Here is a 53147-nt window from a genome sequence, read left to right as displayed (position 1 = left end):
ACATGATCTCGGCCATCGCCTCTTCCGGCGATTTCTTTTCCAGGATCTCGCTGACCTCGATCATGTGCGAGGAGAAGGCGAAGGAGCGGACGTCGTCGACCACCTCGTGCAGCGAGTGGATCAGCAGCAGGAAGAAATCGGAAACTTGCGCGACCGAGCCGGAGACGTCGCATAGTGCCACGATCTTCGGCCGGTCGCGATGCTTGCGCTTCCATGCGGTGAGGAACGGCACGCCGCCCCATGCCGCATTGCGGCGCAGTGTGCGGCGGACGTCGAGATGACCGCGGCGCTGGCGCTTGCGCGGTTTCGAATAGCGCTCGCGCAGGCGGCGCGCGATCTGACGGATGAGGGCGCGCATCTCCGCGACCTGGCGCCGCTCGATGCGGGCGAGCGGCGCGTTGCGCAGGATCTCGTTGCGGAGATTCTCGGCCTCCTCGCGGGCGTAGAGCGCAAGCCCCTGCGAGACGGTGTCGCGCACGGCTTCGCGCAAGGCGTCGAGCGCGGCGCGCAGACGTTCGGCCAGTGCCGGGTTGCTCGCAGTCAGCGCGTCGAGATCGTCGCGCAGGCGCTGGAGGCCCATGGCGTCGAGGATGCGGCTGGAAAAGATCCCGCGCTGGGTGGAATAGCGGATGTCCGACAGGGAGGCGGCGCCGGACGCGCCGGCGATGGCGGCCGCGATCGCATTGCGGTCCTGCGACAGCAGCATCTGCGCCAGCGGACCCAGACTCTCAGGAGGCTGACCTTCACCCGCCTCGCTGGCCGAGCTGGAGGAGGGCGACTGATCTACGTCCTGCGAGGCGCTCTCCTCGCCGTTGGCTTCGGTCTGATCCTGTCGCGGCTCCGGCTGGCTGAAGAACAGATCAAAGCAGTCGCCGAGCGCGAGCTTCTCGTCCTGCGATTTGGCGAGCGTCAGCAGCAGCGCATCGCGCAGGACGGCGCGGTCGGAGATGCCGACTTTCGCGACCGCGCGCATCGCATCGATGCTTTCGGCCGGCGAGACGTGAACACCGACGCCGCGTGCTGCCCGAAAGAAACGATGGAGGTTCTCGCGCATCGGCGTCAACCGAAGACGTTGGACCGGGCCGCCTTGGCAATGAAGGTCGTCACCTGCGGCGATGCGGCCTCGATGTCGGCTTCGTATTTCAGGAGCACGTTGAGCGTGTCCTTGACGATCTCGGTGTCGAGTTCCGTGGCCTGGAGCAGCACCAGCACGCGCGCCCAGTCGATGGTCTCGCTGACCGAGGGCAGCTTTTTCAGATCGAGCGAGCGGATTTCGTGGATAAAGCCGACCATCTGCCGGCGCAGCGCCTGCGCGATGCCGGGCACCCGGCTTTCGACGATACGCTCCTCGAGCCGTTGCTCGGGGAAGCCGATATGCAGATGCAGGCAGCGCCGCTTGAGGGCATCGCCGAGGTCACGCTCGCTGTTGGAGGTGAGGATCACCGTCGGCGGTGTGATCGCCGAGACGGTGCCGAGCTCGGGGATCGTGACCTGGAAATCGGACAGGATCTCCAGCAGCAGGGATTCGAATTCGGCGTCCGACTTGTCGATCTCGTCGATCAGGAGCACGCAGCCGCCCGGCTGCTCCAGCGCCTGCAGCAGGGGGCGCGGCTCGACGAATTCCTTGGAGAAGAACACGTCGCCGAAATCGTGCAGCTGGTCGAGCGCGGCATGCAGCGTCTGGGCGCCGCCGAGGACCTCGCCGAGCTTGTCCTTGAGGATCTGCGTATAGAGAAGCTGCTTGGCGTATTTCCACTCGTAGAGCGCCTTGGCCTCGTCGAGACCCTCGTAGCATTGCAGGCGGATCATCTTCATGCCGCGCCAGGCGGCGATCGCCTTGGCAAGCTCGGTCTTGCCGACGCCCGCAGGGCCCTCGACCAGGATCGGCTTCTCGATCTGCTGCGACAAATAGACGGCGGTCGCGATCTGCCGGCTCGCGATGTAGCCCTGCGCGGCGAGGCCGCTCTCCACTGCCTCGATCGAGGTCGAGGCCTTCTGATCAGCCACGAAAGGGCGCTCCCAAAGGTCTTGCTTGAGGCTTGTTCTGCCTGCGTTCCCGGCAAAGAACAAGCCTCGTTTGGGAGGCATCAGACCCGCACGGACGGCGCTTTTTCCGCTCGACGCAAATACGTGTCGGCGCGAATATTTGCGCGGCTCGCCGTTCGCGCGATCAGTGCCGCAGCAGCTCCGGCTTGCGGATCGTCTGTCTGACCTCGGCGCCGCAATCGGCGCATTCATAGACAAAGTCGATCTTGGCGAGGCTCCAATGCGGTTCGACCTCGCGCACATACATCGGCAGGAACCCCATGCACGTCGGGCAATTCACAGGCGCGATCTCGATGTCCTGATGATGCTGTACATAAGCTGGCATCTCGGCTCTCCTTCGCAGGCGACAACCAAACCCCGCGCAGAAGCTACTGCCGGCCGCTCCAGGCGCATCATCAACTCTTTCGAACGGAGATGGAACGGCGGACGTTTCTCGCGCGCTGTGACATTCTTGTTACGTGTCTGTACTGTAACGGGCGGACCGAATGCCTATTTCTGCGGCCAATCCGGTTTTTTCGGCCCTCAACCAACGATAAGGGAGCAACGCCCATGACGCATGCCATTCGTTTTCACAAGACCGGCGGTCCGGAAGTCCTGGTCTGGGAGGAGGTCAGCGTCGGAAAGCCCGGGCCGGGGGAAGCGCGCATCCGCCACACCGCCGTCGGCCTCAATTTCGTCGACATCTACAACCGCTCCGGCTTGTATCCGGCGCAACTGCCGAGCGGGCTTGGCAGCGAGGCGGCCGGAATCGTCGAGGAGGTCGGGCCCGGTGTCACCGATCTGAAGCCGGGCGATCGTGTCGCTTATGGCGCCTCGCCGCTCGGCGCCTATTCCGAGGCGCGGCTGATCCCCGCGGACCGCTTGCTGAAGCTGCCCGACGGGGTCGACGACAAGACCGCGGCGGCGATGATGCTGAAGGGCCTCACCACGCAATATCTGATCCGGCAGACCTATCGGGTGAAGGCCGGCGATACCATCCTGCTGCATGCCGCGGCCGGGGGCGTCGGTCTGATCCTGGGCCAGTGGGCCAAGCACCTCGGCGCGACCGTGATCGGCACCGTCAGCAACGACGAGAAGGCCAAGCTTGCCAAGGCGCATGGCTGCGACCACGTCATCATCTACACCCGCGAGGATTTCGTGAAGCGGGTCGACGAGATCACGGGCGGCAAGAAGGTCCCCGTGGTTTATGACTCCGTCGGCAAGGACACGTTCCTGAAATCGCTGGATTGCCTCGCCCCGCTCGGCGTCGCCGCGCTGTTCGGCCAATCCTCCGGCGCGGTCGAGCCGCTCAATCTCGGCCTCCTGGCCCAGAAAGGCTCACTCTACGTCACCCGGCCGACTCTGTTCACCTACGCTGCCAAGCGCGAGAACCTCGTGGCGATGGCCGGCGAGTTGTTCGACGTCGTCAAGTCCGGTGCGGTCAAGATCGAGGTGCACCAGACCTATCCGTTGAAGGACGCCGCCAAGGCGCATGCCGATCTCGCCGCACGCAAGACCACGGGATCGACCGTTCTTCTGGTGTAAGGTCCGGGCCCGCGTCACGTCCGTTCATGCTTGCGCAGATCGTGGGCGTGATCGAGGCGAATTGCCTGGAGGTCGACGTCTTCGGGCGGGATCCGGGGCAGGGTGGCCTCGGTCAGGATCGCCTCGGTGACGTCTTCGACCGAACTCCCGGCGATCTCGTGGATGAACGAGACATTCCGGTATTCGCCCGAGGCGATGAGGAGATGACCTCACGCCTTGTGATTTCGGGGTCGACGACCGCCTCGCGGCCTCGCCGTCCGTAGTCGATCATCACGACGAAATATTGCATCAAAACGACTCTGCCGCGCCCCATTGCGGGCGCGCGGCAGATTATTTCCGAAAAACAGAATAAAGTCAAGGGGCGATTTCGAAAAAGCGAAATCGTCGGCCGTGCGAGGCCTCACTTGCCCTTCTTGCGAGGGCGCGCCGACTTGGCGCGCAGCCGCTCGAGCTGGCCCTTGGGCATGGACAGGCAGATCTCACCCACCCAATCGAGCTTCACGCCGACGATCGGCTTGGCGTTGAAGCTGGTGAGATTGACGAGGGACGGGCTTTTCCCCCGCTCGATCGTTTTCAGATAGCGTTCGCCGGTCTTGAGCCGGACGACGGCCTCTTCGCCGTAGAAACTCGACAGCGGATGGCGCTGATCCTTGTAGACCACGATCACGTCGCCGCTCTCGTATTTGGGTAGCATCGAATCACCCACGATCTCGAAGGCGACAGTCTCTTCCATGATCGGGAAGGGCAGCGCGATGTCGCCGAGACCCTCCGGGGGGACCTGCTCGTAATCCGGCTCGATCACGGCGCCGGCACCGACGCGGCCCATGATCGGCGCGAGGTTGAGCTCGAGATATTCCATGATCGGAATGATCTCCGAGGCCTTCACCAGGCGTTCGCCGCCGAGGATCTCCGAGACCGCGCCGGGCCGCACGCCCATGGCCGCCGCGAGGCCGCCCTTGCTCTTGCCCGTCTTCTCCAGGCCCCGCTCGATCATTGCAACGTCCAACATGGTGATTCCCTCGATTACCCATCGTCTCGCTCTTGTAATCCGAAATTCGGAATTATTGCAATTATGAATATCAGAATTATCGCTTGACTTTGGCTTCGGAATACCGGAATGTCCGTTTCGCCCCCGGTCGTGCGATCGGAGGAGGCGCATCACAGGACAGCAGCATGGAACCGGGCCATTGGCCGTCGGAGCATTCCGACGCGCTTCGCGACTATTTTCTCAAAGGCATGTCTTATGCGGAGATCGGAAGACAGATAAACGCAAGGTTTGGAACGGCTTACACGCGCAATGCGGTGATCGGCCGCGCCAAGCGGCTCGGGCTCGTCATACCGGAATGGATCGTGAGCCCATCGGTCGCGCCATATTTGCCCGGTGAAGCTCCGGTTTCGCCGCGCCGCGCGGTGCTACCGAATCTGAGCGTGCCGCCGAAGTCCGCAGTGAAGCCTGCGGTGCAGGTGAAGCTGCGCTGCGTCGGCGTTCAGCCGCGCCTGATCCAACTGGTGGACCTCGATCCGGCCGACTGCCGCTATCCCTATGGCGGCGACAAGGACGGGGAGGAGATCGGCTTCTGCGGCCATCCGCGCCAGCCGGGCTCCAGCTATTGCGCGCCGCATGCGGGCCTGACGCGTCGCTCCGGGGCGGCGTCCGCCCGTGTCCCCGGTCCCGTCGTGCTGAAGCTGGTCTTCGCGGCCTGAACTCTCACCCGTTCCATCGTCAATTTCGCAAGGAGTATCCAAGTGGCTCGTGCACGACGCAACAAGTCCTACAAATTGGCGCAGATCTACGACCGGCGGTCCCGCGACGTGCCGTTCAATGCCGAAGTGGCGGAGGTCGAGGTCGACAATCCGCTGGCGCTCGATGCCGGTGAGAAGATCGTGGCGATCCGGTCGATCCGCGGCGATCCGCTGGGACGGCTGCACGCACATCACCAGATCGACGAGGCGCAATATCTCGGCGGGCGCGCCTTCCAGAACGATTGGGAGAAAGCGGAGCGGGGCCCTCAGGCGATGGACCCGACCCGCGAATATGTCGATGGCGCGCGCACGCGCGAGCCGGTGACCGAGAGCCAGCGCCAGGCGGTGCTGCGGCTGAACCAGGTCGAGCGCGAACTCGGGACCGACGGCGCTGCGCTGGTGCACGACGTGCTGGTGCTGGGCCTGACCATGGATCAGATCGGGCAGCGTCGCGCCGTCCGTACGCAGCGCTGGAACGACTATTTCGCGCGACGCTTTCGCGAGTGCCTGGACCGGCTGGCACTGATTTACGGCTTTGCGACGGAAACTGGGAAACAGCAGGCAGGGCGGCGCAGATGACCATGGCATGCCCGCGGTTTTGGCCGCGGGCGTGCCGGTCTGCCGCTCACGGATGCGGTACGATCTGGTAGGGTGTCGTATAGGGCTCGACGCGGAGCGAGGCGTTCGCCAAAAGCCCGATCCTGGCGGTCGGTGCCTGCTGCAATTCGCCGTTCGGGCCGCGATGCACGTTATATTGCCAGACCGTGAGATCGCCCTTCTGCGCCAGCGCGTGCGCAACCGCGCTCGCATCATTGCCGCCGAGCGCCTGAAGCTCCTCCGCCGACAACCCGACCACGATTTCGTCCTTGACGGTGACGATCTTGAACAGGTTCATCTTGGTCTCCTGCGCCCATGCGCCTTGTATCGAGAGGGTGAAAAGCGCGACCGCGGCGCCCTTGATGAGATCGCAGCGAGAAAGCATGCCGTCGTCCTTTGGTGCTGAGGCGCGCCCGAATCGAAGAGTTTTCAGCCATGGCGCCCGTTGTCTGCGTGGCCGTGTCGCAACGGCTTGGTCGTTCGTTCATGGACAACGGTTCACGCGGAAACATATCCGGCTTGCGAGATCGATCGTTATTTCGCCGTTAATACAACCGCCGAGGCCGCACTCAACAATTACGTGTAGGCGCTGAGAAACTCATTCGCAGCCGAATGTCCGTCATCTCGGAAACAAGCGGAAACGTTATGCCGATTGATGGCGATCAAGGCTGTGTGTGTGATTGATGACGCTTCTTGACGCAGGTGGGTGACTGCGGTCGATATACCTGTTATCCGGAATTGCCGTGGTGCGATGCAGACGAAGCACCGCTATAGCTACTGTTGGGCTTGCCGGACGGGTTGTTCCTTGACATAATTGCAACCAATCGGTTGAGCTAGTCGTTTGGACATGTCGTTCGGCGTGCCAACTGCCGGGGCCCACCCGGCCGAGAATTCGTCGCCATAGGTCCTGTTATGGCGTCTTGTTATGGCGTTCGGTTCTTGAGCGGGTCACGAAGCCGATGCTTGTCATAGGTGCGAGATGAAAAACTTCAATTTCGCGGCTGAACTGCACCTCAAGCTCGGCGCGCCCGCGAGCGGTACGGTCGAAAGCCTGCGCCTGCTCCGCGCGTTCCTGAAGCTCGCGCCACGACAGCGTTTCGAGGTCATCAAGCTGGTCGAAGACCTCGCCACCGAAGAGGTTCTGCCCGAGCACCCCTTGTCCTGAGCCCGGCCGCGCGCCGGCTTTACGCCGTCTCTTTCATTTTCCCGTTCGTTTTCCCGCCGGAGCCGGACTGCCGGCGACGTTTCCACGCGGCTGGCCGCTGGAAGGCGATCCGGCAAGTGTGGTATTCAATTGGGAAAACGGGAGGAGTGCGACCATGATCGAACCGAAGCTCGAAGTTCCGGCCGAACTGCGCGACCTGGCCGAGAAGACAATTGATCAGGCGGAGAAAGCATTCGGCATGTTTTTCGACGCCGCCACCAAATCGATGTCGTCCGTTCCAGGACCGGGGACGGAGGTGTCGAAGCAGGCGCTGGTTTTCACTGAGCAGAACATGAAGTCGGCCTTCGAGCATGCGCGCAAGCTGGTTCATGCCACCGACCTTCAGGAAGCGATGCGAATCCAGTCCGATTTCCTGCGCAGCCAGTTCACCAGCGCCGGAGATCACATGCGCCAGATGACCGGCAGTCTCATGCAATCGGGCAAGGGGAAGTCCTGATTCTCTGAGTGCGCACTATAGGTCGATGACAGGCCACCGAACGACCACATTCGTCGTCCGTCATCCCTTCTGCTGATCCCTGCCGGTCCTCCGGCAGGGATTTGCATTTGCAGCAGCGTCGTGCCCGGCGCGCGACCAAAGCGCGATGCGATCAGCATGTATCGCCATCGCGCTGTTCAAGCATGATCTTTTCGGAAAACCGCTGCGCACTTTTCCGGATGACGCTTTAGCGCAGCGATGCGATGTAGGCCGCGATGTCGCCGGCTTCGGTCCGGCTCAGGGGAAAATTCGGCATCTTCGGGTGCGGATCAAGCAGGAAGAAGGCGAGCCTCTCCGGACTGAAGTCCGGCCTGCGCGCGACGGAGATAAAGGAGGGGACGTCGGCGCTCGCCTGGGTCTGGCCGTTCGCGACGACATGGCAGCTTGCGCACCAGCGCTTGGCGAGGTCGGCACCATGACCGGCGTCGGCCGCGAAAGCGGACGACGCGCTGAAGCTCGAGGTCACGGCAAGCAGCAGGCAAATTCGTCTTAAATGCTGGTGCATAGGGCAACCTTCATACATTGATTGGCGGCCACGATGCTTATCCGCAGCACGATCCCGGAAATTGCGAGAGATCAATGCGGGCGATGATCGACCGCAGCAGCTTGCGGACCGAACGATAGAAATGCCGTACGAAAGCCGGCACCCTCGCCGCGGGCAGGCCAAGATCTTTCGTAACGAGACTTCTCGTATCGAGACCTTTCGTATCAAGACTTTCGATATAGTGCGACACGTGTCTCTCCGAGGCCATATCGCCCTTTTATCCCGGCGCCTCGGAGCCGCCTTGATCTGTCGCAAAGCGTTCCCGGCTAATAGTCGCCCGGGTTCATGATCATCGGGGTTTTCGTATCAGCCGGCGCGAGCGCGCTGCTGGCGCTGTCACGCAGGAAGCGGTCGAGCGTTTCCTGGATCTTCTCCTTGACCGCGTTGGGACCGCGATCGCTCATTTCCGTGTGCTGCGCGCCGGTGTGAACGATGTCGATACCACGCGCCTTGGCTTCTTCCGGCGTCGGCAGCACGCCTGGATCGGTCACGAAATGCGGGTCCTTCGACCGGAACGACAGGATCTTCATGCCGTCGCTGAGCACGAAAGGCACCCGCAGATTGTCGAGCGTGATCACCTTCGACACTAGCTCCGGATGCTGATGGGCCACATACATGGAGACATCGCCGCCGTTGGAATGGCCGACGAGGGTGACGTGGTCGTAATCGACGTTCTCCTGCTGCTTTTTCAGCTTGTCCAGCACGAAAAGAATGTTGGCTTCGCAGCGGATATAGACCTCGCGCCGGCCGACATATTGCTCACCGACATGGGTCATCAACGGCGGATCGCTCGGCAGATCCTGCTGGATGCTGGCAACCAGATAGCCGCGCGCGGCGAGCACGTTGGCGAGGAAGGAATATTCGGTGGCCTTGACGGTGTTGCCGTTGCTGATGATGGCGAGCGGGAGTTTCCAGAGGCCGAGATTGGCCTTGGTCTCGTAATCGCGCCGCACCGCCAACTCGACCGAGATCGGCCGCTGCCGCGCGGCGTCGTACAGGGTCAAAGTCTCATGGCGGATCGCGAACCGGCTGACGACAAAATATTCCCCGACGCCGAGGACACAGAGAAACGCCAGGATTGCAAACACCCTCGTCATGATCTCGTCTCAAATCACGTTTGGCTGAACATGGTCATTGGGAACTCCCGGATCGAGCGACCGTGAGCAGGTTACGGGATTAAATTTAGGCAAGTCTGTGAACAAGGCCGCAAAAAGGGCTGCACGCCGGCTTACCGCGCGAACGACCGGGCGGCTAGAGACAGCCAGACTTGCCGCGTTCGGGGCAGAGCCGGAACGCGCTCGATAGGGTCAACAGGAAGCGCGGGCTGCGGCGCTCGTTGTCCGGCGCCCGGTAGCTCAGGGGCACGGCCACGCCGAGATCGGCCTGGAGATCGTCCGGCAGGAAGAAGCGCACACCGGCGCCGGCCGAGGTGAGCGACAGGCCGTCGCTCAGGCGGTAACCGTCGTTCCAGACTGCGCCAGCGTCGCCAAAGGCATAGAGCTGATAGCCGGTCCAGTAGCGGAAGTTGAGCTTCTGGTCGAAGCGCAGTTCGAGCGAGCCGGCAAGACCGTTGTCGCCGCTGATCTCGGCTGCGCCATAGCCCCGGCCGAAGGCCGCACCGCCGAGATAGAATTGCTGCGAGGTGAACAGCGGCCGCGATGCCGTCTGGCTCGCTGCGGAGAGCTTGAGCGACCAGGCATCATTGAGCGTCTGGTAGCGCGTGAACCAGAGGTTCAGCACCGAAAAGTTCGAGGATGCGCCGTCGCGCGACAACAGGGCGTCGTCGAAATGCGAGGCGCCGAAGATGTCGAGGCCCTGGCGGTAGGTCAGCGTCGCAAGATTGGTGCCGCCGAAGCGATCCTGCAGCCGGTAGTCGGCGGTCAGGCTCGCGGTCCTGATATGGTCATTGTACCAGGGGCCGTAGAGGTCGTGCTCGGACACGTTGCTGAACGTCGTCGCCGCGGTCAGCGTGAGCGTGGAGGATTGCGACTGGAGCGGGACGATGCTGGCCCGCACCTCGAACGCCTCGGTCGTGGTGATGTCGCTGTCGAGGCGGCGGGCATCGCCCGGCCGAACCGCGCTGTACAGGACGGAAGCGCCGAGGCGCACGCCGTCGACGCCGACGGGCGCGTCATAGGACAGCCGCGCAAAGCCGAGCTGGCGTGGGTCGTTGGCAATGGTCGACAGGTTGACCGCCAGCGTGTCGCCGGGCGTGAGGTAGGAGTTGAACGCGCCGGTCGCGTAGGTCTGCCACGGGCCGACCGAGGATGATCCGAGATTGTCCAGGCCGAACGAGGAGAAGACGTGCCAGGTCTTCAAATAGACTGTGAGACGGAAGTGGCCGGTCGCGCCACCGATCTCCTCCAGCGCAGTATCGGTGATCCGGACGCCCGGCCTGCCGTTGATGAGGAAGAGCTGACGTTCGAGGGTGGGGAGGCGCGACGGCTGCTCAGCCAGAATCGGTCCGAGCATCGGCCTTACGCCGAATTGCTCGGCGCCGTCGCCTTTCAGCTCCGCCTGCACGATGGCGCCTTCGATCACCTGGATCCGGACGCGGCCGCCGGCAACGTCCTGCGGCGGGACGATGGCCCGGCTCAGATGGAAGCCGTCGGCGCGGTAGAGATCGCTGATCGCGCCGGCGATCGCGGCGAGATCCGCCTGCGAAACCTGCTTGCCGAGATAAGGCTGATAGACCGCGGCGATGCGATCTTGGGAGACGGCCTGGGCGCCGCTGACATTGACGCCGCGCAGCACGAATTGCGGCTTCGTATCCCCGCCGGTGTTCGGCTGTCCGACGCTCGGAAGCTGGACCGGAGGCCGGCTCAGCGATTCCCGCTCGCTTTGGTTATCGAAATATTTCTCGGGCTGGCGCGGATCGAAACCGGGCTGGTTCGCCTGTTGTGCGAACCCCTGGGAAATTCCCGCAAAGATCGGTACCAGCACTGCCAATGCGGTAATGAGATGCCGCAGCTCGACGCACGTCGCGAATCTGCCTCCGTAGTTTGACGGAGACTTTGCGGTGGGGCGGTAAGGGTTCGTTATCCGCATGATTTTTCATAGTTTTTTATGGTCAATGATTGGTTAATGCTGCCACTGCACTGGCCGCTTCCCGCTAAGCCTCTCTTGAGTGATTTCGGATTACCCCTCAGGGCCCGCGCGTAACGCGGACTGAGGATCGTCATGCTTGGCAGAATTGGAATGCGGTGTGCCTTCGTGGCGGCGCTGACCCTTGGAACGGCTTCCGGTGCGTTCGCCGCGGAGGATGGCGTCTGGTCGGTCAGCAAGGCCACCGGTGAGGTGTGGATCGCGACCGAGGGCGCGCAACCGGTGTCGCTGAACCGGGAAGAGACGCTCAAGCCTGGCAATACCATCCGCACCGGACGCAACGGCCGGGTGCTGCTCGTCCGCGGCGAGGAAACCATTCTGATCTCTCCCAACTCCGTGGTCGGCTTGCCGTCGGAGAAGAAGGAGGGGCTCACGACCACCATCATCCAGCGGGCGGGATCGATCCTGCTCGAGGTCGAGAAGCGCAACGTCAAGCATTTCGAGGTCGAGACGCCCTATCTCGCCGCCGTGGTCAAGGGAACGCAGTTCAGCGTCACCGTGGGAGCTGATAGCACCAAGGTCGGCGTGCTTCGCGGCCAGGTCGAAGTCTCCGACTTCAAGACGGGACAGATTGCCCAGGTCATGCCGGGACAAGCGGCCACCGTGTTTGAGCACGGCAAGCCCGGTCTCAGCTTGAGCGGCGCGGGGACGTTCAATCCTATCGAGCATGGCAAGCCGCGCGCCTCGACGATCGAGCGTGTCCCCGTCCCGAAATCGGGCCTGTCGGCGCCGCGCAATGCCGCGAGTGGCCATGCGATCCATGCGCTCGGTCCGATCGACAAGGGGACCAAGGCGGCTGGCGCGCCGAAGGCATCGCATCAGGCGGCTGGAGGTCATGTCTCCAAGGCCGCCGTCGTGCGCATCTCGAGCTCGCTCGGCGAGGTCAAACTCAATGTCCACAAGGTCACGAATGGGCTCGCCCACGGCGCAGTGGCACCTGGACAGGTGCGCAACGCCAACGCCAGCACGGGTGCCGAGACGGTCTGGAGCGACAGCAAGACCAGCACGGCAGCGTCCAACAGCGCCGTCCAGACTGCGGCGACGACAAGCGGTGCCGCAACGGCTGGCAGCAGCTCGTCGAACCCAGGCGCCGCGATAGCGGCAGCTGCCGCCAACAACGGAAACGCCGACAGCAACGGCAATTCCGGCAATGGCAACAACGGCAATGGCGCCGGCAACGGCAACAGCGGCGCCACCGGCAATGGCTGGGGCAACGACGGTAACGGGAATGGGAATGGCGCCGGCAACGGCAGCAATGGCCGTGGCCACAACAGACATTAAAGCGATTTCCTAGGGGATGAGGGGCGTACCTGCAGAAGCGGGTGCGCAGGAGGGTGGATTGAAACGCTATCGGCCGCATATTCTCGTCGTGATCGCGCTTGCGATCGTGCTGTCCACGGGATGGCATGGTGCGCTTCGCAACGCGCTCACCGATCTGCGGTTCAGCTGGCAATCGCGTGCGGCCAGCGGCAATGTCGTCGTGGTGGCCATCGACGCACCGTCCATCGATCAGATCGGGGTGTGGCCGTGGCCGCGCCGGCTCCACGCCGAGCTGTTGCGCAGGCTCGAGGCGGCGGGCGCGGGGGACATCGCGTTCGACGTCGATTTCAGCGCACCCTCGGATCCGGCTTCCGACGAGGCCTTCGTCCACGCCCTTCGCGAGGCCGGCGGCTCGACGATCCTGCCATCCTTCAAGCAGCCGACGCCGAATGGTGGCGCGGCCCACGTCAATCGTCCCCTGAAGCCGTTCAGCAACCAGTCGTGGCCGGCCGTCGTCAACGTCGCTGTCGAATCCGACGGACTCGTTCGCCGCTATCCGTTCGGCGAGAAGCTCGGCGATGCCTTGATGCCGTCGATGGCCGTGGTGTTGGCCGGGCAGGACGCCAACCGGCGGCCGCCCTTCCTGATCGACTTCAGCATTCGTGCGGCCTCCATTCCGAGCATCTCCTATGCCGACGTGCTGCGCGGCGATACTGCGGCTCTCGACAAGGTGAGAGGCAAGAAGATCATCGTCGGCGCCACCGCGCTCGAGCTCGGCGACCGGTTCAGCGTTCCCAACAGCAAGCTCGTCTCGGGGCCGGTCCTGCAGGCGCTTGCGGCAGAATCGATCCTCCAGAGCCGGATGCTGCACTGGACATCCGATATCGGCATGATCCTGGGCCTGGGTCTGATCTGCCTGCTGATGATGTATTCGTGGCGCCGCTTCGCACCAGGAATTCGCGTCGCAGTCCTGATCGCCTCCGGGGCTGCTATCGAGCTGGTCGCGGCCCTCGTGCAGGCAAGATGGCCCTTCGTCATCGACACATCGCTATTCCACATCGCGATCGTCGCCTATCTGGCTGCGATTGCGTTGGACGAAATCGATTTCCGTAGTCTCTTGGGGCGCATCGCCGAGAGCCGCTTTCACCGCATCGCGATGTCGCTCGGTGACGGTCTCGTCTGCACCGACGAGGATCACCGGATCACGGTCTGGAATCCCGGCGCCAGCGCGATCTTCGGCTACGCGCCGGCGGAGATGATCGGCCGTCCGTTCGAAACGCTGTGCGCCGTGCCGGCGGACGGCCATGCAAGGCCGTCCATGCATGACGCCGCGCGCCAGGCGCTGCTGGTTCCGGGCGGAGCGGTCGTCGTCGAGTTCGAGGGCCGGCGCAAGAATGGTGAAACCTTCGCTGTCGAGGCGAGCTTCTCGGGCTGGCAGGGAACGGAGGGTTTTCAGTACGGCGCGATCCTGCGTGACATCTCGGTCCGCAAGCGCGAAGCCGAACGCGTCAAATATCTCGCCGAACATGATGCACTGACCGGCCTTGCCAATCGCAACACGCTGCATGCCGGCCTGGCCGGCATGGTCGCGGATGCGGAGCGACGGCCTCGCGAAGTCGCGTTGCTCGTCATCGGGCTCGACGGCTTCCAGGGCATCAACGACACGCTGGGGCATTCGGCGGGAGATCTGGTGCTGCAGGCGGTCGCCATTCGTCTGGAGGGCCGGGCCGGAGATGGGGCGATCGTCGCCCGGCTCGGCGGAGATGAATTCGCCATTGCGCGCGAAGCCGCGGATGGCGGTGAGCCGGTCGCGAAGTTCGCCGAGCGGATCGCGCGTGCATTCGAAACGCCGCTCGCGACGGGTACGCGCCAGCATCGTGTCAGGATCAGCATCGGCGTCGCGGTCTATGGCGAAGGCGGACAGGGTGCCGATGAACTTCTCAGCAATGCTCATCTGGCGTTGAGCAAGGCAAAGATGACGCGGCGCGGCAGCCATGTGATCTTTGAGGCTGCGATCAGGCAGGAGCTGGAGAACCGGCTGACGCTGGAGAGCGCGTTGGCGCTTGCTGCGGATCGCGGCGAGTTCGAGCTGTTCTACCAGCCCCAGGTCCGTCTGATCGACGGCAGCCTTGTCGGGGCCGAAGCGCTTATCCGTTGGCGGCATCCCGTGCGCGGCTACGTCTCGCCCGGAGAGTTCATGCCGGTGGTCAACACTTCCGCACTGTCAGAGCGGATCGCGAACTGGGTGATGGAGACCGCCTGCCGTCAGGCGCGCGCCTGGGAGCTGTCCGGCAACGGCGTGCGCGTCGCGATCAACCTGTCGCCCTCGCAGCTTCACTCCGGCGATCTCGCGCATTCGGTCGCGGCGTTGCTCGAAGCGACGGGGCTTACCCCGTCACTGCTCGAAATCGAGGTGACCGAAGACATCCTGATCCATGACGAACGCCGCGTGCTCGACATGTTCAAGCGAATTCAGGAGCTCGGGGTGCGCGTCCTGTTCGACGATTTCGGCACCGGTTATGCGAGCCTCAGCTATCTGAAGAAGTTTCCGCTCGACGGACTCAAGATCGACCGCTCGTTCGTGCTCGATCTGCTCGCCGATTCCGACGATGCCGCGATCGTCGGCTCGACCATCGGCCTCAGCAAGCAGCTCGGCCTCACGGTCGTGGCTGAAGGCATCGAGAACCGCGCGACGGCCGACTTCCTGGTCAGCATGGGATGCGCGGAAGGGCAGGGCTATTTCTTCGGCCGCCCGATGCCGGCCGAGGCGTTTGAAAAGCAATTCCTGGCGGCCGAGCTCGACGCGGTCAGCGCTGCCTGAGCAGGGCGGCTTCGTTCTATCGCCGCCGCGCGACCGCGACCCCGAAGAGGAAAGCGACGAACAGGCTCGCAAGCGGCGCCTCGCGCGTGATCGCTGCGACCGTCGCGAGCGCCCCGCCGGGCTTTCGTGCTTGCTCGATTGCAGAGGTGAGACGATCGACCGCTGCGTGCAGGCCTCCGGCGACTTCACCCACCGTGCGGGAGACGTCCGCCGCGGTATCGATGGCACGTTCGGCCATGCCGGGTTGCGAGGTGGATTGCGGTATCTCCGTGCTCAAGTGCGCGACCTCCAGACCTGACGATGGGCCGGCACCTTTGGCTATCCGCGCGAGCGCTCGTTCTGAACAGCGGGTCTTGATGACCTTTGGCTATCCGCGACAGGCGCCGTGGTTTACGGCGGGTGCCGGCCTTGGATGGGCAATTCAGCGCGCGGGATTTTGTTCCGGACGATAGGACGACCACGGCGGATCTTCCCCGGGAAACGACGGGTGCGAATCTCTGTTAGGCTGGCGGTGGCTTGCTGATGTCAGGAGACAGCCGTGACCGATCGGACCATGACGGATCGAGGCCGGCACATCGCCTTGCTCGGCGCTCCCATCGACATGGGGGCTTCGCAGCGCGGCACCTTGATGGGCCCCGCAGCGCTGCGCACCGCAGGCCTTGCGACAGTGCTCGAAAGTCTGGATTTCGAGGTCGTCGACTACGGCGATCTTTCCGTGGCCGAAGTCGGGGACCTCACCGACAGGCCGCCGGAAAGCGCCAATCACTACCGCGAGATCCAGCGCTGGACGCGCGTTCTGAGCCGCAAAGGCTATGAGATTGCGAAGACCGGCGCGCTGCCGATCTTTCTCGGCGGCGATCACACGCTGTCCATGGGATCGGTCAATGCCATGGCGCGTCATTGGCAGGAGCGGGGACGCGAGCTGTTCGTGCTCTGGCTCGATGCCCATGCCGACTACAACACGCCGCAAACGACGATCACTGCGAACATGCACGGCATGTCGGCCGCGTTCCTGTGTGGTGAGCCCGGCCTTGACGGCCTGCTCGGCGACGATCCGCGCGCTTCGATTACCCCCGACAGGCTCGATTTGTTCGGTGCGCGCTCGATCGACAAGCTCGAGAACGAATTGATGCGCGCGCGCCGGATCAGGGTCGTCGACATGCGTCAGATCGACGAGTTCGGCGTCGCCGTCTTGATCCGGCGCGTCATCGAGCGGGTCAAGGCGAACAACGGCGTGCTGCATGTCAGCTTCGATGTCGATTTCCTCGATCCGTGCGTGGCGCCGGGCGTCGGCACCACTGTGCCGGGTGGAGCGACCTATCGCGAGGCACACCTGATCATGGAGCTGTTGCACGATTCCGGCGTGGTCGGATCGGCCGACATCGTCGAGCTCAATCCGTTCCTGGATGAACGTGGCCGGACGGCGCGCACGGCCGTCGAGCTGATCGGCAGCCTGTTCGGCCAGCAGATCACCGACCGGCCGACGCCGAGCAACGCGATCGCTCCAGGCGAGTGATCGAGCTTCTTGCCGCGGACCTCGCGCCTTCAAAATTGGGCCGGAACATTCCCTCGATTGCCAAGTTTTCCCGGTGCCCTTCCCCAAGGGCGACCCCGTATGGCCTCAGCTCGAACGCCCCCGATATCCCCGCGAGCTGAGGCCTTTTTCTGCTCCGGCAGATTGGATATCGATGGTGCACGCAGTTCTCTCTCCTTCGGGGCGCATCGGTATGTTTTGTCAGAGAGATCGGCTGGTGACCCGGCCGGAACTTTGCCGACATAACACCGTTCCCGATGCGCGGGCGCGAACGTAGGCGGACACCATGAAATGGATGCTTGTGGTCCTCGTGGGTGGCGTCGCCCCCGTCAATACCGATCTCGTATTCGACAAGTTCAGTGACTGCCTGTCCGCCGAGGCGCAAATGCGACAGCACTACGCCGATGCGTTCGATGCCTGGGACCGTGTGGCCGCAGCAAGAATCGACCGGCGTAGCGACTACAGGAAAGCCCGCGATCTCGAGGCGAAAAGACTGCTGAGCAACGTAGGCACCTGTGTGCCACACGGCGGAGGAGATTCTGTTGCGCCGGCGGAGCAGCCCAAGCCGCCCGCCGCACCTTCGCAGCAACCCGCTGCGCCGCCGCAGCCGGCGGTGCGACCTTAGCGAACGCGGCGCGAGCCCGATTGCGTTCGGCCAAATTCGGTCCCGCGAGGTCGCATCGGGAAAAAGTGGCAAAATCTTGGAACCTTGTCACCAATTCGCGGGTTTTCGCAGCGCCGCATCCTGCGGTGAGGAGATACCCATGAAGAAGCTGATGTTGACGTGCGCGGCTGCTGCGCTGATCTCGACCGGCGCGCTGGCGCAGTCGACGGTCGTCACCACCACCGGCACCGGCCATGCGGCCGCTGTGCAGATCGAGCCGGAATACCGGACGAAGATCCGTACCTATGTCACCGAACACAAGGTACGTCCGGTGCAGACCCGAGAGAAAATCGTGGTCGGCCAGCCGGTGCCGCGCGAGGTCGAGCTTGAGGCCGTGCCCGCCGATTGGGGGCCCTCGCTCACCAGGTACCGTTACGTCTACTCGGGCGAACGCGTGATGCTGGTCGATCCGTCGACGCGCACGGTCGTCCAAGAGATCGACTAAGTCCCGGGTGGCGGGTCGCTGAGCCGGCGGCCCGCCCCCTTCCTGTCCGGCCCCCCCCGAATACCTCACCCTTGTTTGCGAGCGGCCGTCATGCCGATCATTCGATACTTCGTCTGCGTCGGCGGGCTCCTGGTGACCTTGCTGTTCGCTGCCGACCGGTACTTGCCGGCTCCCGGCGAGCCTGCAGCGACGGCAGATCCTGACAGAACCATCATCCGAATCACGTCGGCAAGAAGACTACCGGAGAAGATCGTATTCGATACGCGTCTGCGCGCCGATGTGCCTGAGATCGCGCAGGCCGATCCGATTCCTGAAGAACCGCGGCAGCACATGCGTGAAGCCATGGCCGCCATGCCTGCAGCACCGTCCGGTCAGACCAAGAAAGAATCGGCTCCGCGCGTCTCCGCAGAGGCCCGTACGCATCCGAAGCGCTCGGCCAAATCATCGAAAAGGTCACCCGAGCGACGGCTTGCCTTCGAGCGGCACGACCCGTTTTCCGGCGGATGGTGGTGAGCGGAAAAGATCGCAAGTGTCATAAAGGAAAAGGCCGCGCTCGTTCGGAGCGCGGTCTTTTTTTGCAGATGGACGAGCGCGAAAGCGATGCCGAAGAACTCGCCAGCTTCGGGATAGCCTACCTGCACCGGCTTCCCAAGGACGAATGTTGACGGACATGAAGATGCTCGTTGCCCGCGTTGCCCGCGGAAGCACAAGGCCGAGTTGGACGCTGCTGGCGATTTCCTTTCTCGTCTCGGCAGTCATCGTGATCGCCTTGCGCATCATATTCGGGAGCTAGATCGGATCGCCGGGCTTGCGGCTCCGCTCCCTGAGTGCCCAACCGGGAACAAGTGGAATATCCAGGCGTTGGCGGCCAGGCATCCATCTGGATGCTGACTCACTGGAGGAGACGATGATGAAAACCACTTTCGCCGCAGCTCTGATCAGCAGCGCTCTGATCGGCGGCGCTGCGTTCGCGCAATCCACTCCGCCGGCTGATCGAGCGGCTCCGGCTGCTACCGCACAGCCGGCCGATAAGATGATGCTCAAGGACAATTGGCGCGCCTCGAAGCTCATGGGCCTGAACGTCTATAACGAAGCCAACGAGAAGCTCGGCGACATCAACGAACTGCTCGTCGACAAGAGCGGCAAGATCAACGCAGTGGTGATCGGCATCGGCGGCTTCCTGGGAATGGGCGAGCACGATATCGCCGTTTCGATGGACAAACTGAAGTTCGTGGAAGAGCCGGTCCGGACCAGCTCGACCAGCACTTCGACCACCCCGCGCGAGACGACGACCGGCGCGGCTTCGACCAGCGCCACGACCCGCAACACCAATGATTGGGTCCCCGATCACGCCGTCATGAGCGGAAACAAGGAGCAGCTGAAGGCACTCCCGCAGTTCAAATATTCGGACTACAACTGACAGGACGAAACGTTATCGAGATCGAGGGCCTCCATTTGGAGGCCCTTTTCATGCCGACCCACATCGGAGCCGCTTGCAGCGGCGCTTCACACTCAGCCGCGTGAAGCTATTCACTCGGTTCGGCAATGCGGTGCCGGGCCGGGTCGATTTCCCGACCGCAGGATCGTGGCCTCTGCAGGGTGGAACCGCCCGTCCCCAAGGGGGCGGGGGAACCGGGAGGGGCGCCATTGAATTAACCCTGCATGAGGACAACAGCGGATCTTTCGATGACAAATACTCGTTTCGCGAGCTCCATCTCTGCCGCCCTCCGCCATCCCGGTGTGATCGCGCTGATCGTGGCTGGCGTGACGATTGCGGCAATGCTGATTGTCGATCACGGCCCCTGGAGCCGCGCCAAGACCCAGCCGGCCCATATTGCGATGTATGCGACCACGGGAGAAGCGGCGCGGGCGGCTGGTGCTGCGGTACTCCCGACCAAACCGAAATCGCCGATCGAGCCGTCGCGGCCGGGGCCCAAGACGTCGCCGACCGTCAACCCCGTGACGCCGTAACTTCGCTCACGATGAGTGGAGCCGCCTCGCAGATCTCGGTGGCGTTGTCGCCGCTCTAGCCTCGACCGATCACCGACGAGCCGAGCAGAGCGAGCACGGCCAGCGCCATCAGCGCGGTGCCGAGCCAGCCCAGCGCGATCAGCCATGACCGGGCCCTGAAGCGGCCCATGATCGCGCGGCTCGAGACGATCAGCATCATCATCGCCATGATTGGCACGGCGACGATGCCGTTGAGCACCGCGCTCCACACCAGCATGTGGATGGAGTCGATGCCGGTGAAGCCGAGGCCGAAGCCGATGAGCGTTGCCGCGGCGATGATGGTGTAGAAGCCGACCGCCTCATCGGGCTTGGCCTCCAGCGTGGCGCGCCAGCCGAAGATCTCTGCGACGCCGTAAGCGGCCGAGCCCGCCAGCACAGGGATGGCGAGCAGGCCGGTGCCGATGATGCCGAGCGCGAACAGCGCGAAGGTGAAGTCGCCGGCGAGCGGCCGCAGCGCTTCGGCCGCCTCCGTCGCCGAACCGATGCTGGTAATGCCGTTGGCGTGCAGGACCGATGCGGTGGTGAGGATGATGAAGAAGGCGATGCCGTTGGACAGCAGCATGCCGGAGATGGTGTCGGCCCTGATGCGCGCGAGCTCCGGGCCGGCGCCACGCTTGACGTCGCGAAGCGGCTTGTCGCGCTTGCCCTGGTTCATCTCCTCGACCTCCTGCGAGGCCTGCCAGAAGAACAGATAGGGGCTGATGGTGGTGCCGAGCACGGCGACGACCATCAGAAAATAGTCGGCGCTGACATTGACCTTCGGCCACACCGCGGCGAGCAGCGCCGTGCTCCACGGGATCTCGACGGTGAAGGCGGTGGCGACATAAGCGAACAGCGCCAAGGTGAGGAATTTCAGCACCGGGGAATAGCGGCGATAAGGCAGGAAGACCTGGAGCAGGGTCGAGCCCGCCGCGAAGATCAGCGCGTGCTCGTGGTTGAGGCCGCCGATGACCAGCGAAAGCGCCTCGGCCATCGCGGCGATGTCGGCGGCGATGTTGAACGTGTTGGCGGCGACGAGCATGGCGACCAGCGCCAGCACCGCCCAGCGCGGCGCGATCTGCATGACGTTGGCGGCGAGCCCCTTGCCGGTGACGCGGCCGATCTGCGCGCTGACGAGCTGGATGGCGATCATGAACGGCGTGGTCAGAAACACCGTCCACAGCAGCCCGTAGCCGAATTGCGCGCCGGCTTGCGAATAAGTGGCGATGCCTGAAGGATCGTCGTCGGCAGCTCCGGTGATGAGGCCCGGCCCCAGCCTTTGCAGCAGCGACGGCGCGGATTTCGTCGGCGTGAGAGCGCTGTCGCTCATGAACGGGACCTCGTCGGGCGGGTGCTTTTATGCAAATGCTAATCGGGAAACGAAAGTTCCTCGCCGCGCCGGCGTCCTATCGATTTCTGATAATGCTAAGTCGACTTGACTGTCGGGCAAAACAGGTGTAGATTGCCATCATCGCAAAAATTCCCGCAGCCCAGATTCTCGCAAGTTAGTCCGCGAGGCCGCTTGTGTCGGCGGCGGGACTTTGAGCGTTGGGGATGAAGGTCGTCGGCCGCGCTACTTGACGCTGACGAACATGCCCCAGGCGGCGGCCAGCGCCGCGCCGGAAAAGACGATCAGCGGGTTATCGCAGAACGCGCCGCCATAGCTGCACATGGTGACGCCGAACGAGCCGATCTCGTGATGGCTCGCGGAGTAGAACAGTCCCGACAGCACCAGCAATGCAGCGGCGACGTAGTACATGGCAATCTCTCCGACGCTTTCCCGATTGCATTCGCGCAAGCACATGTCCCAGCATGGCGCGAAGAGATTGCATCCTGCCGAATTCGGTAGGTTGCATTTGAGTCAAATGTCGGAAAGCGGACGGATCGCCTTGTTCCGGAGCAGGAACAGGCCTTCGTTAGTGCGGTGCACCTTGCTGAATGTAAGTGCGCGCCCCCGCCGGAATTGCCAGAATTTCCCGGTCCAGCGCTGGGCCAAATCCTGAAATACCGAAAACGTGGGGACCGACAATGCATTCCTTTGTCTGCGCACACGATGTCGCACTTCTTCATGAACGAGTTGAAGTGCTCATTCTACAACTCGCTGAACTGGAAGAATTGCGCATGCGAGTGCTTATAGCCGAGCGGGTGATGAAGAGAACTGGGGCGGGCCCACACGGTGAAGCGCCTGAACAACCGCCGACTGAAGCGGTTGAATGGCAGGAAATGTCTCGCGATTGCTACTGCCCGACTTGATGCGTGGCATCGATATGAGGATCGGCTCTCGAAAGGAAAAAAAGGCCCCGCACCGCGGGGCCTTCTGGGCTGGCCTATCGCCGCGTACCCACACCGTAGAGTTCGCGCTCGCGGCCGATGTCCTCGGGAGACAGGGGCGGGCTTGCGGCATCGAAGTCGGTCCAGCCGGCTTTCTGCCAGGCCGCGCTGCGATCCTGAAGGTTCACGGACTTATCGTGGAGAAGCGCATCGAGGCGTGAGCGGTCCTGGTCGGGCACCCTTGCGGACACCAGCGTGCCGCCGCGGCGAATGCCCTCGGCATAGCGCGAGGCATCTTCCCTGGAGACGCCGGCCTGCGTCAGGGCGCCGACGATGCCGCCCGTGGCCGCGCCGGCAGCCGCGCCGACAGCGGTCGAGGCTAGCCACCCTGCCGCGACGACCGGCCCGAGGCCGGGGATTGCCAGCAGGCCGAGCCCGGCGAGCAGGCCGGCTGCGCCGCCGAGGCCGGCGCCGATGCCGGCTCCGGTCCCGGCGCCTTCAGCGCGATCGTCGACGCCGTCGCGATCGCGGTCGACCTTGCCGGACCGCGAGCCGTACCAATTGTCCGAATTGTTGGCGACGATGCTGATATCGGAATGCGGCACGCCGGCGCCTTCGAGCCGGGTCACGGCACGTTCGGCATCGGAGTAATTGTCGTAAAGACGTGAGATGGTGACTGTCATTGTTCGGTCTCCTCGTGATTGCTTGTTACTTGGTGGGGTTCACGTTGCCCTGGAAGTCGACGCTGACGTCGCTCTTGCTGCCGGCCTTGTCGGCCTTGCCGCGCCAGACGCCTTCGTTGTCCTTGTGCAGGCCGGAGACGTTGGAATAACCGGCATCCTCGATCCGCGATTTGGCCTGCCCCTCGGTGAAGCTGTTGCGGCCGGCGACCGGCTTGTTCGAGTTGTTCTGGTCCGAGCTGTTGACGGCGTTGTTGCCCGGCCCACTCTGGGCAGGCTGCGATTGCGCGCTGGCGGGCACCGCTCCGAGCAGCAGCATGGTCGTGGCAAGTAGAGTAAGACGTCGCATTTTTTTGTCCTCCAGCAGGTGAAAGTGCCGGCGACAACAAGTGAGATTCGAATTGGTTGCTTCCGTTTGCAGATGCCGAGTGCCGCAGCCTGTCTCGCGCGAAATGTGCGTGTGCATCGAACCAGATTAGGAACGTCTGCCAGTTTGTCCCGTTTATGCGCGCCGTGCGGATGCCGTTGGCAGATTTATTTCAGCCGCCGCATCAACTGATACGGCACGAAGGCGTGAGGGGCGGATGATGGCCGGAGCGCGCGCGTTGAGTTGGCGCGCTGGCGGCCCCGGCATTTTCGCTCCCCACGTCCAGCCCCGGAGGTGCCTGGGGTCGCTCCCATGCGGCTTAACTGGTTTTTCGCCTTCGGAACTTCAACTGCTCCGGCCCATTGTCGCCGGGAAATCGAGACGGCTCCCATCATGCAATCTGACTACCCGCTGCTGAAGAAATGGACGGCGCAAGACCACGAGCGATTGAAGGCATTGGCCGAAGCAGGCCGGCGGCCGGACGAGATTGCAAGCGAGCTCAATCGAAGCGAAGCGGCGGTGAGAGTGCGTGCCTGGCAGCACGGCATCGCCTTGCGGCTTGTGATTCAGAGGCGCAAGCCCGTGAAAACGGCTGGTTCGAAGGCCCGTATGTGATTGAACGGCGGCCGCCTCACTTCGACGATTGTGCGTCGGCTTGCGTCCTGGCGGGCTCCCAAGGTGCGGGAAGGATGACGCGGATCGGACGAGCCTCAGTGGAGCCTTGACCAGCAGGCCGGGCTTGATCCCTGGCAGGTTCGGCCAGAGCCACGGACAAGAGTGCAATCAGCATCGCCAGCGAGGTCGTGACAAGTCTCACATCCAGCATCGAAGCCTCCAGTTTCCGCGTCAACGCAGGCAGCGGGGACTTGGTTCAGGTGAGATCGGGAACAAGTGGTAATTTCGTATGTTTGAAGAAGACAGGTCCGGATGACCGGACTGCTGGAGGAGGACACGATGAACATCAAGACCATCATTGCCGCTGCCGTGTTGACGTCATTTGCGGCTCCCGCATTCGCGCAGTCGTTCTACGTGGTGCAGGACGTCAAGACCAAGAAGTGCACGATCGCCGAATCGAAGCCGACGAGCACGGAAACGACCGTCGTCAGCGGTGACACCGTGTACAAGACCAGGACTGAAGCCGAGGCCGGCATGAAGACCGTCAAGGTCTGCACGTCGAACTGAGGAGAAGGACAGATGCCTGTACTTTTGCTTTGGGCCGTCCCGGCCGTGATCGTGATCGGTGGCGGCGTTTATCTGATTGGCCACATGCACTGAGAATGGATGCCGAGGGTGCCTGCGCGCCCACGACCCCTTGCGAAGTGAGGTTACGCAAGCGTCAAGCAAAAGCCCGCGTGGAGCGATCCGCGCGGGCTTATTGTATGTGACGCCTCGTCCGCTTGCCGCGCAGACGACCTCGCGGTGACCATGTTCAATTCTGTACACAAGCAGGCGGCACCCCGAGCCCCCGTCCGACGAAACACGGCTGAAACATTGCTGAAACCAGATCGTCCTGAACTCCGCGCCCGCTCGTCCCGACCAACGGAGCGAAGAGGAGAGACAGTCATGATCCAGATCGGTTCGAAGGAAGAAGTCGCGTTCCTGCTGGCGCTGTTCGGCACCCACACCCAGCCGGTGCAGCGGCCGAAGCCGAAATCGCAGCAAAGGTGAGAGGCTGAACCCATGCCAGGTTTGGCCGAATGCCAGAGCCTGCTCAGGCTCCTGATCGCCAGGGGCGATCCCAAGGCCATCCCGCTCGCCAAAGGTGCCATCGATCAGTATCTGAACACGGCGCCGCTCAGAGCCCGCGGGCGCGGCCTGCGCGTGCTCCAGCGCGACGCACTGGACCAGCACGATGTGGCGGTCGGCGTGCAGCGCTCGTTCGCCGAGACGGTGGATGCCTATATCGAGCACAAGCTTGCGGAGGAATAGGGGGCTGCGCAGCCAGGCAAAGTCCCGTCCTGCCGGATGACCTCGGCGGCGTTCCCGGAACCCGTTGATCCCAAGCGAATTTTTCGTCGCATTTGGAAACCTTTGCCCGTCCCGGGCCTATTAGGGCAAAGGATGCAACGATGCCGCGTTATTACTTCGACCTTCGCGACCAGCAGGGAATTGCGCTCGACGAGGAAGGGCTGGAATTGGCCAGCCCGCGCGCCGTTCGGGCCGAGGCCGCCAAGTCGCTTGCCGACATGGCACGCGATGCCGTTCTTTCCGCGCCGCCCACGGGCGGCCGGCAGACGATGGCGATCGACGTTCGCGACGCCAGCGGTCCCGTCATGCAGCTGACATTCTGGTTCGAGATCGAGACTCCGACCTCGCGATCGCCATCACGCGATCATTGACGCGTCAACGCGTCCGGCGGCGACGGCTCGGGATCCAGCACGGCGATCTTCCGGCCGAGCTGCCACACCTCGACCTTGCCATGACGGGTGTACTGTCGTGCGAAGCTGAGAGCGGAGGAATCCGACGGAGCCTCGAACGCTTCGGCGGAGCGGAAGACCCCGTTCTCGCCGACGAGGTAAGCGCGATATTGCTGCATCATGTCGGTGCCCTCAAGCCGGGGGAGCGCAGCCAGGCCTCGATCTGCATGGCCGTTTCGTCCTGCCGCGCCCGGCGCAGCAGCATCTCCCGGCGGCGCCCCGGCGCGAGCGCGCGCGCTTCCTCGCGACAGCGCGTGGCTTCGTCGGCGAGTCTTTCGCTGAGAGTCCTGGTCTGTTTGAAACGACGCCGCGTCAGCATGGCGCATCTCCCTGTTCGCGGAGGCGGGAGCGCAAACTGGCGTTCTCATCACCGATAAATGCCACGAGCCTTGCGGTGATGAATTAACGCTACGCCGCCGGCGGCGCCGAGTCTGTATCATTTGGTATGTCCGCAAATTAAATTTTCGGGTGCAAGTTCAGTCCTTTGAGCCACTTACTCATCTTGAGTGCGACACGAGAGCTAAGTTCACTTTTGAACCAAAGCGACCTCTGGTCGTTTGCAAGACATCACCGGCCAAGGATTTGTCCGTAGGCGTCGGTGGCTGAGAGACCCAGCGTGCTCCCGCCTGCAAAGCGAAGGAGCATACCGATGCGGGTTTATCGGCCGTTGCCTGCCGATCATGAGCAGGCAGAATACATGCGACAGCTTTTGCGCGAGGCCCGCGAACTGCTGAACCAGTCGCCGCCCGATACGTTTCTGGGACGCAAGACAACAGAGGCGCCACCGAAAAAGCAGGAGCCGGACGCGGATACCGGCTGACGCGTGGGTGCTTGTCGAATCCGGCCACTGATGCCTGCTCTGAATTTACTTCCGCTTCCGGCGGCACAATGGACATCGCCGGACTTGCTGTCGGTCTGGTCCCGTCGCGAATGACCCGACTGAGACATTGGCGCTGAGCTTCTGTCCCGCGTTTTGCGTTCAGGACCACGGCGGCTCTTCGCTCGCCCCGGCTGCCTCGTGGCGGATCGTGACATCCGCCGAACGCAACCCGGTCAGCAATACGGTTCTGACAGAGGCAGCATCAAATCCAATATCCTTGGCATTTGGTGGATGTGCCTCGCTGTTCTTCAATCGGAGCGCAAGGTGCAATTGCTCGCAAAGGTGCTGAACGACGAGATTGACCTGATCGTCAGTCATGATCGGCTTCTCCTGCGGCCATTCTGCTACAAAACCAGGTAGCGCACTTGATCGGACGGTATGCGGTTGGACCGCCCATGGGATCACCCTGTGCGATGACCATGGGCGGATGAATGAGACGCATTCCGTTCGCTACAACGCGAAGGGGTCGAAATTCGACGACATCAGCAAAAGGGCGGCGCTCCCACGCAACTGGCGGCGCTTGCGGCTACTTTATGCCCGAAGACCCATTGGGCTCCATGTGCACCAAAACCTCGCCGGTCGTGATTTCGGGAACTCCAAGATCGAGGTCAGGCAGACTTGCCTGAACAAACGCGAGTATCTTGGCATTCGCTGCATTGGCGCTTTCGCAGTCGTCAAATATCATCACAGCGATACCAACACCGTCGCCCGCATCCAGCACATAGTAAGATTTGAATCCGTGCGATTGCCTTAGGATCTCGCCGACGCCGCTCCTGGCGCGGCGAGCAGCGTCCGCGACCGAACGAACCTTGGCGTACTTGCGAATGACCATGTACATGGGGCCACCACGCGCTACACGCCCCCACGCATCAAAGCACATCGGCCCTGGTTGGACTAGGGCCTCCTCCGGATGGGTCACACCGACCGTTGGGCCCGCGCAACGCGCCTTTCCAATCAGCCATCCTCGCCCCGCAAGTGGGGGCCGAGGTGCCGAGGCTAGGAGCCCTCGAACTTGAACGACACGTTGAGCTTGGCGCGATAGGCCTCAACTTTTCCGTTCTCATCCAGTTGCATGTCGAGCTTGATGACCTCTGCAACGCGAAGATCCCGGAGAGATTTCGCTGCTTGCTCGACCGCATTGGCGGCCGCCTTCTCCCACGAGTCGCTGCTGGTACCGACCAGTTCTATGACCTTGTAGACGCTATCAGCCATGTCGTCCTCCTGTTCGGTATGACCCAGGAAATCTAGCATCAGGATCTCGACGCTGATACCGTTTCGGACGGAGCCGAGAAGGGACAAACTGCTGGGGGAAGGGCGGCTCTTGGCTCCGAATGAACTGCCGGACCGACGCCATCGTGTCCGCTCATGGCGGATCGACGGAAATGCGTCCGATTGGCTGTCTCTTTTCAGTCTGCCCCGGACCGGAAGGCAGCACGATCCTGTTGGCGCGCAAGCTCACGCCCAGACAAAACGGCTATGGCTCGTGCCGAGCGCGAGAAAGATGGCCCCAAGGAAGCTCTGGAAGGAAGCTCTGGAAGGAAGCTCTGGCTCGCACGCGAACCATCTCGGTCACCTGCCTCGCCGAAAAAGGGGTAAAGTGCCCAGGGCTCACATCCGAGGAGCAACAACATGACCCTACGCCCCGAACTGGTTCCTGCCAGGATCGACTGGCATGTCTTCGCGGTTATGAGCAACACGATGCCGCCTCGAGATCCTGACGACGACGAAGAAGATGACGACGAAGACGATGAGGACGAAGAGCAAGACGAGGAGGAGAACCAAACCGACGAATCGCCGGTCGTGCGCGAGCCGGACGAAGACTAAGCGGGATGCTTGGAGATAGCCTTGAGCTTCGGTGAGTGCGATCCCCAGCCTGCGCGCGGCGCGCTGGTGCGTCCGGCGGCTTTCGAGGTCGGTCTGATTCCGAGAGCCACCGATAGACGCTGAATGGACCAGGTTTCCGGTGCAGCACTATCGGCGTTCACGGGTAGAGGAGGTGAGCATGACCCTCATATGGCTTGGTGTGCTGCTTGTTTTCGGCGGCATACTCCAGATGGCGTTTCAGCCCATCTGGCGAGGCCGATTCAGCGGTGGAAGGTGGCTTCGCTCCGGGCGTGACACGCTGGAGCCTGAAAGACCGGGTGGCGGCTTCGGCATCAAATCGAACTGGCCTGGACTTGTGATGGTCGCACTTGGCGGCACTTTCTTGCTGGCCGGAGCTGCCATCTGAGTTGAAATGTCTCGGGCGTCGCCCGTTATGTGGCCGCGCCAATCTGCTGGAGCCGTGTCTCGTCATGGCGTCCGCGCGCCGGCTCAGGCGCGAAGCGCAAGGTGCAGGAATTGGTTGAAGGCGCTCGCCTGGTAATCGGCGAACGCCTCGCCGTTGACGAAGCCGCGCTTGTGGTACAGCGCCAGCGCCGGCTCGAATGCCGGGCCGCTTCCGGTCTCCAGGCTCAGCCGGGTCAGCCCGCGCGCCTTCGCCTCGCGCACGATGTGGTCCAGCAGCAGCGCCGCGACGCCGCGGCGCAGATGATCGGGGTGGGTCCGCATCGACTTCACCTCGGCGCCGCCATCGCCCAGCTCCTTCAGCGCGCCGATGCCGACGACGTCATCGCCCTCGCGCACCGACCACACGGTGACCCCGGGCACCTGCAGCCCCGACAGGTCGAGCGCGAACACATGGCCCGGCGGCGAGCTCGCATGCATGCCGGCGAGATGAAGCGCGAGCAGGCGGCGGGTCGGTTCGGAGGTGAGATCGTCGGGGTGGATTGAGAACATGGGGGACCGTTTGGGAGCTGTGCCGACACTCGGATTGCGCCCGCACAATATGACGCAAACAAAGGCTGGTTGACAATGTTCCCGTTTTGTTCTAAGTAGTCGAAATACTTCAACTGTTGGGCGAGCGGCGCAGCGGATCGCGTCTCGTCCCCAATTTCCGCGGGTCGTCGATGAGTAGCTCCCTTCTCGCTTTGGTCTTATTGGATAATCCGGTGACGCCGGACATGTCAGCGGTTGCAGAGGTCCTTCACGCCCGACATCCGGAGTTGGCAACGGAGACGATGGACGACGGGCGTGCACCGCAGGCTCGAGCAAACTCGCCGCTCATTCGTTGCGGCAACGAGCTTGTCGCCGTGATGTCGATGCCGGCACCCATCCCGGACGATCAGGGACTGTGGGCACGCGCTGCGACGACGTGGCCGGAGAGCAAGGCGGTGGCCGCCCGGCATCGAGGTCATATGATCGTATCGATGCTCGGTAAGAGCGAACAGCCGCTGGTCGCCGCGCGCATCACGACCGCAGTCATCGGTGCGTTGATTGCGACGATGCCTGAGTGCTGCGGCGTGGTCTGGGCGGGCCGGGTCGCGCGGCCTGCCGATCTCTGGTGCGAGATGTCCCGCGATTCATTCGCACCGTATCCTGATTACCCCTTTAGGCTATGGGTCGACATTCTTCCGTTCCGGACAGGCGCGAAGATCGCCGCGGTCACGATGGGACTGTCCGCCTTCGTCGGGCGTGAGATCGAGTTCGTGACCGGCAAGCTCACGCTTTCGGCGTTGTTCGACAAGGTGGTTGGGCTTGCCGTCTATCTGATCGAGCATGGCAGCGTGGTGAAGGACGGTGACACGATCGGGGCAAGCGCGAGCGAGCGTATCCAGGTTCGTCACAAGAACTCCGATGCGTTTGGCGGACTGCCGGTGTTTTACTGTGTGGACGATTCTGTTTAGATGGGCGGCATCGGAACACTGCCACGGAATACGAAATAACCTTCGTAAATGAGTGAAGATTGATGGTCGATTCCCTACCAAAGAGGCGCCGGGCCAAGGCAAAGAATCGAAAGTTTTATGTCGTCGGCCTCGGCGGGTTTCACACGGCGCCGGGATGGGAGATGGACAATCTCGCAACTCTCACAGGCGGACGCCTGGTTCTCATTCCGCCGCGGGAGCGGGGCTTCGTGTCTTTCCCTGAAACGCCGCGACTTGTCATCGACAAGTCTCTCGGTCGCGCTCCCGCGGACTGGGAGCTCTTTCATGACTACCGGCTCGTTTCCGACCGGATGAAGAGCCTTCTCGAAACATTGGATCTGGAGGGAGTTCGTTTTGTCAGATGCGAGACCCAATACCGGGATGGCCGTGCGGCGCCAGCTTATTGGCTTTGTGATATTGTCAGGGTTCTCGATGCTGTCGACGAAGCAAAATCGGTTCTTGAGATCGAGTATCGCACGCCCGATCGTAAGGTTTACAATCTGAGTAGAAGAAGCAGTCTTGTCTTCAAAGAGGATAGCGTCGGGGCGGCTCATATTTTCAGGCTCGCCTTTTATCCCATGGTCGTCTGCGACCAAGTCCTGAAGGATGCGTGCAAGGAAGCGGGGATCAGGGGCATTGGATTCACCGATGCGACGAAGTATTGACCTGATGTGCCGCGGCTGCCGATATTGAAGTCCTACTTGGAGAAGATCGCCGACCAAAAAGGCGAGAGACTCGGGTTCGTCTGCGGCTCATCGTCCGATGGTGCAGGATAATTTGCGGGTCTGTTGTCGTGGCCTGTTCGTTGACACGTCGGGCAAAACACCGGCAGAGTAGTATGGTCTAGAGAAGTCGGCTCGCGCTATTTCGCGAGCCTTTTTTATTGGCTCGTTTCCGTAGCAGCTAGGCATTGTTAGCCCACGTCGTTGCAGAGGCCTACTTCAGGCAATTGCATTGAGCGGACCGTCGTCATTCACGGCGTCGCCATTGGCCGCTAGCTGCCGCTTCGCCCGTCAGAACACACAGGCACGCGGGCAAACCTCGCGATTCAATTTTTCTCCTCGCATGCGGGCACCGAAGGTTTCGGCGCGCCGCTGATGATTGCATTGGCGCAATGCCAGAGGGTAGCATGTTACAAACCCATCACATCTTGCTACAGGAGCTTGCCGGCCACGTCACACTCAAGGTCTTGGGTGATCGTTTCAGGCTCGATGGCATCAAGAATTTGATGAGCCTGCCATCAAATCAAAAAGCAGCTCAAGGGCTGGGATCAAGCCCTCATACGGGCGGCCATCTCGGCAGTTACAGGAAAGTATTTTGCAAGTTTCTTGGTGAACTCCAGGAGCACCCATCCTTTGTTGCCGCTCAGGAAGGCGACACTGCTGCTCTTGATCAGCTGGACGCCGAGATGAGTGGCTTTCTCGCGGCGGCCAAGCACGCGCTTGCAAGGGGGCATCTACTTGCCAATACACCTTCGGGAAGGACACAGGAGGAAGCGAACAAGAATAATGAAGACTGGTACGCAAACCGGAGGACATATGCCAAAGACAATCAGGACAGCATTCAGCAGATGCAGGACACTGTCGACCAACTCCATGCGGCTGGCCAATGGGACGGCGCCCTGCGTGCGCCCATCCTCTTGCCGGACGGCGGCCTCAGTCTCGCCGACAAGATCGAGCTCTTGAAGAGATATGGCTCCAGTTCAGGGATTTCGCAGCATTTCTCCCCTGTTGGGCCTGTCCCTCATCTGCCTGGCTTTGCCGCCCCCGCGGCCGACGTACGACTGCCCGGCTTTATCCCGCCTTCAACAGAAGGTCTGAATCGACCGGAAGGATTTACGCCAAGTAATCCGCTTCCCACGTTGGGAGTACCAGGATTTCCGGTGATCAATCCTCAAGGTTTTGAACAACTACCTCCCACCACGGCGGTCCCTCAGGATCCCTTCATCTTTAAATACGATCTGGCTAGCGGAACGCCGCATCCCTTCTACGAGAACCCATTGGCCGGCGGCACGTCCGTGGCGCACAATGCGCTTCCTTGGTTGGCTGGAGCGGCGGCTGTCGGCATAGCGGCTCCCTCCATTCCCGCTTGGCTGCTTGCCATAGGGGGCGCCTTGGCGCTAACGCGCGCTGCCACTGCGGGGGAAAGCAGTTCCGGCACGATGACAGGCGCCGCCGCTCCCAGCGGAGGAGTGTTCTCGACAGGAGCGCCGCCGCTCAACATCATCGGCAATGGACTCAACGTCGACAGCGCGGCCAGTGGCCGCGGCTCTTCGGCTTCATCGACATTTGGGCGGCAGGTGGGCGGAGCTTCCTCGATCGATCCAGAGACTCGCGCTACCACTTTTGCAGATCGCTTTGGCAGCTGGGCCGGCACGCCAGGCGGCACTGTACCTGCCAAGCCGGCAAACGTGGATAGATTACCAGACGCTCCTGCAGGCGGATCGGTCGCGCCCGAAAACGTTCGGCGCCTCGCCCGCGTCAATGAGTCCAACGCGGGCAGCGTGTTCACGTCCGGCAGTGCGCCGGTCCCGTATCTGCTGCCTTCCACGGAATTCAACGAGCGGTTCGGCAACTGGACCGCGGCGACCACTGGCAGCGCGCAACCGCAACCCAGCAAGCCGATCGGTCTCTTCGCCGACGAGCCGAGCTACGTCATTCCACCCCCGATCTTCGGAGTGGACGGTCCAGGCAATCCGCATAGTGACGCTGAGGAGTGGTTTTCGCGGTGGATACGGCCGTTGCTTCGACCAGAGTAGAGGTTGAGGTTGCGGAGCGGTGAGTATGCCGTCGGATCGTTCGTTTGACACGTCGGGCAAAAACACCCGCAGAATAGCATCATCGGAAGAGTTCGGATCGAGCCTGCGGGGTGCCGCGGACTTTCTTATCGCTGAGACGTTCCGTGCCGTAGGCCGTGTATTCATAAAAAGAATGTCTGTTTATGAGGGCCAAGCGGAAATCTTCTAGTCGGCTAGAGCATTACTGCTTCTGACCCAAAGCGGATCCTCGTTTCATACTTTGGTGTTTGCAGCCTGCACAATCTTACGCTGCCGTTCGAATACCTCAGCTAACTCATGTATCGGCGTGTCAACGTCGCCGATCATAAACCTGCTTTGACGAAGAAACATCAAACGCATGAGACGAGGCATTTCGAGATGTTCAATGATGCCAGGCTTCAGGACGATCACTAAAGTCTTCGCGGACGACGTTGGTCCCAGAGCTGTCACAGAGCAAGATATCACGTCTGCCCACCGCACCAGCGTTGGTGAGACCGGATGATAGATAAAGCCCTCGGAGGTCAACGTTAGTTCTGGAAGCCCTTTTGCGTAGAAGCGAATTGCGAGGGAGCTTGACAGGAGCAAGAACACCCCTGCAGAAGCGCCGAGGATGCAAATAGCGCGCAGACCACCACTATGTGAGTTTGCAACAGCGGCGAGGCCAAGGACGCAGGTGAGACCGAGAAGGACAACAAATCTAAAGGCAAATGCAAAGAAGCCCTGCGATCTAATCGAAACAGGGCCTTTCGCCAGATCAATCATGAGACCTAAAGTCACGTCTTTCACGAAGCAACTTTCACGGGCTTGGGAGTACGCCATATCAGACGTCGACCCGAAGATAACACCTCTAACAAATCCGGCTGACATACAGCTGACGTCGGCATCTGGCCCATCGGCGACCTTCAATGATGTCCGCTGTTTGTGCTCTCTGAGAGACGATCGGACATCTGGGGCCGCCTAGGCGCCCAATTCAGGAGCGGGCGCTACGCCGCCGCAGCCGGTCCGAACCACCGCATCAATGCCTTGTCGAGCCCGGATTGGTTCTCGTCTCCCACCCAGGCGACGTGCCCGTCGGGCCGCATCAGCACTGCGAGCGGCGCGGTGAAGGGCGAGACCGGCGATAGATGGTGGGTGTAGGCAATGTACATCACAAGCGCTAACAGAACGAATGTCAGCGCGTTGGACAAAGGGGCGAGCGTACAACCCGGTTGGCGCGAGTTCTTTCGCCCGTTCGGTCCCGCGCCTGGTAAGCAACGAAGGCGAGGTTCGGGCGGCGTCCTCCGTTGTCGGCTCGTTGGGTTCTAGTCGGCCATAGCATTACTGCTTCTGTCTCGTAGCGGACTTAAAAATGCTATGTTTGCCAAGGGAGGAGGATCATCCCTCCGGTCCGGGAATGAAGCAGCGCCACAAAGGAGTCATTCTTCCATCGGCGTAGGTTGGCCACCACCAAACCATCGCCCTGCCGCTGAGGTTCTGCCGGTTGAGCACGACAGAGTTTGGCACGTCAAACCATTGCCCGCGTTCGCTTGGCCGCTGCGGATTTTTCAGAAGGACTCTATAGCCATTCTTTGCTGTATCCCACTCGGCCTCCGCATATTGGCCGTCCCCTCCATCACAGCACGGCTCACCTGCCTTGTTCTTGAGACTTTTGAACCAAGCGTTCAGTTCTGGTCGCATCAGGTCGTGTGAATGGGCTGTGTTGATGCCGAAAGATGTGACCGCACACAATCCCACCGTGCGTGCTACCATCAACCGATAAAGATGCACTTGGCGTCCATTGGAACTGGTCATGGAAACCTCCGTTTCCCTGCCCACGTGCGTGGGTCATCGGTACCGCGCGAAGGTTCAAGGTGCCGCACCGGGACAAGTAGCCCTTGGTGTCCGGTGAGGCTGCCGCCTCACCGGACCGATGAAGCTTCGACCGCTTTAGTTGAATGTTTGCAGCCTCAATTTGAGCGAGCCGTCGGCCTGGCGTTCGAATACGTGCATCGCCAAACCGCCCAACGGAGATGGCTTGCCCTCCTTGTCCTTCCCCGTGGCACTCCACTTTGCTGTGCCGAATACAACCTTGTCGTCTCCGCCGACGTCGATCATCTCCAACTTGTGACCCGTCACACCGTTCGCGAAGAGACCGGCAAAGAAACTCTCGATCTCAGCCGGACCTGACGCCACCTGATGTGTGGGCGGCATCAATTTTGCCGTCGCGACATAGGAAGCGCCGATGGCTTTCGCGTCGTGCTTGTTGAATGCGGCATCCCAAGCGGCGTAAGCCTGCTGCACGTCCCCCTTGGCGTCCGCGGCCAACGAAATTCCCGGCGCGCCGAGCAGACAAATGACTAGCGCTGATATTTGAGCCAACTTCATAGGATACTCCTCTGTTGGATAATTCCTTTTCCGATTGATCAGATCATCAGTCCAATCGTCTGCCGCGGCTGCGCGCCCGCCAGCATGACGACACCGTCGCCGGTCGCGCGCGGCCGGCCATTGGTTCATAGGGAAGAGGTGCAGGCGATGGTAACTTCAACGGCGCCGTTCACCTCGAAGTCCATATCGCGCGCCATGACACCGCTAATGCAGCCGGTCACACATGCGCCGAACTTCACCACCACGACCAGTTTTACGAAGACACGTTCATCATGGCTGGTGCCGGAAGACTCCATCCAATAGTTCGCGCAACAGCAATTCCGGGCGATTACCGTCAGCCACGTTGACAAATGGGAGAGAGCGACGGCGCACATACTGCCTGGGCCGGAAATCCCCGCGCTTATCACCGGAGTAATTCGCCTTCTGGACCGAAGGCGAGGTTCGGGCGGCGTCCCCAGTTGTCGACTCGTTGGGGTAGACCGGAAGCAACCGGCCGACCTTCCAAGCCGCGCTAACGATCCGTAGCAGACTTTTGGCATATTGAGCGGATGCAACCACATTGCTATGCTTCATTCACATCGTGCCTTAGTTCTGATGGGCAGGCTTGATCAGGCTTACGGACTGCAGCCTGCAATTTGGAAATTGGGAATTCTTGAAGCCATAGGCCCCGCCTCCGGACGCATTTCAAAAGCGGCCGGGGAATGTTCATGGACGTCATTTCCCTCCGTTCTTCCCCTTGACTCGGAGGCGGGCTTTTTCTGTCAGCTTGATCGAAAAAGTGATTCCGCCATGTCTATTCCAAAAAGCATAACCCAATGCACTTCAGTCAATCGTCACAACAGAAGCACGGCGTGCCACTACTTAGTTGTTTTAATCCTTTCAGTTTGCATCCTTCAGCTCGCAAGCAGTACGGCGCAGGCCCAGTGCGCAGCTCGCGATGTTTTGGAAAGACAGCTGAAATTCAAGACACGCGCGTCCGAAGCGCCTCAACGGCTTATTAAATCCGAGCGCGACATTGCGATATGGAAGACAATTGCAATAGGCACGTTCGCCGACTCACTTAAGCTGCGCGATGCAATGGACAGCATGCGATGCAGTGTGGGCAGCCAAGCGGGCGAAATCCTTGCCCGACCGTCCTTTATTACTGCTTCTCAGAAGACAGACATGGAGCTTGCACTCGTCTCCCCGACGCAACTTGGGTTCACGAGCGATAGTGTGACGTTAGCTGACCTCTACTCACGGGCTCGAAAACTCGGCTTTGAACTCGCACCGGCAGAGGTCGGACCACAATTGCGCATCCAATATTTCGACCAGCCCGTGGGCGAGTTCCTCATCATCGGAATGGAGCCGATCATGACCTGGAGCGGGGACCCGATTATTCTGAATGTAGCAAATGGCGGCGCCGGATTGATCCTCATCGGCCAAGACGGTAGAGCCGAAGCCGAGATACCTGCCACGTCTCGGATCGTTTTTGCGCGCTCGCATAAACTTGCGGCCAATACCAATCTCGTCGATCAAGCTGCTGCAGTTCCGCGCGAGTAAGGAGGGTGATCGCAACTGGCCCATCGGCGACCTTCGATGATGTCCGCTGTTTGTGCTCGTCTGGAGAGACGAGCGGACATCAGGGGCCGCCGAACTAGCGCCCAATTCAGGAGTACGGGCGCTACGCCGCCGCCGCACCCGGTCCGAACCACCGCCTCACCGCCTCCTCAAGCCCGTGCTGGCTCTCATCTCCCACCCACGCGACGTGCCCGTCGGGCCGCACCAGCACTGCGTCCGGTGCGGTGACCTGGCCGATGACCGGAAGCTCCCATACGCAATCGGTGCGGGCATCGACGACATCGATCCGGTTCTTCCAGGGGCCGATGTCGATGCCGCCTCGCTTGCCGAAATTGAGCAGCACGCCGCGCGCCCCGTGCAGCAGCGTGAACAGCTTCAGCTTCTGCCCTTCGACCGTCAGATCGAGATCCGGCATGCGTCGCCCCAGCAGCGCGTGGCCTTCGCCGAGATCGTAAGCGATGTCGAGCCCGCTCATCATGGCGCCAAAACGTTTGCGCGGCTCGTCCATGCCGAGCAATTCGGAGACGGTGTCGCGCGCGGCCTTGAGGCCGTCGTCGCCGCGGCGGAGCAGGGCGATCTGCGCCATGGTGTTGCGCAGCACGCGCGCGCCGACGGGATGGCGCTCGGCGTGGTAGCTGTCGAGCAGGCTGTCCGGCGAGACGCCCTTCACCACCTGCGCCAGCTTCCAGCCGAGATTGACGGCGTCCTGCACACCCAGGTTGAGGCCTTGCCCGCCGACGGAGTGATGGATATGCGCGGCATCGCCGGCGAGCAGCACGCGTCCCTTGCGATAAGTCACGGCCTGCCGTGCCGCATCGGTGAAACGGGAGATCCAGGCGGGATTGTGCAGACCGAAATCGGTGCCGTAGACCGCGACGAGCGCGTCGCTGAGATCGCGCAAGGAGGGCTCGCCGGTGCGCGCGAGTGTTGCTTCCGTCACGACGACCAGCACGCGGCCGCTCTCGGTCTTGCTGAGGCCGTGAAAGCCGAGCGCATCATGACGCAGGCCGAATTCCGGCGCCTCGCGCATCTCGACCTCGGCCATGAGGTTGCTGAGCGTCGGTGAGGTGCCGGCGAAATCGATGCCGGCGGCCTTGCGCACCAGGCTGCGACCGCCGTCGCAGCCGACGAGATAATCTGCGCGCAGGGTCTCGCCGCTGGAGAGCGTCACGTCGATGCCGGTTTGGTCCTGTGCGAAGCCCGTGAGCTCGACATTGCGATAGATCGGCACGCCGAGCTCTTCGACCCAGTCCGCCAGGATGCGCTCGATGTGGTTCTGCCGCAGCGCCAGCCCGTAAGCGTGCCTTGTGGGGAGGTCGCTGATGTCGAGCCGCGTCCAGGCAAAGCCCGCGAGCTGGACGATCTGTCCCTCGCGCAGGAAGCGATCCGCAACGCCGCGCTGATCGAGGATCTCGATCGTGCGTGCGTGCAGTCCGCCGGCGCGCGTGCCGACGAGATCCTGGCTCGCGCGCCGCTCGAGGATGGCGACATCGACCTTTGCGAGCGCGAGCTCCGCGGCCAGCATCAGCCCGGTCGGGCCGCCGCCTGCGATCACCACGGCGTGGTCGGGCGGCATCTGGTTCCGCGCGTCGGCTCCCTGTGGCCGGCGGCGTGAACGGGACGTCGGAAGCAGTACAGGCATGTCGTGACCCCTCGGCTGGTTGCTCTGGATGTTTCCCGGGTCGGGGGTTCTACGGCAGAGGCGGGGACTTGAAGCAAGCCCGTTGCGCACCACATGTCGAGTTGGGAGGAGGGACTTCCTCCTCCGCGTTCGCCACGTTGACACGTCGGGCAAAACACCGGCATAAAGGCATCGTCGAAAGAGTTTGGTTCAGCCCGCGCGGAGCAATCTGCGGCGGGTTTTCTTTTGCGGCATCGGATGGTCAGCTGATGCCGGTGGTCCGCTGCATGATGTCGGCGAGCTCCTCGAACGAAAACGGCTTCCTGATCATCGGAAGGCCGCCGCGCCGGGGCTCGCGACCCGACAATTGCAGCATCTTCAGCTCCGGGCGGACGCGCTTGGCCAGCTCGGCCAGTTCATGACCATCCATGCCCGGCATGTTGATGTCAGTGATGAGGATGGAGATGTCCTGGTTCTGCTCGAGCCGTTCGAGTGCATCCAGGCCGCTTTGGGCGCTGATCACCTCGCAGCCGAGATCTTCCAGCATGCCAACGATCACGTCGAGGACGGCGGGATCGTCGTCAACAACCAGGACAGTGCGGCTCACAGGAACGTTCCTTCTGACGAAGCATTCAACGCGCCTCTCGTCGGATAAGTTCCCGCCCGGGCGCCGGTCCGCCTAATCGTCCTTCGACAAATCACCGGGTTTGGCGGGAATGTCGATGGTGCCGCCATCGCCGTGAACGAGATCGCGGTCGCTCTCCTTTGTCTCGCCGGCGTCTTCGATGATCGCCTCCTGCGTCTCGCGCTCCTTGTCGATGCGCGGCTTGGCTCCGGGCAATTGTCGCGATGCCTCTGGTGACGTCTTCTCAGATGTCATCTCACCGATCCTCCTGATCGGCTAACTTTCGCCGGGCCGGTAAGTTCGTTTGACGCGTCGGGCAAAACACTGGCATATTGGCATCATCGAAAGAAGTTTGGTTCAGCCCGCGCGGAGAATGTCTGCAGCGGGCTGTTTCATTTCAACGGGGCTTTGACACGTCGGGCAAAACACCGGCATAGTGACATCATCGAGACGAGTTTGGTTCACCCGCGCGGAGCACATCCGCTGCGGGTTTTTTCGTCTCGGTTTCCGAGATCGGACGGCGGCGGCGCATTACGGCCACGCACTCGTCAAACCTGGAGCGCCGATCGGCGCGCCGCCGTCCGAACCATTGCCGGCCGTGCACGCGCGAACGTGCCGGCCCGCGGCGCTGGGGCCAGTTGCCCGCGCCGCTGCGGTCTCCGGAAGACACGGAGATAGGGTTCGCGCCCGAAACGATCGCGCCTCGCCTGGCGCGATCTGCCGCGCATTTTCTTTCTTATGGAGGGATGATGACTGCCTATCTGATATCGCTCGCGCTCGCGGGCCTGGTCGCAATCGTGCTGTGGGAGACGCTGTCGTGAGCGAGGATGTCGAATGCGAGCTTGCAAGCGAGCCGTCCCCCAAGCCCGCGGCCAGGAAGACGTCGAGGGCGCGGAGCCTGACCGAGATCCGCTCGCTGGCGCGCAGCCACACCAGGACGGCCCTGAGGGTTCTCGTCGGCATCATGCGCAGCGATGACGCGACACCGGCCGTGCGCCTTTCGGCGGCCAACGCCATCCTGGATCGCGGCTGGGGCAAGGCGGCACAGCCGATCGAGAACGGCGAAGACGGCGTGCCGGAATTGGTCCACCGGGTCGAGCGCGTCATCGTGCGCCCGGAAGACGCCATCGAGGGCGATGCTGGTCCGAAGGCCTGAGCTGCCGGATATCTTGATCTTGTGTTCGTCTCGATCGCGGTTGGTGCTGGGGTGGAGAATGCGGGCGAGAGAACGCCATCCGGAACGATCGCGATCAGAGACAAGAACGGCCTCCTTCATCAGATTCTCCACACCAACGCCAGACATGTGTGCTTACATCCCGGAGTATCGGCAATATCTGCGGAATGCCCCCGCGCGGTGCCTGCAACGTCTCCTGAAGACGTGCGGATCCTGATGAGAATGCCTGCAGGAAGCCCGAGCCGATCCGCGTTCGACTCAAGGCCGCCGGAGGTTCCGAACGTCGGCCCTTCTTCCACGCTCCCACTGCCGCGCAGAAATAGTTAGGAGGGCTCTTCGGGCTTTGGCCGCCATTCTCTGAAAACGCGGCCTCTCCCGACCTGACCCAAACTCAGCAAGGGCAACCTGAAACTCCAAACACCGAAGACTGGTCCGCGATGTGGCGCAGGCGCACTGGCCTGCCCTAGGGCGAGCGAGCGTAGCCATTGTCCATCCTGAAAATTCCGACGGCGAAGATCTTCGAGCCGCTGCTGAAACCCGCGCGCTACAAGGGCGTTTACGGCGGACGCGGCTCGGGCAAATCGCATTTTTTCGGCGAGCTCCTGGTCGAGACCTGCCAGGCCGAGCGCGGCACGCTCGCGGTCTGCATTCGCGAGGCGCAGCGTTCGCTGGCGCAATCTTCCAAGCGTCTGATCGAGGGCAAGATCTCGAGCCTGCGCCTTGGCCACGGCTTCAGGCTGTTCAGTGACAAGATCGAGACGCCCGGCGACGGGCTCATCATCTTCCGCGGACTTCAGGCCAATTTGGTCGTCTCTTTCTATTTCGCCAAGCGCGGCTTCGAGAATGTTGCGAGGATCATCAAGCGGTGAAGATTCAAGACGAGGAGATCCGGGCGATTGTCGCGGAGACACTGGCCGAGCAGCACCGAGTTCAGCAGGAGAGCGTCGATGCCATCGTATTGAAGGCGGTGGCATCGGTCCTGGCCTCGTTCGGGATCGAAGACGATGACCGGAAAGAGCTCAGAGCTGACTTCCAGCACCTGCGGCGCTGGCGGAAGAGCGTGGAACAAGCGCAGAGCTACACCTTCAAGGCGGTGATCACAGTCATTGCGACCGGTCTGATGGGTGCGGTCTGGCTCGGTGTCAAGGTCGTGCTGGGCAAGTGAGCCTCGACCGCTACGGAGTCGCAGGTCGCGCGCTCCCGATTACCCCGCCAATAGGTATCCCATGTACAGAATTCGTATCGTCGATGCCGACGATGATGAGACTGCCGAGATTCTCGGCGATCTGCACCGGCTGACATTCTTCGGTGGGGCGGCCCTGCCGCAGTTCGAATCGGGTACGTGGTGGCTCGCCTACCATGATGATGACGCGGTGGCCTTCGCCGGCGTTGTGCCGTCGACACATGCGCGAAACAGCGGATATTTTTGCCGCGTCGGGGTCTTGCAGCAGCATTGGGGGCGGGGACTTCAACTCAGGCTGATGCGAGCGATCGAGGCGCGAGGGCGGCGTCTGGGATGGGACAGCATCGTCTCCGATACGACGGACAATCCGGTATCTGCCAACAATTTCATCCATGCGGGTTATCGGATGTACGAGCCCGAATCGCCCTGGGCCTGGTCGCATACGCTTTATTGGCGAAAGTGGCTGCGCTGAGCAATTGGAGTGGTTTCCCGTGATGCGGAACGTGACCTTCTCAGACTAGAATTGCTGCGCAAGATGCGCGCAGCCTCCATACGCTCAAATATCTAACGGCCCGGCAGCTTGACGCTGCCGGGCCGTTTTTGCGTTTCAGGTGAAGCGAGCGAGGCCCTTGCGAAGTTGGCGGCGCCGGGCTTTAAGCTTGCTCCTGCAGGAAATTCGGCGACCACAAGCCGATGTAAGGGAGCGCTATCGATGCCGACCAAGCCTCAATTGCCGGAACGTTCGTCGCGAGCGGTGGAAGGGCCGAGTGCGCTCGACGGTCTGCTGGTCATCGATTTCACGCGTGTCGTCGCCGGCCCAGCCTGCACGCAGACGCTCGCCGATTTTGGCGCGCACGTCATCAAGATCGAAAATCCCGACGGCGGCGACGACACGCGCGCCTACGAGCACGCCGAAATTGGCGGAGAAAGCGCCGCCTATCTCAGCCTGAACCGCAACAAGCGCGGCATTGCGCTCGACCTTGCCGTGCCGGAGGCCCGCGAGATCGCGCTGGATCTGATCCGCAAGGCGGATGTGGTCGTGGAGAATTTCTCGAGCGGGGTCATGAAGAAGTTCGGGCTCGACTATGAGGCGGTCGCCCCGCTCAATCCACGGCTGGTCTATTGCTCGATCTCCGCCTACGGACGTTCCGGACCGTTCGCCTCGCGCCCCGGCTTCGATCCCATCACGCAGGCGGAAAGCGGCTTCATGTCGCTCAACGGATTTGCCGACGGCCCAGCGGTTCGTACCGGGCCGCCCATCGTGGATATGGCAACGGGGATGTCTGCCTGTAACGCCATCCTGATGGCGCTGTTGGCGCGGGACCGGCTCGGTCGCGGGCAGCATGTCGAAGTCGCCTTGTTCGACGTTGCGATAGGGATGACCGGCTTTTACGGCATGGCGTATCTCATCAATGGCGAAAACCCCGGCCGGTTCGGCAATTCGCCGAGCGGGTCTCCCACCGTCGGCGTCTATGAGGCCTCCGATGGGCCGCTCTACATGGCCTGCGCCAACGATCGGCTGTATCGCCGGCTCGTGGTCGAGGTGCTGAACCGGCCTGATCTCATCACCGATCCGCAGTTTGCCACGCGCAAGGCCCGCTCCGAGAACAAGGAGCTTTTGCGGGCAGCCATTGCAGAGGTCTTTGCCAGTGATACGCTCGAGAACTGGATGGCGAAAATGAAGCTGGCCAATATTCCGGTCGGCTATCTCCGGACGGTCGAGGAGGGGTTCAATGCGCCAGAGGCTCGCGAGCGCCATCGCTTGAGTCGCATTCCGCACCGTACAGCGGAATGGGTGCCCAATATCGAGCCGCCGATTACCATGAGCCTGACCGGCGCGATCGATCCCGTTGCGGCCCCTCTGTTAGGCGAGCATACCGAGGACGTCTTGCGCAGCATGCTCGGTTATGACGAGCATCGGATCGCGGAGTTTACCCGGAGGGGCGTCTTTGGCTCGGGCAAGCCTTCGACTCCGGTTTAAGCCGGAGCCGTTAGTCCGCTGGCAACAGGCATCGCGCGGCATCGGAATCGATGCCTTCATGATGCCTGCCGCATTGACTTGATTTGGTAAGGGGCCGGCCGCATAAATACGCCAAAGTGAGGGACACGAATGGCGCCTGGTCGAAAGCCGAGCATGGGTCAGCCCACCGGGCCGGAAGCCGGCGAACGCGCCTATTCGGCGATGATCGCAAAGGCCCGGACCCTCGTGCCGAGACTACGAGAGCGGGCGGCGCGGACGGAGGAGCTGCGGCATCTCCCGTCGGAAACCGAGATGGACCTCCATGAAGCCGGCCTGTTCCGGATGCTTCAACCGGCACGGATCGGCGGTGCCGAGCTCGACTATGTCGCTCTTGTCGACTGCGCTGAGCTGCTCGGACAGGCGGATGCGTCGGTAGCGTGGAATCTCGCCAATCTGGCGAGCCACCACTGGATGCTCGGCATGTTCGAGCAAAAGGCGCAGGATCTGGTCTGGGGCCGTGATCCGGATGCGCTGATCGCATCCTCGTTCATTTTTCCCGCCGGACGCGCCACGCGAGTCGAGGGCGGTTATCAGCTGCGCGGCAGCTGGCCATTCTCCTCCGGCGTTGCCTCCTGCGAATGGAACATGCTTGCAAGCGTGGTCTATTCCGACGACGAGGCGGACGGCATCGAATATCGCATCTTTCTGCTGCCGAAAGGCGATTACAGCGTGCTGGACACCTGGAACGTCGCGGGACTGCGCGGGACGGGGTCCTGCGACGTGGAGGTCAGGGATGTCTTCGTGGCCGACCATATGACAGTCGCCGTCGGCGACCTCTCAGGCGGCCCGACGCCGGGAAGCAAGGTCAATCCAAATCCGCTTTATACGCTGCCCGTGTTCTCGCTGTTTCCATACGTCCTCTCCGGTGTCGCGCTGGGGAATGCGCAAGCGTGCCTCGACGATTATACGGAGGTCGCACGTCATCGTATTTCGACCTACAACCGGGCCAAATTGAGCGATTTTCAAAGCACCCAGATCAAGATCGCAGAGGCCTCGGCGAAGATCGACGCTGCGCGCCTGATCATGCGGTCGGCGTGCCTCGACGCCATGGAGGATGCGCGGCGCGGTCACATCCCTGGCATGGCGACCAAGACCCGTTATCGGCGCGACGGATCTTTTTCGGTGAACCTGTGCACGGACGCGGTCTCGATGCTGTTTGCCGCAAGCGGCGCGCGCGGTCTGTTCACGACCGGCGTGTTGCAGCGGCAATTCCGCGATGCGCACGCGATCAACTCGCATCTCGCATTCAATTTCGATGCGGCCGGGACCAACTATGGACGGGTGGCGCTGGGCCTGCCGTCCGAAAATCTCACGCTCTGAGGCCGGCCGATGAATGATCTGCCGCAGCAGCCCGGCGCTCCCGATCCCGCCAATGAGTTCGCGAGCGACAGCTCGTCGATCGATCCTCGCGACTTTCGCAACGCGCTCGGAACCTATGCAACGGGCGTGGCGATCATCACGGCCGCAGCGCCTGACGGCAAGCCCTACGGACTGACTTGTAATTCGTTCGCCTCCGTCTCGCTGAACCCTCCACTGGTCCTGTGGAGCCTGGTCGTCTATTCCTCTAGTCTGACCATCTTCCAGAACGCCAGCCATTTCACCGTCAACGTGCTTGGCGCTTCGCAGCAGGCGCTTGCGGCAAAATTCGCCAAATCGTCGGACGACAAGTTCACAGGTGTGGATTGGACGCCGGGCCTCGGCGGAGCGCCGGTGCTTGCGGAGAGCGTCGCCAACTTTCAATGCCGCTCCGTGAATCGCTATTATGGCGGCGACCACGTGATCTTTCTCGGCGCGGTCGAGGCCTATACCTACGGTGCGAAGGAGCCGCTGCTCTTCGCGCGGGGGACGTTCGGCCGATTCCTCGCAGATGACGAGCGCAAGACGTCGCCTTGACGTGCTTCAGATCGCGCTCGACAGCTTAGCGCTCTGCCGCTGAAAGCTTGTAAATCTCCAGCGCGTCCGCTTCCGCGCCGCGAGCGGCCTTCGCGAGCCGGAAAAGTTGGCCCGCAAGCGTGGCCATCGGCACCGGCGTCGACGTTGCCTGCGCGACGTCGGCGACCGTATCGAGATCCTTGAGCATCGTGGCAATATGACCGAGCGGGGGCGAGTGAATGCCCTGGACCATTCTGGGCACGAAAAGCTGAAGCGGGATCGAGTCCGCGAAGCCGCCGGCGAGCGCTTCGGGCAGGCGATTGGCGTCAATACCGGCGTTGACGGCCAGGCGCGCGGCTTCTGCCAGCACGGCCATCGCGCATCCCACGATCACCTGATTGCAGAGTTTCGTGGTCTGGCCGGCGCCGGTCGGGCCCATGTGGGTGAACCTGCGCGCCATGGCCTGCACGTAGGGGCGCACCCTTTCGATCTCGTCTGCTTCTCCGCCGGCCATGATCGCAAGGGTACCTTCCTCGGCGCCCTTCGTTCCGCCGGAAACCGGTGCATCGATCCAGCCGGCGCCATTGGCGGCTTTCAATCGCTTTGCCAGATCGCGGGCGGCGTCGGGATGTATCGACGAGAAGTCGACGACAAGCTTGCCTGCGCCGGGCGCTGCCGCGAGCCCCTCAGGCCCGAAGATCACCTCCTCGACAGCCGCGGCATCCGTCACGCACATGAAGGCGATATCGGAGTTCGTCAGGAGATCACGAGGCGTGACTGCGCGCCTGGCTCCAGCCTCGGCGAGCGGAGCCACCTTGCCCTCCGAACGGTTCCAGACAGTGACCTGATAGCCGGCCTTGAGCAGGCGTCGGGTCATCGGCGTTCCCATCAGGCCAAGGCCGAGATAGCCGAGCCTCTCGACGCGTTGCGGGTTTGCCATGCTCGCATCAGCCATAGGTTGCCTCCTTCTGCCGCTGCGCGACGTGGCTTTACCATACATTGCGTATCGGACGGCAAAACCGCCGCGCTCGCATGGCTTGCCTGATTGTTTGAACCATGAAAGATTTGAGCCCGGTCGGGGTTGGGTGGCGCCGGTCGGCGCCGGAGCAGCGGAGTGGGCACGATGCGAACCGTTTCGAGATGGATCCTGGCTTTGGGGGCGACAGCGGCCGTGAGCGCGGGGGCAAGCCCGTCATGGGCGCAGCAGACGATCCGCGTCGGCTGGACGATCCCGGCCGAGGAATCGAAGTACTGGATGATGCGCCGCCCGGCTGAGTTTCCCAGTATCGGCAAGACCTACAATATCGAATGGACCCAATTCCAGGGCACCGCGCCTATGACGCAGGCCCTGGCAGCCGGTGCGCTGGACTGCGCGACGCAGGCGCCGCTCTCCCTCGCCAATGGCGTGGTCGGCGGCAATCTCAAAGCCTACATCGTGGCGCAGCACGTGTTCGAGAAGCCCGGCGGCTTCTCGGTCTACTGGGCCGTGATGGATGACTCGCCGATCAAGACGATTGCCGACCTCAAGGGCAAGACGGTTGGCATTTCCGTGATTGGCGGCGGCACGCAAGGCCCGTTCAACCTGCTCCTGAAGCAGAATGGCGTCGATCCGGCCAAGGATATCAAGCTGGTCGAGGTCGGCTTTGCCGTCTCCGAGGATGCGCTGCGCCAAGGCCGCGTCGATGCGGTGAATATGAACCAGCCGTTCGCCGCGCGGGCGGAGGCAAAGGGCGGTACAAGGAAGCTCTTCTCGCTGTCCCAGGCCATGCCGAACATCGTGCATATCCTGGAAGCCTGCCGTGCCGATTTCGTCGACAAGAACCCGGAACTGGTCAAGACCTATGTCCGTGACATCACCTCGGGCATGAAAAAGGCGCTGGCCAACCGCGAGGAGACTCTCAAGGTCGTCAATGAAGTGCTGAAGGCGCCGCTCCCGGTGCTCGAGACCTACCTGCTCAAGGATAACGATTTCGGCCGTGATCCAGGCGCGGCGCCGAACTTCCCGGCAATCCAGAAGATGCTGGACATCTACGCCGAGACCGGAATGCTGCCGAAGCTGGATGTCGCGCAGTTCAAGCATCCGACGATCGTCGCGCCGCTGCAGTAAGGCCACCAGGCGGGTGATCCGAGCCAGGTGCTCGCGGGCGTCCCGGGTCATCCGGGACGAGGCACGAAGAAGATGCACGTATGAAGAAGCTGCGATCACGAGTCACGACTGACGGTCTCGACCGGGCCCCGCACCGCGCATTCATGCGCGCAATGGGGCTGGACGACGCTGCGATTGCCAAGCCGATGGTGGGCGTTGTCAGCATGAAGGGCGAGCAGACGCCCTGCAACATGACCCACGATTTTCAGGTGGCCGCGGCCAAAACGGGCATCGAGGAGGCCGGCGGCACGCCGCGTGAATTCTCGACCGTGTCGGTTTCTGACGGCATCAGCATGAACCACGAGGGAATGAAGTTCTCGTTGTTCTCGCGTGAACTGATCGCCGACTCGATCGAGGCCGTCGTCCATGGTCTGGCCTACGATGCACTGATCGGATACGGCGGATGCGACAAGACGCTTCCCGGTGTGATGATGGGAATGGTTCGCTGCAACGTGCCCTCCATCTTCATCTACGGCGGCAGCGCGCTGCCGGGCCGCGTGGACGGGCGCACGTTGACGGTGCTCGATTCCTATGAGGCTGTCGGCAGCTTCATGACGGGTGAGATCGACGGCGCCGCCCTCGAGCGGATCGAGCGTGCCTGCTTGCCGACGATCGGCGCGTGCGCCGGCCAGTTCACCGCCAACACCATGGGAATGGTCTCGGAGGCGATGGGCCTGACTATCCCCAACGTCTCGATGGTGCCCGGCGTCTATGCCGAGCGTGCGCAGATATCTCGGCGCGCCGGATGCCTGATCATGGAGATGCTGGAACGCGGCGGGCCGTTGCCTCGCGACATCGTGACGCGGAAGTCCCTCGAGAACGGCGCGGCGATCGTTGCGGCGACGGGTGGTTCGACCAATGCCGCGCTGCATCTGCCCGCCATCGCCAATGAGGCCGGCGTTGCGTTCACGATCGACGATGTGGGCGAGGTCTTCGCCAAGACGCCGCTGATCGGAAATCTGCGGCCTGGGGGCAAATATACGGCAAAGGATGTCTACGACATCGGCGGCGCGGCGGTCGTGATCCGTGAGCTGATTCAGAGCGGGCACATCGACGGCGGCTGCCTGTCCATCACCGGCCGGACGCTTGCCGAAGAGTATGGCGCCGCCAACGCGCCCGATGGAGAAGTCGTATACGCGGCGGGCGCGCCGATCATGCCTGACGGCGGCGTGGCGGTGCTGAAGGGAAATCTTTGTCCCGACGGTGCGGTGATCAAGGTCGCCGGTTTGAAGAGTCAATTCTTCGAAGGCGTGGCGCGCGTTTTCGAGGACGAGGAAGCCTGCGTCGCATCGATTCGTGACCGCAGCTATAGGGCGGGCGAGGTTCTCGTGATCCGCAATGAGGGGCCGGTCGGCGGCCCCGGCATGCGCGAGATGCTCGGCGTCACCGCGTTGATCTACGGGCAGGGCATGGGCGAAAAGGTCGCCCTGATCACCGATGGCCGGTTCTCCGGCGCGACCCGCGGCATGTGCATCGGCTACGTGGCCCCCGAAGCATTTGTTGGTGGTCCGCTGGCGCTCGTTCGCGACGGTGACAGGATCCGGATCGATGCCGCAAACCGGCGGATGGATGTGCTGCTCGATGAGCAGGAACTCACCGCGCGGCGACGGGATTGGAAGCAACGTCCGCCGCGTCACCGTGCGGGCGCGCTCGCAAAGTATGCGCGACTGGTTGGGCAGGCGCCGGGCGGAGCCGTGACGCATGAAGGCCCGGCAGAATGGCCGTGGTTCGAATGACGCACCGCACGGGTGCGAAATCGACCGCCTGTCTGGCAGGTTTCTTGCTAAGCTCGTGCCGCTGGCGGAGAACGTTCAGCAGGTTCGTCGGGGAATGTTCGCGCGAGTGAGACGGGATGACGGTAGTGCCTGCGAGATCGAGCGAATGGGTGAGACCGGTGAGATCACAAGAGCCGGCTTCTGCAATCATCGAGATCGACCGCGTCTCGCAGGTCTTTCAGACTTCGGCGCGCAAGGATCATGTGGCGCTTTCCGAGATCTCGCTGACGATCGAGGAGGGCGCCTTCGTCTCCATCCTTGGGCCGTCCGGCTGCGGCAAGTCGACACTGCTTTATATCGTCGGCGGTTTTGTCAGTCCGACCAGCGGCTCGGCGAAGATCAAGGGACATGCGATCACGGGTCCCGGTCCGGATCGCGGACCGGTGTTCCAGGAGTTTGCGCTGTTCCCCTGGAAGACCGTGCTGGGCAACGTGATGTATGGCCCGCGTCAGCAAGGAGTGCGCGCCACCGAGGCGGAAGCGCAAAGCCGGGCCTTGATCGAGATGGTTGGTCTCAAGGGCTATGAGAGCTTCTATCCCAAGGAATTGTCGGGCGGCATGAAGCAGCGCGTGGCGTTGGCGCGGACGCTCGCTTACCATCCGGAAGTGCTGTTGATGGACGAGCCGTTTGGTGCGCTCGACGCGCACACTAGGACGCGGCTGCAGAACGACCTTCTCAACATCTGGGAGCGCGACCGCAAGACGGTGCTGTTCGTCACCCATTCGGTCGACGAAGCCGTCTTTCTCTCGGACAAAGTCGTGATGATGTCGAAATCGCCCGGCCGCATCCGCGAGGTGATCGACATCGATCTGCCGCGACCGCGCCGACGCAACGAGCTGTTGCTCGACCCCCGCTATCAGAAGTACGTCGTCGATATCGAGCGCATGTTCGATGAAAGCGACGAAGCCGGGCCGGCATCATGATGTCGTCGGCCACCTTGATCAGACGGGCCGCTCCGGTGCTGGCCTGCATCGGGTTGCTGGCCGTGTGGCAGGTTGCATCGCTTGCGCTCAAGAACGACAGCTTCCCGACGGCAACCGAGGCGATCCGGGCAATTCCGGATATTCTCGGCGACAATGAATCCCTGATCAACATCCTGGCCTCGCTTCGCCGCATGGCGATCGGATTCGGTGTGGCGGTGCTGGTTTCGATTCCGCTGGGCCTGCTGATGGGACGCAGCCGCGGCGTCGCGGCCTTTTTCAATCCGCTCCTGATGGTGATTTATCCGGTGCCGAAGGCGGCATTGATGCCGATCATCATGCTTTGGCTGGGCGTCGGCGACGTCACCAAGACATTGGTGATCTTCCTGGGCGTCAGTCTTCCCGTGATCTATCACAGCTTCGAGGGGGCCAAGGCCGTCGAAGAGAAGATGCTGTGGTCAGGTGCCGCGATGGGGCTTTCGCCGGCACAACGCCTGGTGCGGATCGTGTTGCCCGCGGCGCTGCCGGAGATCCTGACCGGCTGCCGCACGGGACTGGTGCTGGCGCTGATCACGATGATCACCAGTGAGATGATCGCCCGCCAGTCCGGCGCCGGCAATATCCTGTTCAATGCGCTCGACATGGGCCAATACGACACCGTCTTTGCGATGATCATCATCGTGGGCGCGATGGGTATCTGTCTCGACGCGATTTTTGAAAGGGTTCGGGCCAGACTCGTGCGTTGGTCCGAGCCTCAGTTCGACATGCCGCTGAGTTTTTCGTGATGTCGCGCTTTCTCTCCGCAAACGTCCTTCTCGGCATTGCCCCGATCGTGCTGGTCATCGCCTTGTGGCAAGGCCTGGTGTCATTCGGCTTCGCGCCCGCGGTCTTGCTGCCGCCGCCGGGCTTCGTCTTCAGCCGGCTGCTCCAGCAACTCGTGACGTGGACGTTTCAGCAGGAGATCGCCGCAACCCTGGTCCGGCTGTTTGCCGGCTTCGCGATTGCGGTCGTGCTGGGTGTCAGTATCGGCATTGCCGCCGCCGCCAATCCGGCGATCAATGCCGTGGTTCGGCCGATCGTCCGCGTATTGGCGCCGCTGCCCAAGGTCGCGCTCTATCCGGCACTCCTGCTCTTGCTCGGATTCGGCCACGGGTCGAAGATCACATTGGTAGCCGCGGACGCGCTCTTTCCCATTCTGCTCTCGACCTATTACGGCGCGTCGACCGTCGAACAGAAGCTGATCTGGTCGGCGATGGCGGCGGGAACACCGCGCTACGAAATCCTCTTAAAGGTGGTGCTGCCGGCGGCGATGCCGTCGATCCTGACCGGATGCCGGATCGGGCTTGTCATTTCCTGCATCGTGGTGTTTCTGGCAGAGATGATCACGTCGACGGACGGATTGGGGCACGCGCTCGTGACCGCGGCGCGAACTTTTCAGGCCGTCGACATGTTCGTGCCGCTGATCACGATCTCGCTGCTGGGCCTGATCTTGAATGGCCTGCTCGGCGCGTTGCGCTCGTACCTGCTGCGGGGCTTTCCCGAGGCGTGAACCGACCAAGAAGAAACCAGAAGACCGGGAGTGAACCATGCTGGCTGATCGCATCGAGGCAAAATGGATCGACGCATTTTGCGAGATCTTTGAACGTTGCGCCGTCAAGGCCGGCGATACCGCGGCGATCCTCTCGGAAACCCAGTCGCGTGCGTTGAATGTGCATCTGGCGGAGCTCGCGCTGCTGCGCATGGGCGCGCGGCCGTTTCACGTGGTGATGCCCACACCGCGCAACCGCAACATCGTTCCGGTTCGCTCAACGGGGGCGAGCGAGGCGATCCAGAAGCTTGGGCCAGTCATCAGCGCACTTCAGCAGGCCGGCTTCGTGGTGGATTGCACCATCGAAGGCCTGATGCACGCGGTGGAGACGCCGGAGATCCTCAAAGCCGGTGCGCGGATCCTGGTGATCTCGAACGAGCATCCCGAAGCGCTGGAGCGGATGGTGCCGGATCCCGCGCTCGAGAAGCGCGTTCGTGCGGCGGCCAAGATGTTGCGCGGGACCAAGCGGATGCGGGTGACCTCGAAGGCCGGCACCGCGCTCGATGTCGACATGGTCGGAGCGTCCACGGTCGGTGTCTGGGGCTGGACCGACAAGCCCGGCACGCTGGCGCATTGGCCAGGCGGAATCGTCGTCAGCTTCCCCAAGAGCGGGACCATCAACGGCACGCTGGTGATGGCGCCGGGCGACATCAATCTCACCTTCAAGCGCTACCTGACGTCACCTGTGAAGATGACGTTGAAGGACGACTATGTCGTCGAGCTGGAAGGCGAAGGCACGGATGCCGCCATGATGCGCGCCTATCTCGCCGCCTGGGGCGATCGCGAGGCATATGCCGTGTCGCATGTCGGCTTCGGCATGAACCCCGGTGCGCGCTATGAAGCGCTTTCGATGTACGACCAGCGCGACACCAACGGCACCGAGATTCGGGCCGTCTCCGGCAATTTCCTGTTCTCGACCGGCGCGAACGAGTTCGCCGGCCGCTACACGGCGGGGCATTTCGACCTGCCGATGATGGGAACGACCATCGAGCTCGATGGCGTCGCGGTCGTTCGCGAAGGCGTGTTGCAGGACGTCTTCGGCTAATTGCGGTCGAGCACGGGTGGACGCGCAAGGTCGAAATGGCGCAGCAGATCCACCATGGCCTGAAGCCGCTTTACGCGATAGGCGTCAACGTCCATGCCCGAATAGTCGAGAAAGCCGGCACCCGTGCGTAACCCGATCCGACCTTCAT

At 62.5% G+C, this 53147-nt stretch carries 68 protein-coding genes and 1 pseudogene (2 of these 69 cut by a window edge); 38 read left to right on the top strand and 31 right to left on the bottom strand.

From position 1 onward, the window contains the following. The 3 genes from GGD67_RS21765 to GGD67_RS21755 all read right to left on the bottom strand — a co-directional run. On the bottom strand, nucleotides 1–1054 hold the 5' portion of the coding sequence (locus GGD67_RS21765) for a VWA domain-containing protein (RefSeq protein ID WP_179735733.1). The gene continues 326 nt to the left of window position 1, outside the view; the window shows 1054 of its 1380 coding nt (coding positions 1–1054); it begins with the start codon at nucleotides 1052–1054; its stop codon lies beyond the left edge, outside the window. 5 nt (nucleotides 1055–1059) lie between these two features. Further along, entirely contained in the window at nucleotides 1060–2007 is a 948-nt protein-coding gene (locus tag GGD67_RS21760) for a MoxR family ATPase (RefSeq protein WP_026202136.1), read from the bottom strand. Between the two features lie 163 nt (nucleotides 2008–2170). Then, nucleotides 2171–2371, bottom strand: a complete 201-nt coding sequence (locus GGD67_RS21755; protein ID WP_018319162.1) for a hypothetical protein — start codon at nucleotides 2369–2371, stop codon at nucleotides 2171–2173. 224 nt (nucleotides 2372–2595) lie between these two features. Between GGD67_RS21755 and GGD67_RS21750 the strand changes: the two genes are divergently transcribed. Next, a complete protein-coding gene (locus tag GGD67_RS21750; RefSeq protein WP_179735731.1) occupies nucleotides 2596–3570 on the top strand; it encodes a quinone oxidoreductase in 975 nt (324 codons plus the stop codon). A gap of 14 nt (nucleotides 3571–3584) precedes the next feature. On the opposite strand, the pseudogene GGD67_RS39455 reads toward GGD67_RS21750, so the two are convergent. Further along, nucleotides 3585–3859 (bottom strand): annotated as a pseudogene (locus GGD67_RS39455) (hypothetical protein). 111 nt (nucleotides 3860–3970) lie between these two features. Further along, the gene (locus GGD67_RS21740; RefSeq protein ID WP_018319165.1) at nucleotides 3971–4579 is read right to left on the bottom strand and encodes a S24 family peptidase; all 609 of its coding nucleotides are present in this window, start codon (nucleotides 4577–4579) and stop codon (nucleotides 3971–3973) included. A gap of 164 nt (nucleotides 4580–4743) precedes the next feature. On the opposite strand from GGD67_RS21740, the gene GGD67_RS21735 reads away from it, so the two are divergent. Then, a complete protein-coding gene (locus GGD67_RS21735) occupies nucleotides 4744–5274 on the top strand; it encodes a GcrA family cell cycle regulator (RefSeq protein WP_179735727.1) in 531 nt (176 codons plus the stop codon). Between the two features lie 42 nt (nucleotides 5275–5316). After that, nucleotides 5317–5892, top strand: a complete 576-nt coding sequence (locus GGD67_RS21730; RefSeq protein ID WP_018319167.1) for a hypothetical protein — start codon at nucleotides 5317–5319, stop codon at nucleotides 5890–5892. A 46-nt stretch (nucleotides 5893–5938) separates the two neighbouring features. Here GGD67_RS21730 and GGD67_RS21725 read toward each other — a convergent pair whose 3' ends face one another. Then, nucleotides 5939–6295 (bottom strand): hypothetical protein, encoded by a 357-nt coding sequence (locus tag GGD67_RS21725; protein ID WP_018319168.1) that lies wholly within the window; start codon nucleotides 6293–6295, stop codon nucleotides 5939–5941. 594 nt (nucleotides 6296–6889) lie between these two features. On the opposite strand from GGD67_RS21725, the gene GGD67_RS21720 reads away from it, so the two are divergent. Further along, entirely contained in the window at nucleotides 6890–7075 is a 186-nt protein-coding gene (locus GGD67_RS21720; protein ID WP_018319169.1) for a hypothetical protein, read from the top strand. Nucleotides 7076–7229: 154 nt separating this feature from the next. After that, complete coding sequence (locus tag GGD67_RS21715; protein WP_018319170.1) at nucleotides 7230–7571, top strand: phasin; 342 nt, start codon at nucleotides 7230–7232, stop codon at nucleotides 7569–7571. A 226-nt stretch (nucleotides 7572–7797) separates the two neighbouring features. Here the strand turns inward: GGD67_RS21715 and GGD67_RS21710 are convergent, their stop codons facing one another. The 4 genes from GGD67_RS21710 to GGD67_RS21695 all read right to left on the bottom strand — a co-directional run bounded on the left by GGD67_RS21710 (nucleotide 7798) and on the right by GGD67_RS21695 (nucleotide 11202). Then, on the bottom strand, nucleotides 7798–8115 hold the full coding sequence (locus tag GGD67_RS21710) for a cytochrome c (RefSeq protein ID WP_179735725.1): 318 nt from the start codon (nucleotides 8113–8115) through the stop codon (nucleotides 7798–7800). A gap of 37 nt (nucleotides 8116–8152) precedes the next feature. After that, complete coding sequence (locus tag GGD67_RS21705; protein WP_179735723.1) at nucleotides 8153–8344, bottom strand: hypothetical protein; 192 nt, start codon at nucleotides 8342–8344, stop codon at nucleotides 8153–8155. Nucleotides 8345–8420: 76 nt separating this feature from the next. Further along, on the bottom strand, nucleotides 8421–9251 hold the full coding sequence (locus GGD67_RS21700) for an alpha/beta hydrolase (RefSeq protein ID WP_018319173.1): 831 nt from the start codon (nucleotides 9249–9251) through the stop codon (nucleotides 8421–8423). Nucleotides 9252–9405: 154 nt separating this feature from the next. Then, the gene (locus GGD67_RS21695; protein WP_179735721.1) at nucleotides 9406–11202 is read right to left on the bottom strand and encodes a ShlB/FhaC/HecB family hemolysin secretion/activation protein; all 1797 of its coding nucleotides are present in this window, start codon (nucleotides 11200–11202) and stop codon (nucleotides 9406–9408) included. A 132-nt stretch (nucleotides 11203–11334) separates the two neighbouring features. Between GGD67_RS21695 and GGD67_RS21690 the strand changes: the two genes are divergently transcribed. Both GGD67_RS21690 and GGD67_RS21685 read left to right on the top strand, forming a co-directional pair. Further along, complete coding sequence (locus tag GGD67_RS21690; RefSeq protein WP_179735719.1) at nucleotides 11335–12540, top strand: FecR domain-containing protein; 1206 nt, start codon at nucleotides 11335–11337, stop codon at nucleotides 12538–12540. Nucleotides 12541–12598: 58 nt separating this feature from the next. Beyond that, nucleotides 12599–15340 (top strand): EAL domain-containing protein, encoded by a 2742-nt coding sequence (locus GGD67_RS21685; protein ID WP_179735717.1) that lies wholly within the window; start codon nucleotides 12599–12601, stop codon nucleotides 15338–15340. A 16-nt stretch (nucleotides 15341–15356) separates the two neighbouring features. On the opposite strand, the gene GGD67_RS21680 is transcribed toward GGD67_RS21685, so the two are convergent. Further along, entirely contained in the window at nucleotides 15357–15617 is a 261-nt protein-coding gene (locus GGD67_RS21680; RefSeq protein ID WP_018319177.1) for a hypothetical protein, read from the bottom strand. A gap of 261 nt (nucleotides 15618–15878) precedes the next feature. Here GGD67_RS21680 and rocF point away from each other — a divergent pair, with 261 nt between their 5' ends. The 7 genes from rocF (at nucleotide 15879) to GGD67_RS21645 (ending at nucleotide 19954) form a co-directional block, all read left to right on the top strand. Beyond that, nucleotides 15879–16856: an arginase gene (rocF, locus tag GGD67_RS21675; RefSeq protein ID WP_179735714.1), complete on the top strand. Its 978-nt coding sequence runs from the start codon at nucleotides 15879–15881 to the stop codon at nucleotides 16854–16856. Nucleotides 16857–17160: 304 nt separating this feature from the next. Next, nucleotides 17161–17499 carry a hypothetical protein gene (locus GGD67_RS21670; RefSeq protein ID WP_179735712.1) on the top strand — a complete coding sequence of 113 codons (339 nt, stop codon included), beginning with the start codon at nucleotides 17161–17163 and terminating at the stop codon, nucleotides 17497–17499. 139 nt (nucleotides 17500–17638) lie between these two features. Continuing rightward, the gene (locus GGD67_RS21665) at nucleotides 17639–17983 is read left to right on the top strand and encodes a DUF1236 domain-containing protein (protein WP_018319180.1); all 345 of its coding nucleotides are present in this window, start codon (nucleotides 17639–17641) and stop codon (nucleotides 17981–17983) included. Between the two features lie 90 nt (nucleotides 17984–18073). After that, nucleotides 18074–18496 (top strand): hypothetical protein, encoded by a 423-nt coding sequence (locus tag GGD67_RS21660; RefSeq protein ID WP_179735710.1) that lies wholly within the window; start codon nucleotides 18074–18076, stop codon nucleotides 18494–18496. Beyond that, nucleotides 18493–18648: a hypothetical protein gene (locus tag GGD67_RS21655; RefSeq protein WP_179735708.1), complete on the top strand. Its 156-nt coding sequence runs from the start codon at nucleotides 18493–18495 to the stop codon at nucleotides 18646–18648. The genes GGD67_RS21660 and GGD67_RS21655 overlap by 4 nt, the downstream gene beginning before the upstream one ends. A gap of 242 nt (nucleotides 18649–18890) precedes the next feature. Continuing rightward, nucleotides 18891–19403 carry a PRC-barrel domain-containing protein gene (locus GGD67_RS21650; protein WP_018319183.1) on the top strand — a complete coding sequence of 171 codons (513 nt, stop codon included), beginning with the start codon at nucleotides 18891–18893 and terminating at the stop codon, nucleotides 19401–19403. 266 nt (nucleotides 19404–19669) lie between these two features. Beyond that, a complete protein-coding gene (locus tag GGD67_RS21645) occupies nucleotides 19670–19954 on the top strand; it encodes a hypothetical protein (RefSeq protein ID WP_018319184.1) in 285 nt (94 codons plus the stop codon). A gap of 55 nt (nucleotides 19955–20009) precedes the next feature. Here the strand turns inward: GGD67_RS21645 and GGD67_RS21640 are convergent, their stop codons facing one another. The 4 genes from GGD67_RS21640 to GGD67_RS21625 form a co-directional block, all read right to left on the bottom strand. Then, the gene (locus GGD67_RS21640) at nucleotides 20010–21302 is read right to left on the bottom strand and encodes an NRAMP family divalent metal transporter (protein ID WP_179735705.1); all 1293 of its coding nucleotides are present in this window, start codon (nucleotides 21300–21302) and stop codon (nucleotides 20010–20012) included. A 243-nt stretch (nucleotides 21303–21545) separates the two neighbouring features. Next, complete coding sequence (locus GGD67_RS21635) at nucleotides 21546–21731, bottom strand: hypothetical protein (RefSeq protein WP_020508701.1); 186 nt, start codon at nucleotides 21729–21731, stop codon at nucleotides 21546–21548. A 568-nt stretch (nucleotides 21732–22299) separates the two neighbouring features. Further along, on the bottom strand, nucleotides 22300–22926 hold the full coding sequence (locus GGD67_RS21630) for a hypothetical protein (protein WP_018319187.1): 627 nt from the start codon (nucleotides 22924–22926) through the stop codon (nucleotides 22300–22302). A 25-nt stretch (nucleotides 22927–22951) separates the two neighbouring features. Beyond that, on the bottom strand, nucleotides 22952–23272 hold the full coding sequence (locus GGD67_RS21625; protein WP_018319188.1) for a hypothetical protein: 321 nt from the start codon (nucleotides 23270–23272) through the stop codon (nucleotides 22952–22954). A 330-nt stretch (nucleotides 23273–23602) separates the two neighbouring features. Here GGD67_RS21625 and GGD67_RS21620 point away from each other — a divergent pair, with 330 nt between their 5' ends. The 4 genes from GGD67_RS21620 (at nucleotide 23603) to GGD67_RS21605 (ending at nucleotide 25629) form a co-directional block, all read left to right on the top strand. Then, a complete protein-coding gene (locus GGD67_RS21620; RefSeq protein WP_246790846.1) occupies nucleotides 23603–23905 on the top strand; it encodes a hypothetical protein in 303 nt (100 codons plus the stop codon). A 339-nt stretch (nucleotides 23906–24244) separates the two neighbouring features. Next, nucleotides 24245–24472, top strand: coding sequence for a hypothetical protein (locus tag GGD67_RS21615; RefSeq protein ID WP_026202139.1), 228 nt, complete (start codon nucleotides 24245–24247; stop codon nucleotides 24470–24472). Between the two features lie 498 nt (nucleotides 24473–24970). Continuing rightward, nucleotides 24971–25219 carry a hypothetical protein gene (locus GGD67_RS21610; protein WP_179735703.1) on the top strand — a complete coding sequence of 83 codons (249 nt, stop codon included), beginning with the start codon at nucleotides 24971–24973 and terminating at the stop codon, nucleotides 25217–25219. A gap of 140 nt (nucleotides 25220–25359) precedes the next feature. Further along, a complete protein-coding gene (locus GGD67_RS21605; RefSeq protein ID WP_179735701.1) occupies nucleotides 25360–25629 on the top strand; it encodes a DUF6894 family protein in 270 nt (89 codons plus the stop codon). Here GGD67_RS21605 and GGD67_RS21600 read toward each other — a convergent pair. After that, nucleotides 25623–25829: a hypothetical protein gene (locus GGD67_RS21600; RefSeq protein ID WP_018319195.1), complete on the bottom strand. Its 207-nt coding sequence runs from the start codon at nucleotides 25827–25829 to the stop codon at nucleotides 25623–25625. The two genes, GGD67_RS21605 and GGD67_RS21600, sit on opposite strands and share 7 nt — an antisense overlap. Beyond that, a complete protein-coding gene (locus GGD67_RS21595) occupies nucleotides 25826–26026 on the bottom strand; it encodes a hypothetical protein (RefSeq protein ID WP_018319196.1) in 201 nt (66 codons plus the stop codon). Before GGD67_RS21595 ends, GGD67_RS21600 begins: the two co-directional genes overlap by 4 nt. Before the next feature lie 330 nt (nucleotides 26027–26356). Here GGD67_RS21595 and GGD67_RS21590 point away from each other — a divergent pair, with 330 nt between their 5' ends. Then, a complete protein-coding gene (locus tag GGD67_RS21590; RefSeq protein WP_018319197.1) occupies nucleotides 26357–26527 on the top strand; it encodes a hypothetical protein in 171 nt (56 codons plus the stop codon). Nucleotides 26528–26686: 159 nt separating this feature from the next. On the opposite strand, the gene GGD67_RS21585 is transcribed toward GGD67_RS21590, so the two are convergent. The 3 genes from GGD67_RS21585 to GGD67_RS21575 form a co-directional block, all read right to left on the bottom strand. Next, nucleotides 26687–26905, bottom strand: coding sequence for a hypothetical protein (locus GGD67_RS21585; protein ID WP_143109132.1), 219 nt, complete (start codon nucleotides 26903–26905; stop codon nucleotides 26687–26689). Nucleotides 26906–27113: 208 nt separating this feature from the next. Further along, the gene (locus tag GGD67_RS21580; RefSeq protein ID WP_092261766.1) at nucleotides 27114–27425 is read right to left on the bottom strand and encodes a hypothetical protein; all 312 of its coding nucleotides are present in this window, start codon (nucleotides 27423–27425) and stop codon (nucleotides 27114–27116) included. 158 nt (nucleotides 27426–27583) lie between these two features. Next, complete coding sequence (locus tag GGD67_RS21575; protein WP_026202140.1) at nucleotides 27584–27799, bottom strand: dodecin family protein; 216 nt, start codon at nucleotides 27797–27799, stop codon at nucleotides 27584–27586. A gap of 417 nt (nucleotides 27800–28216) precedes the next feature. On the opposite strand from GGD67_RS21575, the gene GGD67_RS21570 reads away from it, so the two are divergent. Further along, complete coding sequence (locus GGD67_RS21570; protein ID WP_179735699.1) at nucleotides 28217–28411, top strand: hypothetical protein; 195 nt, start codon at nucleotides 28217–28219, stop codon at nucleotides 28409–28411. A 178-nt stretch (nucleotides 28412–28589) separates the two neighbouring features. Further along, on the top strand, nucleotides 28590–28817 hold the full coding sequence (locus GGD67_RS21565) for a hypothetical protein (RefSeq protein WP_026202141.1): 228 nt from the start codon (nucleotides 28590–28592) through the stop codon (nucleotides 28815–28817). An 83-nt stretch (nucleotides 28818–28900) separates the two neighbouring features. Here the strand turns inward: GGD67_RS21565 and GGD67_RS21560 are convergent, their stop codons facing one another. Continuing rightward, on the bottom strand, nucleotides 28901–29365 hold the full coding sequence (locus GGD67_RS21560; protein WP_179735697.1) for a GNAT family N-acetyltransferase: 465 nt from the start codon (nucleotides 29363–29365) through the stop codon (nucleotides 28901–28903). Nucleotides 29366–29535: 170 nt separating this feature from the next. Here GGD67_RS21560 and GGD67_RS21555 point away from each other — a divergent pair, with 170 nt between their 5' ends. The 3 genes from GGD67_RS21555 to GGD67_RS21545 all read left to right on the top strand — a co-directional run bounded on the left by GGD67_RS21555 (nucleotide 29536) and on the right by GGD67_RS21545 (nucleotide 33088). Beyond that, on the top strand, nucleotides 29536–30312 hold the full coding sequence (locus GGD67_RS21555; RefSeq protein ID WP_179735696.1) for a DUF4261 domain-containing protein: 777 nt from the start codon (nucleotides 29536–29538) through the stop codon (nucleotides 30310–30312). Nucleotides 30313–30374: 62 nt separating this feature from the next. Beyond that, entirely contained in the window at nucleotides 30375–30995 is a 621-nt protein-coding gene (locus tag GGD67_RS21550) for an imm11 family protein (RefSeq protein ID WP_018319205.1), read from the top strand. Between the two features lie 464 nt (nucleotides 30996–31459). Further along, complete coding sequence (locus tag GGD67_RS21545; protein ID WP_179735694.1) at nucleotides 31460–33088, top strand: hypothetical protein; 1629 nt, start codon at nucleotides 31460–31462, stop codon at nucleotides 33086–33088. 252 nt (nucleotides 33089–33340) lie between these two features. On the opposite strand, the gene GGD67_RS21540 is transcribed toward GGD67_RS21545, so the two are convergent. From GGD67_RS21540 to GGD67_RS21520, 5 genes are all read right to left on the bottom strand, one after another. Then, nucleotides 33341–33892 (bottom strand): hypothetical protein, encoded by a 552-nt coding sequence (locus GGD67_RS21540; protein ID WP_179735692.1) that lies wholly within the window; start codon nucleotides 33890–33892, stop codon nucleotides 33341–33343. Between the two features lie 197 nt (nucleotides 33893–34089). Further along, entirely contained in the window at nucleotides 34090–34254 is a 165-nt protein-coding gene (locus GGD67_RS21535; RefSeq protein ID WP_179735690.1) for a hypothetical protein, read from the bottom strand. Between the two features lie 226 nt (nucleotides 34255–34480). Next, nucleotides 34481–34897, bottom strand: a complete 417-nt coding sequence (locus GGD67_RS21530) for a hypothetical protein (RefSeq protein ID WP_179735688.1) — start codon at nucleotides 34895–34897, stop codon at nucleotides 34481–34483. A gap of 135 nt (nucleotides 34898–35032) precedes the next feature. Next, a complete protein-coding gene (locus GGD67_RS21525) occupies nucleotides 35033–35470 on the bottom strand; it encodes a YybH family protein (RefSeq protein WP_092260841.1) in 438 nt (145 codons plus the stop codon). A 125-nt stretch (nucleotides 35471–35595) separates the two neighbouring features. Further along, on the bottom strand, nucleotides 35596–35766 hold the full coding sequence (locus GGD67_RS21520; protein ID WP_177237327.1) for a hypothetical protein: 171 nt from the start codon (nucleotides 35764–35766) through the stop codon (nucleotides 35596–35598). A gap of 298 nt (nucleotides 35767–36064) precedes the next feature. Between GGD67_RS21520 and GGD67_RS21515 the strand changes: the two genes are divergently transcribed. Then, entirely contained in the window at nucleotides 36065–37012 is a 948-nt protein-coding gene (locus GGD67_RS21515; RefSeq protein ID WP_312009932.1) for a hypothetical protein, read from the top strand. Nucleotides 37013–37133: 121 nt separating this feature from the next. Here the strand turns inward: GGD67_RS21515 and GGD67_RS21510 are convergent, their stop codons facing one another. The 3 genes from GGD67_RS21510 to GGD67_RS21500 form a co-directional block, all read right to left on the bottom strand. Beyond that, nucleotides 37134–38672 carry an FAD-dependent monooxygenase gene (locus GGD67_RS21510; protein WP_179735686.1) on the bottom strand — a complete coding sequence of 513 codons (1539 nt, stop codon included), beginning with the start codon at nucleotides 38670–38672 and terminating at the stop codon, nucleotides 37134–37136. Between the two features lie 241 nt (nucleotides 38673–38913). Then, nucleotides 38914–39258 carry a response regulator gene (locus tag GGD67_RS21505; protein ID WP_092260847.1) on the bottom strand — a complete coding sequence of 115 codons (345 nt, stop codon included), beginning with the start codon at nucleotides 39256–39258 and terminating at the stop codon, nucleotides 38914–38916. A gap of 72 nt (nucleotides 39259–39330) precedes the next feature. Then, nucleotides 39331–39531, bottom strand: coding sequence for a hypothetical protein (locus GGD67_RS21500; RefSeq protein WP_179735684.1), 201 nt, complete (start codon nucleotides 39529–39531; stop codon nucleotides 39331–39333). A gap of 562 nt (nucleotides 39532–40093) precedes the next feature. Between GGD67_RS21500 and GGD67_RS21495 the strand changes: the two genes are divergently transcribed. The 7 genes from GGD67_RS21495 (at nucleotide 40094) to GGD67_RS21465 (ending at nucleotide 45546) form a co-directional block, all read left to right on the top strand. Next, nucleotides 40094–40432, top strand: coding sequence for a hypothetical protein (locus GGD67_RS21495; RefSeq protein ID WP_179735682.1), 339 nt, complete (start codon nucleotides 40094–40096; stop codon nucleotides 40430–40432). Nucleotides 40433–40935: 503 nt separating this feature from the next. After that, nucleotides 40936–41319: a phage terminase large subunit gene (locus tag GGD67_RS21490; RefSeq protein ID WP_246784320.1), complete on the top strand. Its 384-nt coding sequence runs from the start codon at nucleotides 40936–40938 to the stop codon at nucleotides 41317–41319. Then, nucleotides 41316–41615 (top strand): hypothetical protein, encoded by a 300-nt coding sequence (locus GGD67_RS21485; RefSeq protein WP_092260851.1) that lies wholly within the window; start codon nucleotides 41316–41318, stop codon nucleotides 41613–41615. Before GGD67_RS21490 ends, GGD67_RS21485 begins: the two co-directional genes overlap by 4 nt. A gap of 61 nt (nucleotides 41616–41676) precedes the next feature. Then, nucleotides 41677–42105 carry a GNAT family N-acetyltransferase gene (locus GGD67_RS21480; protein ID WP_179735680.1) on the top strand — a complete coding sequence of 143 codons (429 nt, stop codon included), beginning with the start codon at nucleotides 41677–41679 and terminating at the stop codon, nucleotides 42103–42105. Nucleotides 42106–42345: 240 nt separating this feature from the next. Next, on the top strand, nucleotides 42346–43614 hold the full coding sequence (locus GGD67_RS21475) for a CaiB/BaiF CoA-transferase family protein (RefSeq protein ID WP_179736003.1): 1269 nt from the start codon (nucleotides 42346–42348) through the stop codon (nucleotides 43612–43614). 153 nt (nucleotides 43615–43767) lie between these two features. Further along, the gene (locus GGD67_RS21470; protein WP_246784321.1) at nucleotides 43768–44973 is read left to right on the top strand and encodes an acyl-CoA dehydrogenase family protein; all 1206 of its coding nucleotides are present in this window, start codon (nucleotides 43768–43770) and stop codon (nucleotides 44971–44973) included. 9 nt (nucleotides 44974–44982) lie between these two features. Then, nucleotides 44983–45546 (top strand): flavin reductase family protein, encoded by a 564-nt coding sequence (locus GGD67_RS21465; RefSeq protein WP_179735676.1) that lies wholly within the window; start codon nucleotides 44983–44985, stop codon nucleotides 45544–45546. Between the two features lie 25 nt (nucleotides 45547–45571). On the opposite strand, the gene GGD67_RS21460 is transcribed toward GGD67_RS21465, so the two are convergent. Further along, on the bottom strand, nucleotides 45572–46480 hold the full coding sequence (locus tag GGD67_RS21460; protein ID WP_179735674.1) for an NAD(P)-dependent oxidoreductase: 909 nt from the start codon (nucleotides 46478–46480) through the stop codon (nucleotides 45572–45574). 168 nt (nucleotides 46481–46648) lie between these two features. Between GGD67_RS21460 and GGD67_RS21455 the strand changes: the two genes are divergently transcribed. From GGD67_RS21455 to GGD67_RS21430, 6 genes are all read left to right on the top strand, one after another. After that, on the top strand, nucleotides 46649–47632 hold the full coding sequence (locus GGD67_RS21455) for an ABC transporter substrate-binding protein (protein ID WP_026202149.1): 984 nt from the start codon (nucleotides 46649–46651) through the stop codon (nucleotides 47630–47632). An 80-nt stretch (nucleotides 47633–47712) separates the two neighbouring features. Beyond that, nucleotides 47713–49407: a dihydroxy-acid dehydratase gene (gene ilvD, locus GGD67_RS21450; protein WP_179735672.1), complete on the top strand. Its 1695-nt coding sequence runs from the start codon at nucleotides 47713–47715 to the stop codon at nucleotides 49405–49407. A 116-nt stretch (nucleotides 49408–49523) separates the two neighbouring features. After that, the gene (locus tag GGD67_RS21445) at nucleotides 49524–50369 is read left to right on the top strand and encodes an ABC transporter ATP-binding protein (protein WP_179735670.1); all 846 of its coding nucleotides are present in this window, start codon (nucleotides 49524–49526) and stop codon (nucleotides 50367–50369) included. Then, nucleotides 50366–51151: an ABC transporter permease gene (locus GGD67_RS21440; RefSeq protein ID WP_179735668.1), complete on the top strand. Its 786-nt coding sequence runs from the start codon at nucleotides 50366–50368 to the stop codon at nucleotides 51149–51151. The genes GGD67_RS21445 and GGD67_RS21440 overlap by 4 nt, the downstream gene beginning before the upstream one ends. Beyond that, nucleotides 51151–51915, top strand: a complete 765-nt coding sequence (locus GGD67_RS21435) for an ABC transporter permease (protein WP_179735666.1) — start codon at nucleotides 51151–51153, stop codon at nucleotides 51913–51915. Before GGD67_RS21440 ends, GGD67_RS21435 begins: the two co-directional genes overlap by 1 nt. Before the next feature lie 37 nt (nucleotides 51916–51952). After that, nucleotides 51953–52999 carry a M29 family peptidase gene (locus GGD67_RS21430; RefSeq protein ID WP_018319234.1) on the top strand — a complete coding sequence of 349 codons (1047 nt, stop codon included), beginning with the start codon at nucleotides 51953–51955 and terminating at the stop codon, nucleotides 52997–52999. Here the strand turns inward: GGD67_RS21430 and GGD67_RS21425 are convergent. Further along, nucleotides 52996–53147 carry the final stretch of a 3-hydroxybutyryl-CoA dehydrogenase gene (locus tag GGD67_RS21425; RefSeq protein ID WP_179735664.1) on the bottom strand. The gene runs 841 nt beyond the window's last position, so 152 of the gene's 993 nt are visible here — the last part of the coding sequence; its start codon lies off the right edge, out of view; it ends in the stop codon at nucleotides 52996–52998. The genes GGD67_RS21430 and GGD67_RS21425 overlap by 4 nt on opposite strands.

The organism is Bradyrhizobium sp. IAR9 (assembly GCF_013408065.1).
Lineage (GTDB): Bacteria > Pseudomonadota > Alphaproteobacteria > Rhizobiales > Xanthobacteraceae > Bradyrhizobium.
Note: the sequence above shows the minus strand (reverse complement) of the source record. Positions and strands in the feature narration are given on the sequence as shown.

Coding starts and splice junctions, on each gene's coding strand:
- GGD67_RS21460 (WP_179735674.1), bottom strand. CDS start 46,480: ATGGCTGATGCGAGCATGGCAAACCCGCAACGCGTCGAGAGGCTCGGC.
- GGD67_RS21615 (WP_026202139.1), top strand. CDS start 24,245: ATGAACATCAAGACCATCATTGCCGCTGCCGTGTTGACGTCATTTGCG.
- GGD67_RS21620 (WP_246790846.1), top strand. CDS start 23,603: ATGCGGCTTAACTGGTTTTTCGCCTTCGGAACTTCAACTGCTCCGGCC.
- GGD67_RS21665 (WP_018319180.1), top strand. CDS start 17,639: ATGAAGAAGCTGATGTTGACGTGCGCGGCTGCTGCGCTGATCTCGACC.
- GGD67_RS21465 (WP_179735676.1), top strand. CDS start 44,983: ATGAATGATCTGCCGCAGCAGCCCGGCGCTCCCGATCCCGCCAATGAG.
- GGD67_RS21715 (WP_018319170.1), top strand. CDS start 7,230: ATGATCGAACCGAAGCTCGAAGTTCCGGCCGAACTGCGCGACCTGGCC.
- GGD67_RS21580 (WP_092261766.1), bottom strand. CDS start 27,425: ATGTACATGGTCATTCGCAAGTACGCCAAGGTTCGTTCGGTCGCGGAC.
- GGD67_RS21610 (WP_179735703.1), top strand. CDS start 24,971: ATGCCAGGTTTGGCCGAATGCCAGAGCCTGCTCAGGCTCCTGATCGCC.
- GGD67_RS21630 (WP_018319187.1), bottom strand. CDS start 22,926: ATGACAGTCACCATCTCACGTCTTTACGACAATTACTCCGATGCCGAA.
- GGD67_RS21605 (WP_179735701.1), top strand. CDS start 25,360: ATGCCGCGTTATTACTTCGACCTTCGCGACCAGCAGGGAATTGCGCTC.
- GGD67_RS21700 (WP_018319173.1), bottom strand. CDS start 9,251: ATGACGAGGGTGTTTGCAATCCTGGCGTTTCTCTGTGTCCTCGGCGTC.
- GGD67_RS21550 (WP_018319205.1), top strand. CDS start 30,375: ATGGTCGATTCCCTACCAAAGAGGCGCCGGGCCAAGGCAAAGAATCGA.
- GGD67_RS21570 (WP_179735699.1), top strand. CDS start 28,217: ATGACCCTACGCCCCGAACTGGTTCCTGCCAGGATCGACTGGCATGTC.
- GGD67_RS21430 (WP_018319234.1), top strand. CDS start 51,953: ATGCTGGCTGATCGCATCGAGGCAAAATGGATCGACGCATTTTGCGAG.
- GGD67_RS21480 (WP_179735680.1), top strand. CDS start 41,677: ATGTACAGAATTCGTATCGTCGATGCCGACGATGATGAGACTGCCGAG.
- GGD67_RS21470 (WP_246784321.1), top strand. CDS start 43,768: ATGGGTCAGCCCACCGGGCCGGAAGCCGGCGAACGCGCCTATTCGGCG.
- GGD67_RS21525 (WP_092260841.1), bottom strand. CDS start 35,470: ATGAAGTTGGCTCAAATATCAGCGCTAGTCATTTGTCTGCTCGGCGCG.
- GGD67_RS21740 (WP_018319165.1), bottom strand. CDS start 4,579: ATGTTGGACGTTGCAATGATCGAGCGGGGCCTGGAGAAGACGGGCAAG.
- GGD67_RS21725 (WP_018319168.1), bottom strand. CDS start 6,295: ATGCTTTCTCGCTGCGATCTCATCAAGGGCGCCGCGGTCGCGCTTTTC.
- GGD67_RS21515 (WP_312009932.1), top strand. CDS start 36,065: ATGGGCAGGCTTGATCAGGCTTACGGACTGCAGCCTGCAATTTGGAAA.
- GGD67_RS21535 (WP_179735690.1), bottom strand. CDS start 34,254: ATGTACATTGCCTACACCCACCATCTATCGCCGGTCTCGCCCTTCACC.
- GGD67_RS21475 (WP_179736003.1), top strand. CDS start 42,346: ATGCCGACCAAGCCTCAATTGCCGGAACGTTCGTCGCGAGCGGTGGAA.
- GGD67_RS21650 (WP_018319183.1), top strand. CDS start 18,891: ATGATGAAAACCACTTTCGCCGCAGCTCTGATCAGCAGCGCTCTGATC.
- GGD67_RS21750 (WP_179735731.1), top strand. CDS start 2,596: ATGACGCATGCCATTCGTTTTCACAAGACCGGCGGTCCGGAAGTCCTG.
- GGD67_RS21545 (WP_179735694.1), top strand. CDS start 31,460: ATGTTACAAACCCATCACATCTTGCTACAGGAGCTTGCCGGCCACGTC.
- GGD67_RS21560 (WP_179735697.1), bottom strand. CDS start 29,365: ATGTTCTCAATCCACCCCGACGATCTCACCTCCGAACCGACCCGCCGC.
- GGD67_RS21645 (WP_018319184.1), top strand. CDS start 19,670: ATGACAAATACTCGTTTCGCGAGCTCCATCTCTGCCGCCCTCCGCCAT.
- GGD67_RS21565 (WP_026202141.1), top strand. CDS start 28,590: ATGACCCTCATATGGCTTGGTGTGCTGCTTGTTTTCGGCGGCATACTC.
- GGD67_RS21625 (WP_018319188.1), bottom strand. CDS start 23,272: ATGCGACGTCTTACTCTACTTGCCACGACCATGCTGCTGCTCGGAGCG.
- GGD67_RS21440 (WP_179735668.1), top strand. CDS start 50,366: ATGATGTCGTCGGCCACCTTGATCAGACGGGCCGCTCCGGTGCTGGCC.
- GGD67_RS21530 (WP_179735688.1), bottom strand. CDS start 34,897: ATGACCAGTTCCAATGGACGCCAAGTGCATCTTTATCGGTTGATGGTA.
- GGD67_RS21635 (WP_020508701.1), bottom strand. CDS start 21,731: ATGTACTACGTCGCCGCTGCATTGCTGGTGCTGTCGGGACTGTTCTAC.
- GGD67_RS21640 (WP_179735705.1), bottom strand. CDS start 21,302: ATGAGCGACAGCGCTCTCACGCCGACGAAATCCGCGCCGTCGCTGCTG.
- GGD67_RS21455 (WP_026202149.1), top strand. CDS start 46,649: ATGCGAACCGTTTCGAGATGGATCCTGGCTTTGGGGGCGACAGCGGCC.
- GGD67_RS21600 (WP_018319195.1), bottom strand. CDS start 25,829: ATGATGCAGCAATATCGCGCTTACCTCGTCGGCGAGAACGGGGTCTTC.
- GGD67_RS21520 (WP_177237327.1), bottom strand. CDS start 35,766: ATGGAGTCTTCCGGCACCAGCCATGATGAACGTGTCTTCGTAAAACTG.
- GGD67_RS21735 (WP_179735727.1), top strand. CDS start 4,744: ATGGAACCGGGCCATTGGCCGTCGGAGCATTCCGACGCGCTTCGCGAC.
- GGD67_RS21555 (WP_179735696.1), top strand. CDS start 29,536: ATGAGTAGCTCCCTTCTCGCTTTGGTCTTATTGGATAATCCGGTGACG.
- GGD67_RS21500 (WP_179735684.1), bottom strand. CDS start 39,531: ATGACATCTGAGAAGACGTCACCAGAGGCATCGCGACAATTGCCCGGA.
- GGD67_RS21720 (WP_018319169.1), top strand. CDS start 6,890: ATGAAAAACTTCAATTTCGCGGCTGAACTGCACCTCAAGCTCGGCGCG.
- GGD67_RS21585 (WP_143109132.1), bottom strand. CDS start 26,905: ATGACTGACGATCAGGTCAATCTCGTCGTTCAGCACCTTTGCGAGCAA.
- GGD67_RS21670 (WP_179735712.1), top strand. CDS start 17,161: ATGAAATGGATGCTTGTGGTCCTCGTGGGTGGCGTCGCCCCCGTCAAT.
- GGD67_RS21755 (WP_018319162.1), bottom strand. CDS start 2,371: ATGCCAGCTTATGTACAGCATCATCAGGACATCGAGATCGCGCCTGTG.
- GGD67_RS21710 (WP_179735725.1), bottom strand. CDS start 8,115: ATGCACCAGCATTTAAGACGAATTTGCCTGCTGCTTGCCGTGACCTCG.
- GGD67_RS21575 (WP_026202140.1), bottom strand. CDS start 27,799: ATGGCTGATAGCGTCTACAAGGTCATAGAACTGGTCGGTACCAGCAGC.
- GGD67_RS21595 (WP_018319196.1), bottom strand. CDS start 26,026: ATGCTGACGCGGCGTCGTTTCAAACAGACCAGGACTCTCAGCGAAAGA.
- GGD67_RS21660 (WP_179735710.1), top strand. CDS start 18,074: ATGCCGATCATTCGATACTTCGTCTGCGTCGGCGGGCTCCTGGTGACC.
- GGD67_RS21690 (WP_179735719.1), top strand. CDS start 11,335: ATGCTTGGCAGAATTGGAATGCGGTGTGCCTTCGTGGCGGCGCTGACC.
- GGD67_RS21695 (WP_179735721.1), bottom strand. CDS start 11,202: ATGCGGATAACGAACCCTTACCGCCCCACCGCAAAGTCTCCGTCAAAC.
- GGD67_RS21510 (WP_179735686.1), bottom strand. CDS start 38,672: ATGCCTGTACTGCTTCCGACGTCCCGTTCACGCCGCCGGCCACAGGGA.
- ilvD (WP_179735672.1), top strand. CDS start 47,713: ATGAAGAAGCTGCGATCACGAGTCACGACTGACGGTCTCGACCGGGCC.
- GGD67_RS21435 (WP_179735666.1), top strand. CDS start 51,151: ATGTCGCGCTTTCTCTCCGCAAACGTCCTTCTCGGCATTGCCCCGATC.
- GGD67_RS21445 (WP_179735670.1), top strand. CDS start 49,524: ATGACGGTAGTGCCTGCGAGATCGAGCGAATGGGTGAGACCGGTGAGA.
- GGD67_RS21590 (WP_018319197.1), top strand. CDS start 26,357: ATGCGGGTTTATCGGCCGTTGCCTGCCGATCATGAGCAGGCAGAATAC.